At 72.5% G+C, this 57,671-nt stretch carries 43 protein-coding genes and 1 pseudogene (1 of these 44 running past the window's edge); 25 read left to right on the forward strand and 19 right to left on the reverse strand.

Features of this window, described 5'->3' with window-relative positions; translation table 11 throughout:
* The 3 genes from AB0N63_RS27985 to glgB all read left to right on the forward strand — a co-directional run.
* Positions 1-501 (forward strand): alpha-glucosidase C-terminal domain-containing protein (locus AB0N63_RS27985; protein WP_365532926.1); only part of this gene is annotated, 501 nt, incomplete at its 5' end.
* A 278-nt stretch (positions 502-779) separates the two neighbouring features.
* Positions 780-2,225 (forward strand): maltokinase, encoded by a 1,446-nt coding sequence (locus AB0N63_RS27990; protein WP_365533099.1) that lies wholly within the window; start codon positions 780-782, stop codon positions 2,223-2,225.
* Between the two features lie 55 nt (positions 2,226-2,280).
* On the forward strand, positions 2,281-5,547 hold the full coding sequence (glgB, locus tag AB0N63_RS27995; RefSeq protein WP_365532928.1) for a 1,4-alpha-glucan branching enzyme: 3,267 nt from the start codon (positions 2,281-2,283) through the stop codon (positions 5,545-5,547).
* Positions 5,548-5,686: 139 nt separating this feature from the next.
* On the opposite strand, the gene AB0N63_RS28000 is transcribed toward glgB, so the two are convergent.
* From AB0N63_RS28000 to AB0N63_RS28020, 5 genes are all read right to left on the reverse strand, one after another.
* On the reverse strand, positions 5,687-7,960 hold the full coding sequence (locus tag AB0N63_RS28000; protein ID WP_365533101.1) for an ATP-dependent DNA helicase: 2,274 nt from the start codon (positions 7,958-7,960) through the stop codon (positions 5,687-5,689).
* A 137-nt stretch (positions 7,961-8,097) separates the two neighbouring features.
* A complete protein-coding gene (locus AB0N63_RS28005) occupies positions 8,098-8,469 on the reverse strand; it encodes a thioredoxin domain-containing protein (protein ID WP_365532931.1) in 372 nt (123 codons plus the stop codon).
* Positions 8,470-8,474: 5 nt separating this feature from the next.
* Positions 8,475-8,894, reverse strand: a complete 420-nt coding sequence (locus AB0N63_RS28010; RefSeq protein WP_365532933.1) for a MerR family transcriptional regulator — start codon at positions 8,892-8,894, stop codon at positions 8,475-8,477.
* A 123-nt stretch (positions 8,895-9,017) separates the two neighbouring features.
* A complete protein-coding gene (locus AB0N63_RS28015; protein ID WP_365532935.1) occupies positions 9,018-9,782 on the reverse strand; it encodes a DUF2127 domain-containing protein in 765 nt (254 codons plus the stop codon).
* Positions 9,783-9,901: 119 nt separating this feature from the next.
* Complete coding sequence (locus AB0N63_RS28020; RefSeq protein WP_365532938.1) at positions 9,902-11,578, reverse strand: MFS transporter; 1,677 nt, start codon at positions 11,576-11,578, stop codon at positions 9,902-9,904.
* 114 nt (positions 11,579-11,692) lie between these two features.
* Here AB0N63_RS28020 and AB0N63_RS28025 point away from each other — a divergent pair, with 114 nt between their 5' ends.
* The gene (locus tag AB0N63_RS28025) at positions 11,693-12,310 is read left to right on the forward strand and encodes a TetR/AcrR family transcriptional regulator (RefSeq protein WP_365532939.1); all 618 of its coding nucleotides are present in this window, start codon (positions 11,693-11,695) and stop codon (positions 12,308-12,310) included.
* 255 nt (positions 12,311-12,565) lie between these two features.
* Here AB0N63_RS28025 and AB0N63_RS28030 read toward each other — a convergent pair whose 3' ends face one another.
* Positions 12,566-13,999, reverse strand: coding sequence for a cation:dicarboxylase symporter family transporter (locus AB0N63_RS28030; protein WP_365533102.1), 1,434 nt, complete (start codon positions 13,997-13,999; stop codon positions 12,566-12,568).
* Between the two features lie 121 nt (positions 14,000-14,120).
* Here AB0N63_RS28030 and AB0N63_RS28035 point away from each other — a divergent pair, with 121 nt between their 5' ends.
* From AB0N63_RS28035 to AB0N63_RS28045, 3 genes are all read left to right on the forward strand, one after another.
* Positions 14,121-15,857 (forward strand): sensor histidine kinase, encoded by a 1,737-nt coding sequence (locus AB0N63_RS28035; RefSeq protein WP_365532941.1) that lies wholly within the window; start codon positions 14,121-14,123, stop codon positions 15,855-15,857.
* 104 nt (positions 15,858-15,961) lie between these two features.
* Entirely contained in the window at positions 15,962-16,636 is a 675-nt protein-coding gene (locus AB0N63_RS28040) for a response regulator (RefSeq protein ID WP_365533103.1), read from the forward strand.
* A 120-nt stretch (positions 16,637-16,756) separates the two neighbouring features.
* On the forward strand, positions 16,757-17,485 hold the full coding sequence (locus AB0N63_RS28045) for a helix-turn-helix transcriptional regulator (RefSeq protein WP_365532943.1): 729 nt from the start codon (positions 16,757-16,759) through the stop codon (positions 17,483-17,485).
* An 86-nt stretch (positions 17,486-17,571) separates the two neighbouring features.
* Here the strand turns inward: AB0N63_RS28045 and AB0N63_RS28050 are convergent, their stop codons facing one another.
* A complete protein-coding gene (locus AB0N63_RS28050) occupies positions 17,572-18,597 on the reverse strand; it encodes an ATP-dependent 6-phosphofructokinase (RefSeq protein ID WP_365532946.1) in 1,026 nt (341 codons plus the stop codon).
* A gap of 217 nt (positions 18,598-18,814) precedes the next feature.
* Here AB0N63_RS28050 and pta point away from each other — a divergent pair, with 217 nt between their 5' ends.
* The 3 genes from pta to pyk all read left to right on the forward strand — a co-directional run bounded on the left by pta (position 18,815) and on the right by pyk (position 23,726).
* Positions 18,815-20,896, forward strand: a complete 2,082-nt coding sequence (pta, locus tag AB0N63_RS28055) for a phosphate acetyltransferase (protein ID WP_365532948.1) — start codon at positions 18,815-18,817, stop codon at positions 20,894-20,896.
* Positions 20,897-20,922: 26 nt separating this feature from the next.
* Positions 20,923-22,131, forward strand: a complete 1,209-nt coding sequence (locus AB0N63_RS28060) for an acetate kinase (RefSeq protein ID WP_365532950.1) — start codon at positions 20,923-20,925, stop codon at positions 22,129-22,131.
* Positions 22,132-22,295: 164 nt separating this feature from the next.
* Positions 22,296-23,726 (forward strand): pyruvate kinase, encoded by a 1,431-nt coding sequence (gene pyk, locus AB0N63_RS28065; RefSeq protein WP_365532953.1) that lies wholly within the window; start codon positions 22,296-22,298, stop codon positions 23,724-23,726.
* A gap of 142 nt (positions 23,727-23,868) precedes the next feature.
* Here pyk and AB0N63_RS28070 read toward each other — a convergent pair whose 3' ends face one another.
* The 4 genes from AB0N63_RS28070 to AB0N63_RS28085 all read right to left on the reverse strand — a co-directional run bounded on the left by AB0N63_RS28070 (position 23,869) and on the right by AB0N63_RS28085 (position 28,337).
* Positions 23,869-25,335 (reverse strand): hypothetical protein, encoded by a 1,467-nt coding sequence (locus AB0N63_RS28070; protein WP_365532955.1) that lies wholly within the window; start codon positions 25,333-25,335, stop codon positions 23,869-23,871.
* A complete protein-coding gene (locus AB0N63_RS28075) occupies positions 25,325-25,906 on the reverse strand; it encodes a DUF6114 domain-containing protein (RefSeq protein WP_365532958.1) in 582 nt (193 codons plus the stop codon). Before AB0N63_RS28075 ends, AB0N63_RS28070 begins: the two co-directional genes overlap by 11 nt.
* 130 nt (positions 25,907-26,036) lie before the next feature.
* A complete protein-coding gene (locus AB0N63_RS28080) occupies positions 26,037-26,714 on the reverse strand; it encodes a DUF6230 family protein (protein WP_365532961.1) in 678 nt (225 codons plus the stop codon).
* Between the two features lie 651 nt (positions 26,715-27,365).
* The gene (locus tag AB0N63_RS28085; protein WP_365532963.1) at positions 27,366-28,337 is read right to left on the reverse strand and encodes a tetratricopeptide repeat protein; all 972 of its coding nucleotides are present in this window, start codon (positions 28,335-28,337) and stop codon (positions 27,366-27,368) included.
* A 397-nt stretch (positions 28,338-28,734) separates the two neighbouring features.
* Here AB0N63_RS28085 and AB0N63_RS28090 point away from each other — a divergent pair, with 397 nt between their 5' ends.
* Positions 28,735-29,355, forward strand: a complete 621-nt coding sequence (locus AB0N63_RS28090) for a TetR/AcrR family transcriptional regulator C-terminal ligand-binding domain-containing protein (RefSeq protein WP_365532965.1) — start codon at positions 28,735-28,737, stop codon at positions 29,353-29,355.
* A 158-nt stretch (positions 29,356-29,513) separates the two neighbouring features.
* Positions 29,514-30,209, forward strand: a complete 696-nt coding sequence (locus AB0N63_RS28095) for a hypothetical protein (RefSeq protein WP_365532967.1) — start codon at positions 29,514-29,516, stop codon at positions 30,207-30,209.
* Between the two features lie 75 nt (positions 30,210-30,284).
* On the opposite strand, the gene AB0N63_RS28100 is transcribed toward AB0N63_RS28095, so the two are convergent.
* The 6 genes and pseudogenes from AB0N63_RS28100 to AB0N63_RS28125 form a co-directional block, all read right to left on the reverse strand.
* Positions 30,285-30,668, reverse strand: coding sequence for a hypothetical protein (locus AB0N63_RS28100; protein ID WP_365532970.1), 384 nt, complete (start codon positions 30,666-30,668; stop codon positions 30,285-30,287).
* Positions 30,669-30,763: 95 nt separating this feature from the next.
* Complete coding sequence (locus AB0N63_RS28105; protein WP_365532972.1) at positions 30,764-38,089, reverse strand: Tox-REase-5 domain-containing protein; 7,326 nt, start codon at positions 38,087-38,089, stop codon at positions 30,764-30,766.
* A 1,055-nt stretch (positions 38,090-39,144) separates the two neighbouring features.
* Positions 39,145-40,845, reverse strand: coding sequence for a methylmalonyl-CoA mutase family protein (locus AB0N63_RS28110; protein ID WP_365532975.1), 1,701 nt, complete (start codon positions 40,843-40,845; stop codon positions 39,145-39,147).
* Between the two features lie 129 nt (positions 40,846-40,974).
* A complete protein-coding gene (locus tag AB0N63_RS28115) occupies positions 40,975-41,313 on the reverse strand; it encodes a DUF3817 domain-containing protein (protein ID WP_365532977.1) in 339 nt (112 codons plus the stop codon).
* 140 nt (positions 41,314-41,453) lie between these two features.
* Complete coding sequence (locus AB0N63_RS28120) at positions 41,454-41,963, reverse strand: MarR family transcriptional regulator (protein ID WP_365532979.1); 510 nt, start codon at positions 41,961-41,963, stop codon at positions 41,454-41,456.
* Positions 41,964-41,974: 11 nt separating this feature from the next.
* Positions 41,975-42,237: pseudogene (locus AB0N63_RS28125) on the reverse strand (MFS transporter); the annotation flags it as partial.
* 169 nt (positions 42,238-42,406) lie between these two features.
* On the opposite strand from AB0N63_RS28125, the gene AB0N63_RS28130 reads away from it, so the two are divergent.
* The 6 genes from AB0N63_RS28130 (at position 42,407) to AB0N63_RS28155 (ending at position 45,806) form a co-directional block, all read left to right on the forward strand.
* The gene (locus AB0N63_RS28130; RefSeq protein WP_365532982.1) at positions 42,407-42,751 is read left to right on the forward strand and encodes a DUF3817 domain-containing protein; all 345 of its coding nucleotides are present in this window, start codon (positions 42,407-42,409) and stop codon (positions 42,749-42,751) included.
* Positions 42,748-43,041 carry an MTH1187 family thiamine-binding protein gene (locus AB0N63_RS28135; RefSeq protein WP_362192941.1) on the forward strand — a complete coding sequence of 98 codons (294 nt, stop codon included), beginning with the start codon at positions 42,748-42,750 and terminating at the stop codon, positions 43,039-43,041. The genes AB0N63_RS28130 and AB0N63_RS28135 overlap by 4 nt, the downstream gene beginning before the upstream one ends.
* Before the next feature lie 135 nt (positions 43,042-43,176).
* A complete protein-coding gene (locus tag AB0N63_RS28140; protein WP_164390356.1) occupies positions 43,177-43,809 on the forward strand; it encodes an AIM24 family protein in 633 nt (210 codons plus the stop codon).
* A gap of 1 nt (position 43,810) precedes the next feature.
* On the forward strand, positions 43,811-44,461 hold the full coding sequence (locus tag AB0N63_RS28145) for an AIM24 family protein (protein WP_365533105.1): 651 nt from the start codon (positions 43,811-43,813) through the stop codon (positions 44,459-44,461).
* Positions 44,462-44,478: 17 nt separating this feature from the next.
* A complete protein-coding gene (locus AB0N63_RS28150; protein WP_365533108.1) occupies positions 44,479-45,234 on the forward strand; it encodes an AIM24 family protein in 756 nt (251 codons plus the stop codon).
* A gap of 95 nt (positions 45,235-45,329) precedes the next feature.
* Positions 45,330-45,806: a MarR family transcriptional regulator gene (locus AB0N63_RS28155; RefSeq protein ID WP_365532985.1), complete on the forward strand. Its 477-nt coding sequence runs from the start codon at positions 45,330-45,332 to the stop codon at positions 45,804-45,806.
* 68 nt (positions 45,807-45,874) lie between these two features.
* Here the strand turns inward: AB0N63_RS28155 and meaB are convergent, their stop codons facing one another.
* The gene (gene meaB, locus AB0N63_RS28160; protein WP_365532988.1) at positions 45,875-46,831 is read right to left on the reverse strand and encodes a methylmalonyl Co-A mutase-associated GTPase MeaB; all 957 of its coding nucleotides are present in this window, start codon (positions 46,829-46,831) and stop codon (positions 45,875-45,877) included.
* A 120-nt stretch (positions 46,832-46,951) separates the two neighbouring features.
* Complete coding sequence (locus AB0N63_RS28165; RefSeq protein WP_365532990.1) at positions 46,952-48,160, reverse strand: acetyl-CoA C-acetyltransferase; 1,209 nt, start codon at positions 48,158-48,160, stop codon at positions 46,952-46,954.
* Between the two features lie 148 nt (positions 48,161-48,308).
* Between AB0N63_RS28165 and mce the strand changes: the two genes are divergently transcribed.
* The 7 genes from mce to AB0N63_RS28200 all read left to right on the forward strand — a co-directional run.
* Entirely contained in the window at positions 48,309-48,749 is a 441-nt protein-coding gene (mce, locus tag AB0N63_RS28170; RefSeq protein WP_365532993.1) for a methylmalonyl-CoA epimerase, read from the forward strand.
* Between the two features lie 210 nt (positions 48,750-48,959).
* Positions 48,960-52,907: a polarized growth protein Scy gene (scy, locus tag AB0N63_RS28175; RefSeq protein WP_365532996.1), complete on the forward strand. Its 3,948-nt coding sequence runs from the start codon at positions 48,960-48,962 to the stop codon at positions 52,905-52,907.
* Positions 52,908-53,102: 195 nt separating this feature from the next.
* The gene (locus tag AB0N63_RS28180; RefSeq protein WP_365532999.1) at positions 53,103-54,038 is read left to right on the forward strand and encodes a cellulose-binding protein; all 936 of its coding nucleotides are present in this window, start codon (positions 53,103-53,105) and stop codon (positions 54,036-54,038) included.
* 193 nt (positions 54,039-54,231) lie between these two features.
* Complete coding sequence (locus AB0N63_RS28185; protein WP_365533000.1) at positions 54,232-55,260, forward strand: ATP-binding cassette domain-containing protein; 1,029 nt, start codon at positions 54,232-54,234, stop codon at positions 55,258-55,260.
* Between the two features lie 4 nt (positions 55,261-55,264).
* Positions 55,265-56,038, forward strand: coding sequence for an ABC transporter permease (locus tag AB0N63_RS28190; RefSeq protein ID WP_365533002.1), 774 nt, complete (start codon positions 55,265-55,267; stop codon positions 56,036-56,038).
* Positions 56,039-56,274: 236 nt separating this feature from the next.
* Positions 56,275-57,519 carry an ABC transporter ATP-binding protein gene (locus AB0N63_RS28195; protein WP_365533003.1) on the forward strand — a complete coding sequence of 415 codons (1,245 nt, stop codon included), beginning with the start codon at positions 56,275-56,277 and terminating at the stop codon, positions 57,517-57,519.
* On the forward strand, positions 57,516-57,671 hold the 5' portion of the coding sequence (locus AB0N63_RS28200; RefSeq protein WP_365533005.1) for an ABC transporter permease. Its footprint extends 720 nt past the window's final position; the window shows 156 of its 876 coding nt (coding positions 1-156); its start codon is at positions 57,516-57,518; its stop codon lies off the right edge, out of view. The genes AB0N63_RS28195 and AB0N63_RS28200 overlap by 4 nt, the downstream gene beginning before the upstream one ends.

Genomic DNA, 57,671 nt, shown 5'->3' on the forward strand with positions numbered 1-57,671 from the left:
GACAACATCTGGCTCGGCGACCGCGACGCCGTCCGGACCCCCATGCAGTGGACCCCCGACCGCAACGCCGGATTCTCCTCCAGCGACCCCGGCCGGCTCTTCCTGCCCACGATCATGGACCCCGTCTACGGCTACCAGGTCACCAACGTCGAGGCGTCCATGTCGTCGCCCTCCTCGCTGCTGCACTGGACCCGCCGCATGATCGAGATCCGCAAGCAGAACCCCGCCTTCGGACTCGGCTCGTACCGGGAGCTGCCGTCATCCAACCCGGCGGTCATCGCCTTCCTGCGGGAGTACGAGGACGACCTCGTGCTGTGCGTGCACAACTTCTCCCGCTTCGCCCAGCCCACCGAACTGGACCTCAGCGCCTTCCACGGCAGGCACCCGGTGGAGCTGTTCGGCGGGGTGCGCTTCCCGGCCATCGGGGAGCTGCCGTACCTGCTGACCATGGCGGGACACGGCTTCTACTGGTTCCGGCTCCGCAAGGACGCCGCGGTCTAGGCCCGCCGCGACGGCGGGTCCGGGTCCGGTCGTGACGGCGGGTCCGGGTCCGGTCGTGACGGCAGGACCGGGCTCCGTCGTGGCGGCGCGGCGGGCCCGGGTCCTGTCGTCGACGCGGGGCAGGGCGGCCCCTCGCGGCCGGCACGGCGGGCGGTCCCCGGCGTGATCCGGACGGACGGCCCCAGGGCCCCCGGACGGGGCGGTTTCCGCCGCCCCGCCTGTGGGCACGCGTGAGTCACACCCGACCAGCGATTGGACGCGACGCCATGTCGGAAGCGATGTCGCAAGCCGTCACCCGCTCCCCCGCCCCGAGCAGCCCCGGTCTTCTCGCTTCGCTGGACCCGCTGCTGCGGGAGTGGCTGCCCCGGCAGCGCTGGTTCGCGGGCAAGGGGCGGCCCGTCACCGGCTTCTCGCTGGTCGCGGCCACCGAGCTGCTGCCCTCCGACGCCAAGCTGGGCCTGCACCACCTGCTGGTGCGCGCCCACCAGCCGCTCCCGTCCGCGCCGGGCGGCGTACCGCACCCCGGCGACTGCTACCAGCTGCTCATAGGCGTGCGCGAGGCGCTGCCGCCGAGGCTGGCGCCCGCGCTGATCGGCCATGTCCACGAGGGCCCGTTCGCCGGCCGTACGGTGTACGAGGCCCTGTACGACCCCCGGCCCGCCGAGGTGATCCTGGAGGCGCTGCGCACCCGGGCCCGCATCGGCGGGCTGCGCTTCGAGCGGCGCGACGAGATACGTCCGGACCTGGTGCCGCGGATGGCGACCGCCGAGCAGTCCAACTCCTCGGTGATATACGGAGATACGTTTATCCTCAAACTGCTGCGGCGGGTCCTTCCGGGCGTCAACCCGGATCTGGAACTGCCGCTGGCCCTGGCCCGCGAGGGCTGCCCCCGGGTGCCGCCGCCGACCGCCTGGATGACCGCCGAGGTGGCCGACGAGTCCTACGTCCTGGGGGTGCTCCAGCCGTTCGTGCAGGGCGCCACCGACGGCTGGGAGCTGGCGCTGCGCGGGCTGGCGAAGGGCGAGGACTTCAGCGCGGAGGCGCGGGCGCTGGGACGCGCCACCGCCGAGGTGCACACCGCGCTGGCCCGGGCGCTGCCCACGGTCACCCTGGCCCACCTCCAGGTTCAGTCGCTGGTCGACGGCATGACCGAGCGGCTCCAGTCGGCGGCGCAGGCGGTGCCGGCCCTGCGGCCCTATGCGCCGGGTCTCCAGTCCGCCTTCGACGCCCTGGCCGACCTCGCCGCCGAGGGCCACACCTGGACCGCGCAGCGCATCCACGGCGACCTCCACCTCGGGCAGTGCCTGCGCAGCGCCTCCGGCGAGTGGTCGCTGATCGACTTCGAGGGCGAGCCCGCGAAACCGCTGGCCGAGCGGCGGATGGCGCAGCCGGTGGCCCGGGACGTCGCCGGGATGCTGCGCTCCTTCGACTACGCGGCGCACTCGGCCGGCGGGCCGCCCGCACCGGGCTGGGCGGCGGCCTGCCGGGCCGCGTTCTGCACCGGGTACGCCGAGGCGGGCGGGCACGATCCGCGCACCGATCCGGTGCTGCTGCGGGCCTACGAGACGGACAAGGCGATCTATGAGGTCCTCTACGAGGCCCGCAACCGCCCCGACTGGCTGCCGGTGCCGCTGTCCGCCGTCCGGCGGCTGGCCACCGGCACGGAGGCCGCCGCCGAGACCTCGGACCCGGCCGGCTCCGGGGCCGGGACCGACGCCCGGTGACCCACCGCACGACCGCATCCGACCTGTTCTGTCCTGCGCCGAGGAGGCTCCGCCCGTGACTGCCCGTCCCCCGTCCAGCGGTCCGGAACCGAAGCGGGCGGCCGAGGCCGCCGGCGACGACCGGCCGGCACCCCCGAGGAAGACGCCCGCGGGGGCGCCCGCGAAGGCCGCGGCGAAGAAGTCCGCCGCGAAGAAGACGGCGACGAAGGCCGCCGCGAAGACGGCGGTCACCAGGAAGGCGGCGACGAAGGCCGTCACGAAGAAGGCCGCGGCGAAGACGACCGCCTCGGACACGGTGGCCGCCGCGAAGAAGGCGGCCGCGCCCGCGAAGAAGACGGCGGCGCGGAAAGCGCCCGCCGAGCAGGCGGTCGCCGCCAGGAAGACGGCCGAGAAGGCGGTCGCGGCGAAGACCGTCGCCAAGAGGGCGGCGGCGCGGAAGGCGACGCCGGAGACGGCGGCCGCGAAGACCGCCGCCGCGAAGAAGGCGCCCGCGGGGAAGGCGGCCGCTGAGAAGAAGACGGTGGCGGGGACGGCGGTGGCCAAGAAGCCGACGGCCAGGACGGTCGCCGAGAAGGCGGTCGCGGCGAAGGCGGTCACCAGGAAGGCCGCGGCGCAGAAGGCGGTCCCGGACAGCACGGCCGCGAAGAAGACGGCGGCCGGGAGGGCGCCCGCGAAGAGGACTTCCGCGGCCGAGGCGGTGGCGGCACAGGCCGTCCCGGAGACCGCGCCGACCCCGGAGACCGCACCCGCCGCGAAGAAGACCACGGCGAAGAAGACGACCGCGAAGAAGACGACGGCGAAGGCCGCCGCCGTGAAGAAGACCCCCGTGAAGAAGACCGCGGCGAAGAAGGCCCCCGCCCGGACCGCCGCCCCCGTCGGCACCGCCCCGGGTCCGACGCCCCCGGGGGGGGAGGCCCCGCACGTGCGGCCCCTTGCGGAGGCGGCGGCAGCCGTGCAGGCCCCGGACGTCCAGTCCCCTGCGGGCGCGCCGACGACCGTGCAGGCCCCGGAAGTCCAGGCCCCGACCGACCAGGCGGCGACCGGCCAGGCCGGCAGGGCGGCGTCCGGCGGGGCGCCTCCCGCCGGGGTGGGCGCGGTGCCCGCCTCCTTCGTCTCCCCGGAGGTGTCCCTCGCCGTCTCCCCCGCCGTGGACACCTTGGACCGGGAGCGGTTGCTCGCCGGCACCCACCACGATCCGCATTCGGTGCTCGGTGCGCACCCCGTGCCCGGCGGGGTCGCGGTGCGGGCGTTCAGGCCGTACGCGCTCGGGGTCGCCGTGGTCGCCGGGGACCTCCAGGTCGAGCTGCGTCACGACGGCGACGGCTTCTTCTCGGGGCTGCTGCCGGCCGGCGACGTACCGGAGTACCGGCTGGAGGTCGCGTACGCCGGGGCGGTGCAGGTCACCGAGGACGCGTACCGCTTCCTGCCGACGCTCGGCGAGCTGGACCTGTACCTGATCGGCGAGGGCCGGCACGAGCAGCTGTGGCAGGCGCTCGGCGCGCACCCGACGACCCACCAGGGCGTCGAGGGCACCCGGTTCGCCGTGTGGGCGCCGAACGCGCGGGGCGTGCGGGTGGCCGGCACCTTCAACTTCTGGGACGGCACCGCGTTCCCGATGCGCTCGCTGGGCGCGACGGGGGTGTGGGAGCTGTTCGTGCCGGGGATCGGCGAGGGCGAACTGTACAAGTTCGAGATCACCCGCCCGGACGGCTCCAAGACGCTGCGCGCCGACCCGATGGCCCGCCGCACCGAGGTCCCGCCGGCCACGTCGTCGGTCATCACCGCCTCGCACCACGAGTGGCGGGACGAGGAGTGGCTCACGCGCCGCGCCGAACTGCCGGCGCACGAGGCGCCGTTCTCGGTGTACGAGGTCCATCTGCCCTCCTGGCGGCCGGGCCTGACCTACCGCGACCTGGCCACCCAGCTCCCCGCCTACGTCAAGGACCTGGGCTTCACGCACGTCGAGCTGATGCCGGTCGCCGAGCATCCCTTCGGCGGCTCCTGGGGCTACCAGGTCACCGGTTTCTACGCGCCGACCGCCCGGCTGGGCACCCCGGACGACTTCAAGTACCTGGTGGACGCGCTGCACCAGGCCGGCATCGGCGTGATCATGGACTGGGTGCCGGCGCACTTCCCGCGCGACGAGTGGGCGCTGGCGGAGTTCGACGGGCGTCCGCTGTACGAGCACTCGGACCCGTTGCGCGCGGCACACCCGGACTGGGGCACGCTGGAGTTCGACTTCGGCCGCCGCGAGGTGCGCAACTTCCTCGTCGCCAACGCCCTCTACTGGTGCGAGGAGTTCCACATCGACGGGCTGCGGGTGGACGCGGTGGCCTCCATGCTCTACCTCGACTACTCCCGTGAGCCGGGCCAGTGGCGGCCCAACGAGCACGGCGGCCGGGAGAACCTGGACGCGGTGGCGTTCCTCCAGGAGATGAACGCGACCGTGTACCGCAGGGTGCCGGGCGTGGTGACCGTGGCGGAGGAGTCGACGGCCTGGGACGGGGTCACCCGCGCCACCCACCACCGCGGCCCGAGCGGCTTCGGCGGGCTCGGTTTCGGGCTGAAGTGGAACATGGGCTGGATGCACGACTCGCTGGAGTACATGAGCCACGACCCCATCCACCGCAAGTACCACCACGGCGAGATGACGTTCTCCATGGTGTACGCGTACAGCGAGAACTACGTGTTGCCGATCTCGCACGACGAGGTGGTGCACGGCAAGGGCTCGCTGGTGTCGAAGATGCCGGGCGACTGGTGGCAGCAGCGCGCCAACCTGCGTGCCTATCTCGCCTACATGTGGTCCCACCCGGGCAAGCAGCTCCTCTTCATGGGCCAGGAGTTCGCGCAGGGCGCCGAGTGGTCCGAGGAGCGCGGCCCGGACTGGTGGCTGCTGGACCCGGCCTACGGCGCGGCGCCCGACCACCGGGGCGTACTGGACCTGGTCCGCGACCTGAACTCCGTCTACCGCGACACCCCGGCCCTGTGGTCGCGCGATGTGCACCCGGACGGCTTCCAGTGGATCGTCGGCGACGCGGCCGACGACAACGTGTTCGCCTTCCTGCGCTACGACGCCGACGGCTCCCCGCTGCTGGTGGTGTCGCACTTCGCCCCGGTGGTGCGCCCCGGCTACCGCATCGGCGTCCCCGACGACGTGCCCGCCTGGCGGGAGGTCGTGAACACCGACGCGGCCCGCTACGGCGGCAGCGACGTGGTCCGCCCGGACCCCGTCAAGCCGGACCCCCAGCCCTGGCACGGCCGTCCGGCCAGCCTCCACCTGACCCTGCCACCCCTGGCGACGATCTGGCTCCGACCGGCATGACCAGCCCGCCCGGCGAAGGGGTTCCTCCGGTTCCCCGGTCCGGTCCGGGAGCTGAAGTCAGCCCGTCCGGCGCTCGATGACGAGGCGTTCAGGCCGACGGCGGAGGGCCGGGGGCGGCACCCCCGGCCCTCCGCCGCCCCTACGCCGCGAACGCCGAAGCCAGCGCCGGAGGCAGCGCCTCCCCGTGCACCACGCCCAGCCGCTGCGTCGCCCGGGTCAGGGCGACGTACAGGTCGCTCGTGCCGTAGCGGGCGGGCTCGACCACCAGGACGGAGTCGAACTCCAGGCCCTTCGCCTGGCGCGGGTCCAGCAGGACGACCTGCCGGGTCAGGTCGGGCTCCGCGCCGGCCGTCACGCCGTCCAGCCGCGCGGCCAGCCGCCGGTGCAGGTCGCGCGGGGCGATCACCGCGAGCCGGCCCTCCGCCGGGGTGAGTGCGGCGACGGCCTTCTCCACCGCGCCGGGCAGGTCGTCGGTGGCGCGCGCCCAGGGCCGTACGCCCGTGGAGCGCACCGAACTCGGCGGCATGAAGCTCGGGTCCTCCGCACGGACCACGGCCGCGGCGACCTCCATGATCTCGGCCGGAGTGCGGTAGTTGACGCCGAGGCGGGTGTGTTCCCAGCGGTCGCCGACGTAGGGCTCCAGGATGTCCGACCAGGCGCCGACGCCGGCCGCCTCGGCGGTCTGCGCCGGGTCGCCGACCAGCGTCATCGAGCGGGTCGGGCTGCGCCGCATCAGCAGCCGCCACGCCATCGGCGACAGCTCCTGCGCCTCGTCCACGATGATGTGCCCGAACGCCCAGGTGCGGTCGGCCGCCGCGCGCTCGGCGGCGCTGCGGTGGTCGTCCTCCTCCTGCCGCTGCGCGAACCGTTCGGCGTCGATGATGTCGTGCGCCGAGAGGATCTCGGAGTCCTCGTCGTCCTTGTCGTCGAACTCGTAGGTCCGCGAGGCGTAGGACACGTCGAGGACGCCCTGCGCGTAGGCGATCTGCGTCTCCCGCTCGCGTTCGGCGCGGGCGCGGACCACCCGGTCGTCCTCGCCGAGCAGTTCGGCGGCCTCGTCGAGCAGGGGCACGTCGGCGACGGTCCAGGCCCGGGTGACCGGGCGGCGGATCGCGGCGGCGTCCGCGTCGGACACGTACCCCTCGGGCTCGGCGAGGAAGTCGGCGACCAGGCGCTGCGGGGTGACGCGCGGCCACAGCCGGTCGATGGCCGACCACACCTCGGGGTTCTCTGCCAGTTCCTCGCGGATCTGGGTGACGTCGCTCGGGTCGAGGAGGTTGGAGCCGTCGTAGGGGTCGGTGCCGATGCGCTCGGCGACCATGTCGGTGAGCGTGTTGAGGATGTGGCCCTCGAAGTGCTCGCGGGCCGCGTTGTGCGGCAGCTTCGCGGCGCGGGTGCGTTCGCGGGCGACGTTGACCAGGCCGTCGTCCAGCATCAGGACCTCGCGGTCGTGCTCGATGGCGATGACGGGGTCGGGCAGCGCCTGCCGGTCCCGTACGACGGCGGCGAGCACGTCGGCCATGTCGGCGCGGCCCTTGACGGCGGCGGCCTCCGGGGTGTCGGCGGCGGTGGCCTTCACACCGGGGAACAGCTCGCCGACGGTGGCCAGCAGCACGCCGGTCTCGCCGAGGGAGGGCAGTACCTCGCCGATGTAGCCGAGGAAGGCCGGGTTGGGGCCGACGATGAGGACGGCGCGCCGGGCCAGCAGCTCGCGGTGCTCGTAGAGCAGATAGGCGGCGCGGTGCAGGGCGACGGCGGTCTTGCCGGTGCCCGGGCCGCCCTCCACCACCAGCACGCCGCGGTGCGGGGCGCGGATGATGCGGTCCTGGTCGGCCTGGATGGTGCGGACGATGTCGCCCATGCGGCCGGTGCGCGCCGAGTTCAGCGCGGCCAGCAGCACCGCGTCGCCGGTCGGGTCCTCGTGGCCGGTGCGGGTGGCGTCACCGAGGTCGAGGATCTCGTCGTGCAGGGCGGTGACCCGGCGGCCCTCGGAGGAGATGTGCCGACGGCGCCTGAGGCCCATCGGGGTGTGGCCGGTGGCCAAGTAGAAGGGACGGGCGACATCGGCCCGCCAGTCGATCAGCACGGGGGTGCGCTCGGCGTCGTCGGCGCGCAGGCCGATCCGGCCGATGTGGTGGCCGGTGCCGTCGGTCAGGTCGATCCGGCCGAAGCAGAGCGAGCCGTCCACGGCGTTGAGCGCGGCCAGCAGCCCGGACCGCTCGGCGACGAGGATGTCCCGCTCCAGCCGGGCCTGCATGGGCTTGTCACCCTGCGCGAGCGCGTCGGAGACGGAGGACTCGGCATCGCCGCGCAGCGCGTCCACGCGCGCGTACAGACCGTCGACGAATTCCTGTTCCCGTCGCAATTCACCGTCGGTCAATTCGGTGTTTGACAATTCCGCTCCCGCCCGGATATACTGTGCTCACTGAACTTCTCCGCGGCCGTTCAGAAAACGAAGTCGCGAACCACCGAATATACGCAGAGAAATCCCCCGGACGCAATTGTCCGGGGGATTTCCTCGTGTCCGGGGCCCGTACGGCCCCCCGCCGGCTACGACGCGGCGGCCACCGCCCCGTCGAACACCACGCCGGGCAGCGCGTCCGCGACCTCCGCGAGCAGCCGCCGCTTGGGCCGCGCCCCCACCATGGACCGCACCGGCTCGCCGCCGCGGAAGACCATGAACGTGGGCATGGACAGCACCTTGTACGCGTTCGTGGTGTCCGGGTTGTGGTCCACGTTCAGCTGGACCACCTTCAGCCGCTCGCCCTCCTCCGCCGCGAGGGCGCTCAGCACCGGCGCCATCTGCCGGCACGGCGGGCACCAGTCGGCGGTGAACTCCACCAGCACCGGCAGGTCAGCCGCCAGCACCTCCCCCGCGAAGTCCGCGTCGGTCACCTCGGTCACACCCTGAGCCTGGCTCATCGCCGTCACCCTCCCAGTTCGCACACGGGTTCCGGACCCCCCGGAACCAGCGCCTCGGCGCCCAGCTCGTCCCGCGCCCGCTCCGCCCGCGCCAACTGCTCACCGACCTTCGCCCGTACGGCCGCCAGCTCGCCGATGAGCGCGTCCAGCTCGTCCAGCTTGCGCCGGTACACCACGAGCGACGCCGGGCAGGAGTCGCCCTCCGGGTGCCCGGCGCGCAGGCACTCCACGAACGGCCGGGTCTCCTCCAGGTCGAACCCGAAGTCCTGGAGCGTCCTGATCTGCCGCAGCAGCTTCAGGTCGCCCTCGTCGTACGTGCGGTGCCCGTGCTCGTCCCGCCGCGCGGGCAGCAGCCCCCGTGACTCGTAGTACCGCAGCGCCCGGGTCGTCGTCCCGGCCCGCGCGGCCAGCTCGCCGATTCGCATACGGACGACGCTACGGCTTGACGCCGACGTCAAGGCAAGAGGCCGGTCGCGACGGTGCCCCGCGCCCGGCCGGCCGTGACGTCCGGCCGCGCCGCGGGGCACCGCGGCCGTGTCCGCGTCCGTTCAGACCAGGACCCCCGCCGACTCCTCCACCTCCAGCAGGGACGCGCTGCGGCGTTCCGCGTCGAAGGCGCGGCGGCCGCCGCGGAGGCCGAAGAGGCGTTTGGTGACGGCGATGTAGAGGACGGCGAGGATGTTCAGGACCAGCGTGGTGATCTTCAGCGCGCTGATGTGTTCGGTGAGTTCGTAGATCTCCAGCGGCAGGAAGGCGGCGGTGGCGACCACCGTCAGGTACTCCGCCCAGCGCTTGGCGTACCAGAGGCCCACCGCCTCGATGATCTCCACCAGCGCGTAGGCCAGGAGCAGTCCGGCCACCAGCAGCAGGGTGGAGTGCTCGTAGCCGAAGGTCTTCTGGATGGTGCCGACGACCGGCGAGTGGTCGAGGTCGTAGTGGAAGTGCTTGAAGACCGGGCGGAAGACGTCCAGGTACTCCTCGAACAGCCGGCGCACCGCGTCCTGGCTGTTGCTGAACTTCCAGACGGCGACCGCCACCAGCACGATGAACACACCGCGCACCGCCCGCTCGACGGCCAGGAAGCGCAGGACGAACAGGTCCCGCAGCACCTTGCCGCGCGGCACCAGCGGCGCCTCGGCCGCCGGCCCGGAGCCGTGCGGGTCGCCGAGCACGAAGTCACCGCAGCGCAGGCAGCGCCACACCTCGCCGAGCGCGGTGTCGGCGTGCAGCCTGATCCGCAGCCGGGGGTCGTCCGGCGCGTAGGTCACGTGCCCCTTGCGCGCGCACGTGCGCCGGTCCCAGTCGATCGCCATCCCCCGTCGCCTCCATCACTTGCGTCACTTGCTCCGTGTGCGCGCACGGCCGTGCCGCACCCGGTCGGTACGGCACGGCACGGTAGCGCGTCGCGGTGAGAGACGACGGACGGGGAGTTTCAGTTCACCCCGCTGCCCGCCAGTTCCTTCTCCCCCGCCTCGGCCGGCTCGGCTTCGGGGGCCGTGCCGCGCGGCAGGAGCAGGGCCACGGCGAGGGTGCCCACACCGAGGACGACCGCGCCGACCAGGCTGGTGTGGGACACCGCCTCGGCGAAGGCGGAGCCCACGGCGTCCTTCATCTGGTGGGCGCCCTGGGCGAGCTGACCGGCCTGCGCCTTGAGCTGCGCGGCCTGCTGGGGGTCGGACGCGTGGGCGGCCTGCGCCGCGAGCTGCCGCGCCCTGTCGCCGACGCCCTGCGCGACGGCGTACCCGGCGCCGACCGAGTCCTGCGCGGAGGCCAGGGCGCTCGCCGGGAGGCGGCTGCCGGCGGTGGCGTCGGCGAGGTGGTCGGAGTAGGAGGTGGCCAGCAGCGAGCCGAGGATCGCGATGCCGAGGGAGCCGCCCAGCTCCAGTGAGGTGTCGTTGACGGCGCCGCCGACGCCCAGCTCGGACTCCGGGAAGGAGCCCATGATCGCGTCGGTGCAGGGCGACAGGGCGAGGCCGATCGCGAGGCCCAGGATGATCAGCGGGGCCACCAGGTCGCCGTAGGAGGACCCGGCGTCGATCCGGGTGAGCAGGGCGAGCGCGGCGGTGCCGCCCACCATGCCCGCGCTGACCGTCCACTTCATGCCGACGCGCGGGGTGAGGTAGCCGGTCAGCGCGGAGCCGGCGAAGACCGCGCCGGCCAGCGGCAGCATGCGCACACCGGTGGCCAGGGCGTCGTAGCCGAGGACGAACTGGAGGTGCTGGGTGAGGTAGTAGAAGGCGCCGAAGACGGCGAGGAAGAACAGGGCGACGGCGAGGTTGGCGCCGGCGAAGCGGCGGTGGGCGAAGCGGCGTACGTCGAGGATCGGGCGCGGGTGGCGCAGCTCCCACAGGACGAACGCGATCAGGCCGGCGCCCGCGACCACCGCGGCGGCGATCGCCTTGGCGTCCCAGCCGAAGTGCGGGCCCTGGATGATCATGTAGACGAGGGCGCCGGTCCACATCACGGACAGCAGTCCGCCGACGTAGTCGATCCGGTCGTGGTGACCCGCCTTGGACGGCGGGACGAGGACGAACGCGGCGACCAGGGCGACGGCGGCGATCGGCACGTTGATCAGGAACGTGGAGGCCCAGCCGTGGTTCTTGAGCAGTGCGCCGGCGACGACCGGACCGGCCGCGATGGCGAGTCCGGCGGTGGCGGTCCACAGGGTGATCGCCTTGGCGCGTTCGGCGCGCGGGAAGGTCGCGGCGAGCAGGGAGAGTGTGGCCGGCATGATCAGCGCGGCGCCGACGCCCATCACGGCGCGGGCCGCGATGACGGTGGCCGCGCTGTCGGCGAGGTAGCCGAAGACGGCTCCGCCGCCGAACACCAGCAGGCCGAGCACGAGCGCGCCCCGGCGGCTGTACTTGTCGCCGATCGCGCCGAGCAGCAGCATCAGCGCGGCGTAGGGAACGGTGTAGCCGTCGATGACCCACTGCAGGTCGGAGCTGGACAGCCCGAGGTCGCGGGTCATGTCGGGCGCGGCGACGGTGAGGGCGGTGTTGGCCATCACGATGATCAGCAGGCTCAGGCAGAGCACCAGCAGCGCCCACCAGCGCCGGGCGTAGGGGCGGTCCATCCGCTCCACCGGTTCGTTCATGACGAGTCGCATGGCAGGGGTTGCCTTCCTCGGAAGCGCGACGGGATTGCACAGGCATGTGCATTTACACAACCCTGTGCAATGTACGTCGATGCACAGCGCTGTGCAAACCGAGCGGGGTGCAGAATGTCAGCCATGACCACGGGTAACAGCACGCGCGCCGACGCCAACCGGCGCCGCATCCTCGACGTCGCCCTCGCCGAGATGCTGCGCGACCCCGACGCTTCCATGGACCAGATCGCGCGCGCCGCGGGCGTCGTACGGCGCACGGTCTACGGCCACTTCCCGAGCCGCGAGGCGCTGATCAGCACGCTCGTGGACGACGCGGTGCAGGCGCTGGCGGACGCGCACGCGGCGGGGCGCGAGGGCGTGGCCGACCCGGCGGAGGCGGTGGCGCGCTCGGTGCTGGCCATCTGGCCCATCGCCGACCGCTACCGGCTGCTGGTGGCGCTGGCCCAGCGCACGGTCACCATGGAGGGCATCCGCGAGCGGCTGGCCCCGGTCCGCACGGCCTGCGCCGACCTCCTCCAGCGCGGCTTCGACCAGGACGTCTTCAGCTCGCCGCTGCCCGCGCCCGCCCTGGCGCACGTGCACGAGCAGATCCTGTTCGCGCTGATGGAGGCCGTGAACGACGATCTGCTGCCGGCCCACGAGGCCGGCCGTTCGGCCGCCGTGACGGTCCTGGCGGCGGCGGGGGTGCCGGCGGCGCCGGCGGGCGCGCTGGTCGCACGGCTCGCGCACTGACGGCGGAGCGGCCGCCCCCCTGCTCGGGGAGACGGCCGCTCGGGGCGCGGGACAGAGCGGAAAGCCGCTCGGGGCGCGGGAGGAGCCGGACGCCTGTCGCGAGACGCCCGGGGGAAGCCCGGGAGGAGCCGGACGCCTGTCGCGGCCCGGGAATGTACCTGCGGAAAAGCCGGGCGCCCGGCCAGGGTTCAGGCAAGGCCGGGCGTCCGGAGCAGTGGGCCGCCCGCGCGGTGCGGGCGGCCGGGGGAAGGCCCCTCAGGCCTTGGCGAGCTGCTTCTCGTCGTCCTCCCGCGCCTTCGGCGCCTGGGCGGGAGCGTCGTCGGAGTCGTCCAGCAGGGTCCGCTCGTCGAACGGCAGGTCGCCCGCCAGCACCCGCCGTACGCGGTCCTTGTCCACCTCGCCCGTCCAGGTGCCGATCAGCAGCGTGGCCACCGCGTTGCCGGCGAAGTTGGTCAGCGCGCGGGCCTCGCTCATGAAGCGGTCGATGCCGACGATGAGGCCGACGCCGTCGACCAGCGCGGGCTTGTGCGACTGGAGGGCGCCCGCGAGGGTGGCGAGCCCCGCGCCCGTGACGCCCGCCGCGCCCTTGGAGGCGATCATCATGAACAGCAGCAGGGTGATCTGCTGGCCGATGGAGAGCGGCTGGTCCATGGCGTCCGCGATGAACAGCGAGGCCATGGTCAGGTAGATCATCGTGCCGTCGAGGTTGAAGGAGTACCCGGTCGGCACGGTGATGCCGACGACCGGGCGGCTCACGCCCAGGTGCTCCATCTTCGCGATCAGCCGGGGCAGCGCGGACTCGGACGACGAGGTGGACAGGATCAGCAGGAACTCGCGGCCGAGGTACTTCAGCAGCTGGAAGATGTTGACGCCGGCCACCACCCGGGTCAGCGCGCCGAGCACCACGACCACGAACAGCAGACAGGTGGCGTAGAAGCCGAACATGATCGTGGCGAGCGCCTTCAGGGCGTCGATGCCCGTCTCGCCGACCACGGCGGCCATCGCGCCGAACGCGCCGATCGGCGCCGCCCACATGATCATGGCGAGCACGCGGAACACCAGCCGCTGGATGTGCTCGACCCCGCGCAGCACCGGCTCGCCCTTGCGGCCCATGGCCTGGAGCGCGAACCCGACGAGCAACGCGACCAGCAGCGTCTGGAGGACCTCGCCCTCGGTGAACGCCGAGACCAGCGTGGTCGGGATGATCCCGAGCACGAAGTCGACCGGGCCCTCCTTCGCCGCGTCCGCCTGCGCGTGGCCGACGCCCTTGACGGCCTCGGTCAGGTGCATCCCGCTGCCCGGGTGGACGAGGTTGCCGATCACCAGGCCGATGGCCAGCGCCACGAACGACATGGCGATGAAGTAGCCGAGGGCGAGACCGCCCACCTTGCCGACCTTCGCGGCCTTGCGCACCGAACCGACGCCGAGCACGATCGTGCAGAAGATGATGGGGGAGATCATCATCTTGATCAGGTTCACGAAGCCGGTGCCGAGCGGCTTCAGCTCCTTGGCGAAGTCCGGCGAGGCGAACCCGACGACCACGCCGAGCACCACCGCGGCGATCACCGCTATGTAGAGGTAGTGGGTACGGTCCCGCTTGGCTGCGGGGCCCGGTCCCGCTGCGGGTGCGGCAGGTGCCGTATCGGCTGCGCTGGTCACGGCGGCCCTCCTTGACGACGTCGTCGGCATCACCGGCGTGCGGCTCACGTCCGGGGAGATTCGGGGATGCCGCGACTATCTCCCGCGCTGTGAGAGCGGTCACCCTTCCGTTCATTTAGTTCACGCCACGACCGGGAGGCAGACTTGCCGCATGCGTATACCCGCCCTCCCGAGACCGCGCAGCCTGGCGGGCCAGCTCTTCGCGATGCAGGCCGTGCTGCTGGCGCTCGTGGTGGCCGGATACGCACTGTTCACCTACGTCAGCGACCGCGGCCAGGCGGAGGGCGCGGCGTGCCGGCAGGCCACGGCGGTGGCCCGCTCGATCGCCGACTCCCCCTCCGTGCGGGCCGCGATCCGCACCGCCGACCCGACCGCCGACCTCCAGCCGTACGCCCTGAGGGTCCAGCGGGACACCGGGGTCGACTTCGTCACGATCATGACGCCCGAGGGCATCCGCTGGACCCACCCCGACCCGCGGCAGATCGGCCGCCCCTTCCTCGGCACCATCGCGCCCGCCCGGCGCGGCGAGACCTTCACCGAGACCTACACCGGCACCCTCGGCCCGTCCGTCCGCGCGGTCACCCCCGTCCTCGACCGCGGCCGGGTCGTCGGCCTGGTCAGCGCGGGCATCCGGGTGGAGGCGATCAGCGCGCGGATCCAGGAGCAGGTCACGGCGCTGTTCGGGGTCGCGGCCGGCATCCTCGCACTGGGGGCGCTCGCCACGTACGTCATCAACGCGCGGCTGCGCCGGCACACCCACGGGATGAACGCCGAGCAGCTCAGCCGGATGCACGACTACCACGAGGCCGCGCTGCACGCCGTGCGCGAGGGGCTGCTGATGCTGGACGCCGGCTACCGGGTGGCGCTGATCAACGACGGCGGCCGCGAGCTGCTGGGGGTGGGCGGCGCGGCGCAGGTCGTCGGGAGGTCGGTTGCGGACCTGGGGCTGCCCGCCCCGCTGACCGGGGCGCTGCTGTCCTCCGAGCCCCGGCTGGACGAGGTGCACCTGACCGCGTCGCGGGTGCTGGTGGTGAACACCTCCCCGGTCTCCGGCGGGCAGCGCCGGGGCACGGTGGTCACCCTGCGCGATGTGACCGAGCTGCAGTCGCTGATGGGCGAGCTGGACTCCGAGCGGGGGTTCACCCAGGCGCTGCGCTCGCAGGCGCACGAGGCCGCCAACCGGCTGCACACCGTGGTGTCGCTGATCGAGCTGGGGCGCGCCGAGGAGGCCGTCGCCTTCGCTACGGCGGAGCTGGAGCTGGCGCAGGCCCTGACCGACCAGGTGGTCTCGGCGGTGAGCGAACCGGTGCTGGCCGCGCTGCTGCTCGGCAAGACGGCGCAGGCCAACGAGCGGGGCGTGGAGCTGGTGGTGTCCGAGGACAGCGGCCTGGACGACGGTCTCCTGCCGGCCGCACTGCCCGCCCGGGACCTGGTGACGATCCTCGGCAACCTGGTGGACAACGCGGTGGACGCGGCGCAGGGCGGGCCGCGGCCCCGGGTGACGGTGACCGTGGCGGCGTGCGCGCGGGAGGCGGAGCTGGTGCTGCGGGTGGCGGACACCGGGCCCGGCGTCGATCCGGCCCACACGGACCTGGTCTTCCAGCGCGGCTTCTCGACCAAGGCGACCGGATCCGGCGGGCGCGGCCTGGGCCTGGCCCTGGCCCGCCAGGCGGTCCACCGCCACGGCGGCACTCTGTCGGTGACGCCCGCGGAGGACGGCGGCGCGGTGTTCGAGGCCCGCCTGCCCCTGGGGTACGGCCCGGGGCGGGTCTCCTCCCCGGCGGGCTTCCCCCGGCCCGCGCCGCGCCCCGGGGACGGCCCTGGGGTCGCCTCGCACCCCGGCACGGACCCCGCCACCGCGACCACCGGCCCCGGAGGCGACGCATGACGAACGACGGTACGACCGGCAGACCGGCGAAGGCGCCCCACGGGACGGCGGGCGCACCCGGAGCGGCGGGCGGCCCCGGGGGCGCCGGCGCCGCCCCGATCCGGGTGCTCGTCGTCGAGGACGATCCCGTCGCCGCGGACGCGCACGTGATGTACGTGGGCCGGGTGCCCGGATTCGTCGCGGTCGGGAAGGCGCACACGGGTGCGCAGGCCCGGCGGGAGCTGGAGCGCACCCCCGTGGACCTGCTCCTGCTCGACCTGCACCTGCCGGACGTGCACGGTCTTCAGCTGGCGCGCTCCCTGCGGGCCGCCGGCCACCAGGCGGACGTGATAGCGGTGACCTCGGCGCGGGACCTCGCGGTGGTGCGCGAGGGGGTCTCGCTCGGCGTGGTCCAGTACGTGCTGAAGCCGTTCACGTTCGCGACGCTGCGGGACCGTCTGGTGCGCTACGCCGAGTTCCGCGCGGCGGCGGGCGAGGCCAGCGGGCAGGACGAGGTGGACCGGGCGCTCGCGACCCTGCGCGCCCCCGGGCCGGCCGCGCTCCCCAAGGGCCTGAGCGCGCCGACCCTGGAGCGGGTGACGGGCGCGCTGCGGGAGGCAGGGGAGGGGCTGACGGCGGCCGCGCTCGCCGAGGCGGTGGGCATCTCCCGGATCACCGCCCGGCGCTATCTGGAGCACCTGGTGGAGGCGGGCCTGGCCGTCCGCAAGCCGCTGTACGGCCAGGTGGGCCGCCCGGAGCTGGTGTACCGCTGGGTGCGCGGAACCGGCGGCTCCCGCTGATCCCCGCCGGCTCCCCACCTGCCCGTGCCGCGGAACCTACGGAACCGTACTTTCCGACAACGTGTGATCCTGTGGGAACGGACCGTGGTCACCGGGCCGCCGGGCCCCTAGCTTGTGCCCGTGCACCGACCCTCAGCCCCACCGAACCGGCCCGCCACCGGCCCGTCCGACGCGTCCACTCCGCCGTTCAACGCTCCGGCCGCCCGCCGGATCCGCGCCGCCCTCGGCACGGGCGCCGAGCACGTGGCCCACACCCTGCGCGTCTCCTACGGACTGCCGTACGCGACGGCGGATCTCGTCACCGCCTGGGAACGCGGGACCGCCTCCCCGTCCAGCCCCGAACTCACCGCTCTCGCGGCCGCGTTGTGGTGTTCGCCGGGTGAACTGATCGGCCGTCCGCGCACCTTGCGCGAGCACCGCGTGGCGCGGGGTCTGCCGGCCGAGGAGGTGGCACGCGGGGTGGGCCTCGAACTCGCCCGTTACCTGCGGATGGAGGACGGCGACGGCTGGCACGGCACCGAACGGCAGTCCGCCGCGCTCGCCCGGGTGCTCGACCTGGCGCTGCCCGACTTCGTCGCCGTCACCGGCCGGGAGGCGGACCTCGCCGAACTGCTGCGCAGCGCCGTCGGCACCCGCTGGCAGGCGTACGTCCGTCCGGTGGGCAAGCTGGTGCCGCTGGAGCGGCGGCGGCTGGAGCGGGCGCTCCGGCGGCTGCACCAGGACTACCAGGGGCAGGTGGTCGCCTCGCTGAGCTGGGGCGGCAACAGCGCCGCCCGCCAGTCGGGCGACGCCGGGCGCGAGTTCCTGGACCGGATAGTGGAGCACTTCTGGGCCGAGGCGCAGCCGTAGCCGCGAGGGAGCAGCCGTGGCCCCGGAGGCGCGGCCGTGACCGCCGCGCCCTGGCCGGAGCGCGGACTCGTCCCGGAGGCGACCGGCTAGAAGACCGACTCCGCCTCGTCCATCCGGTCCTTCGGGACCCGCTTCAGCTCGGTCACGGCCTCCGCGAGCGGCACCATGACCACGTCGGTGCCGCGCAGGGCGGTCATGTGGCCGAACTCGCCGCGGTGCGCGGCCTCCACCGCGTGCCAGCCGAAGCGGGTGGCGAGGACGCGGTCGTAGGCGGTGGGCACGCCGCCGCGCTGGACGTGGCCGAGGATGACCGGCTTGGCCTCCTTGCCGAGCCGGCTCTCCAGCTCGTACGCCAGCGCCGTGCCGATGCCCTGGAAGCGCTCGTGGCCGAACTTGTCGATCTCGCCCTTGCCGTAGTCCATGCTGCCGTCGACGGGGTGGGCGCCCTCGGCGACGCAGATCACGGCGAACTTCTTGCCGCGGTCGAAGCGCTCCTCGACCATCTTGACCAGGTCGGCGGGGTCGAAGGGGCGCTCGGGCAGGCAGATGCCGTGGGCGCCGGCCGCCATGCCGGACTCCAGGGCGATCCAGCCCGCGTGCCGGCCCATGACTTCGACGACCATCACGCGCTGGTGGGACTCGGCGGTGGTCTTGAGCCGGTCCATGGCCTCGGTGGCCACGCCGACGGCGGTGTCGAAGCCGAAGGTGCGGTCGGTGGAGGAGATGTCGTTGTCGATCGTCTTCGGCACGCCGACCACCGGCAGACCGGCGTCCGAGAGCATGCGGGCGGCGGTCAGCGTGCCCTCGCCGCCGATCGGGATGAGCGCGTCGATGCCGAACCGGTGGATCATGTCGGAGGCGTTCTCGCACGCCTCGCGCAGCCGGTCGCGCTCCAGGCGCGAGGAGCCGAGGATGGTGCCGCCGCGGGCGAGGATGCCGCTGACCGCGTTGAGGTCGAGCGCGCGGTAGCGGCCGTCGAGCAGGCCGGCGTAGCCGTCCTCGAAGCCGATGACCTCGTCGCCGTAGGTGGTGACCGCTCGGTGCACGACCGACCGGATCACCGCGTTCAGTCCCGGACAGTCGCCGCCTGCCGTGAGAACTCCGATACGCATCGCGCTGTGTCTCCTGCTCACTGTTGATACCGGTGATCCTGTCCGATTGTTTCACGTCCCCGGCCCTCCTACGTCTTGACGGGCGCCTTACTTAGCGGCGGGGGTATTGTCAAGAGGGCTCCGCTCGCCCGGCGGGCTTTTTTTGCACGCCGGGCACCTGCCGGAGGCTTCTCGAAGACCCGAGGACCCGAGGAAACCCGAGGAAACGGAGAGCCGCGTGACCCGCAGCGTGTACGTGACCGGCATCGACCGCGGTGACGGCCGCCAGGTCGTGGAGCTGGGAGTCATGGAGCTGCTGACCCGGCAGGTGGACCGGGTGGGCGTCTTCCGCCCGCTGGTCCACGACGGCCCGGACCGCCTCTTCGACCTGCTGCGCGCCCGCTACCGGCTCTCCCAGGACCCGGCGACGGTCTACGGCATGGACTACCAGGAGGCGTCCGCCCTCCAGGCCGAACAGGGCACCGACGAACTGGTGTCCGCCCTGGTCGACCGCTTCCACCTGGTGGCCCGCGACTACGACGTGGTCCTCGTCCTCGGCACCGACTACGCCGACACGCAGCTCCCCGACGAGTTGTCGCTCAACGCCCGTCTCGCCAACGAGTTCGGCGCCTCGGTGCTCCCGGTCGTCGGCGGCCGCAGGCAGAGCGCGGAGTCCGTGCTCGCCGAGACCCGCAACGCCTACCGCGCCTACGACGGCCTCGGCTGCGACGTGCTGGCCATGGTCACCAACCGGGTCGCGCCCGAGGACCGCGACGAGATAGCCGGGCGGCTGGCCGGCCGCCTGCCCGTGCCCTGCTACGTCGTGCCCGACGCCCCCGCCCTGTCCGCGCCGACCGTCGCGCAGATCGCGCAGGCCCTGGACGGCAAGGTGCTGCTCGGCGACGACTCGGGCCTCGCCCGCGACGCGCTCGACTTCGTCTTCGGCGGCGCGATGCTGCCCAACCTCCTCAAGGCGCTCACCCCGGGCTGCCTGGTCGTCACCCCCGGCGACCGCGCCGACCTGGTCGTCGGCTCGCTGGCCGCGCACAGCGCCGGCACCCCGCCGATCGCCGGGGTGCTGCTCACCCTGAACGAGGAGCCCGGCGAGGAGATCCTCACCCTGGCCGCCCGGCTCGCCCCCGGCACCCCGGTCGTCTCGGTCACCGGCAACAGCTTCCCCACCGCCGAACGGCTGTTCGCCCTGGAGGGCAAGCTGAACGCGGCCACCCCGCGCAAGGCGGAGACCGCGCTCGGTCTGTTCGAGCGGTACGTCGACACCGCCGACCTCAACAAGCGCGTCTCCGCGCCGAGCAGCGACCGGGTCACACCGATGATGTTCGAACACAAGCTGCTCGAACAGGCCCGCTCCGCCAAGCGCCGCGTCGTCCTGCCCGAGGGCACCGAGGAGCGCGTGCTGCACGCGGCGGAGGTGCTGCTGCGCCGGGGCGTGTGCGATCTGACGCTGCTCGGTCCGGTGGACACGATCCGCAGGAGGGCCGCCGACCTCGGCATCGACCTCGGCGACTCGCAGCTGATCGACCCGGCCGTCTCCGAGCTGCGCGACTCCTTCGCCGAGCAGTACGCCCGGCTGCGCGCCCACAAGGGCGTCACCACCGAGCTGGCGTACGACGTGGTCTCCGACGTGAACTACTTCGGCACGCTGATGGTCCAGGAGGGCCTGGCCGACGGCATGGTGTCGGGCTCCGTGCACTCCACGGCCGCCACCATCCGCCCGGCCTTCGAGATCATCAAGACCACGCCGGACTCCTCGATCGTCTCGTCGGTGTTCTTCATGTGCCTGGCCGACAAGGTGCTCGTCTACGGCGACTGCGCGGTCAACCCGGACCCGGACGCCGAACAGCTGGCCGACATCGCCGTCCAGTCGGCGGCCACCGCCGCCCAGTTCGGCGTGGAGCCGCGGATCGCGATGCTGTCGTACTCCACCGGCACCTCCGGCACCGGCGCGGACGTGGACAAGGTGCGCGAGGCGACGGAGCTGGTGCGGCTGCGCCGCCCGGACCTGATGATCGAGGGCCCGATCCAGTACGACGCGGCCGTGGAGCCGTCGGTGGCCGCCACCAAGCTGCCCGGCTCGGAGGTCGCCGGCCAGGCCAGCGTGCTGATCTTCCCGGACCTGAACACCGGCAACAACACCTACAAGGCCGTGCAGCGCTCGGCGGGCGCGATCGCGGTCGGCCCGGTCCTGCAGGGTCTGCGCAAGCCGGTCAACGACCTCTCCCGCGGCGCGCTGGTCCAGGACATCGTCAACACCGTCGCCATCACGGCGATCCAGGCCCAGGCCCGGCCGGCCGCCGGCTGAACCCACGGAAGAAGGCTTCGAACACCGTGACCGCGACCCGCGTCCTCGTCCTCAACTCCGGCTCCTCGTCGCTGAAGTACCAGCTGCTCGACATGCGCGACGCGAGCCGGCTCGCCGTCGGCCTGGTCGAGCGGATCGGCGAGCAGACCTCCCGCCTCAGGCACACCCGCGTCACCTCCGGCGACACCCGCGAGCAGAACGGCCCGATCGCCGACCACGACGCCGCCCTCAAGGCCGTCGCCGAGGAACTGGCCAAGGACGGCCTCGGCCTGGACTCACCCGACCTGTCCGCGATCGGCCACCGGGTGGTGCACGGCGGCATGTTCTTCACCGAGCCGACCGTCATCGACGACGGCGTGCTCACCGAGATCGAGCGGCTGGTCCCGGTCGCACCGCTGCACAACCCCGCCAATCTCACCGGCATCCGCACCGCCATGGCCCTGCGCCCCGACCTGCCGCAGGTGGCCGTCTTCGACACCGCCTTCCACACCACGATGCCGGAGCCGGCGGCCCGCTACGCCATCGAGACGAAGATCGCCGACCGCTACCGGGTGCGCCGCTACGGCTTCCACGGCACCTCGCACGCCTACGTCTCGCGCGCCACCGCTCAGCTGCTCGGCAGGGCGCCCGAGGACGTCAACGTGATCGTGCTGCACCTGGGCAACGGGGCCTCCGCCGCGGCGGTGCGCGGCGGCCGGTGCGTGGACACCTCCATGGGGCTCACCCCGCTGGAGGGGCTGGTGATGGGAACGCGTTCCGGCGATGTCGACCCGGCCGTCATCTTCCATTTGCAGCGTGTCGGCGGAATGTCCATGGACGAGATCGACACTCTCCTCAACAAGAGGAGCGGTCTGTTCGGTCTGTGCGGCGACAACGACATGCGGGAGATACGGCGCCGGATGGACGAGGGCGACGAGCAGGCGCGGCTCGCCTTCGAGATCTACATCCACCGCCTGAAGAAGTACATCGGCGCCTATTACGCGGTACTCGGCACGGTGGACGCGGTCGCCTTCACGGCCGGGGTCGGCGAGAACGCGGACTTCGTCCGGGCGGCCGCCGTGGCCGGCCTGGAGGGGCTCGGCCTGGCGGTGGACGGCGCCCGCAACGCCGTACGGGGCGATCAGGCGCGGCTGATCTCGCCCGAGGGCGCGCGGGTGGCGGTGGCCGTGGTGCCGACGGACGAGGAAATGGAGATCGCCAGCCAGACCTACGCACTGGTCGGAAAGGACGAGTGAGGGCGCGCCGGGGAACGCCGGCCGGGAAGCGGTGGAGAAGCGCCGGAGAAAACCGCAGAGTAACTTCCGCGGAATTCCGGTACTCGCCTGAGCGGGAACGCGCCCATTTGTATCTTCCGCCAGACGGAATATTCCGCAGCGAAACAAACCGATAGGATCGCCCCATGCGCCGTTCGAAAATCGTCTGTACTCTCGGCCCCGCGGTCGACTCCCACGAGCAGCTCGTCGCGCTGATCGAGGCCGGCATGAACGTGGCCCGCTTCAACTTCAGCCACGGCACGCACGCCGAGCACCAGGGGCGGTACGACCGCGTCCGGGCCGCCGCCAAGGAGACCGGCCGGGCCATCGCCGTCCTCGCCGACCTGCAGGGCCCGAAGATCCGGCTGGAGACCTTCGCCGAGGGCCCGGTGGAGCTGGAGCGGGGTGACGAGTTCACCATCACCACCGAGGACGTCCCCGGCGACAAGCACATCTGCGGCACGACGTACAAGGGGCTGCCGGGCGACGTCTCGCGCGGCGACCAGATCCTCATCAACGACGGCAACGTCGAGCTGAAGGTCCTGGACGTCGAGGGCGCGCGGGTCCGGACGATCGTCATCGAGGGCGGTGTGGTCTCCGACCACAAGGGCATCAACCTGCCCGGCACCGCGGTGAACGTGCCCGCGCTGTCCGAGAAGGACATCGAGGACCTGCGCTTCGCGCTGCGCATGGGCTGCGACATCGTCGCGCTGTCCTTCGTCCGGGACGCCAAGGACGTCGCCGACGTGCACCGCGTCATGGACGAGGAGGGCCGCCGGGTCCCCGTCATCGCCAAGGTGGAGAAGCCGCAGGCGGTGGAGAACATGCAGGACGTCGTGATGGCGTTCGACGGTGTGATGGTGGCCCGCGGCGACCTCGCGGTCGAGTACCCGCTGGAGCGGGTCCCGATGGTGCAGAAGCGCCTGATCGAGCTGTGCCGGCGCAACGCCAAGCCGGTGATCGTGGCGACCCAGATGATGGAGTCGATGATCACCAACTCCCGGCCGACCCGCGCCGAGGCCTCCGACGTGGCCAACGCGATCCTGGACGGCGCGGACGCGGTGATGCTGTCCGCCGAGTCCAGCGTGGGCGCCTACCCGATCGAGACCGTCAAGACGATGTCGAAGATCGTCACGGCGGCCGAGGAGGAGCTGCTGTCCAAGGGCCTGCAGCCGCTGGTCCCGGGCAAGAAGCCGCGTACGCAGGGCGGTTCGGTGGCCCGTGCCGCCGCCGAGATCGCCGACTTCCTGGGCGGCAAGGGCCTGGTGGCCTTCACCCAGTCCGGCGACACCGCCCGCCGGCTGTCCCGCTACCGCGCGACCCAGCCGATCCTGGCCTTCACCACCGACGAGGCCACCCGCAACCAGCTGGCGCTCAGCTGGGGCGTGGAGCCGCACGTCGTGCCGTTCGTCAACAGCACCGACGAGATGGTCGACCTGGTCGACCAGGAGCTGATCAAGCTCAAGCGGTTCAACGAGGGCGACGTCGTGGTGATCACCGCCGGCTCCCCGCCCGGCGTCCCCGGCACCACCAACATGGTCCGCGTCCTGCACCTGGGCGGCAACGGCCGCGACTGACGGCAGGGCCCGCCGTCGGCCGACGAGCGGGCCCCCGAGGCCCGCGTCCCGCGGACGACGGCCGAGGGCGCCCTCCGCACTGCGCGGAGGGCGCCCTCGGTCTTTCCGCGGCTCCCGGACGGGCTTTCGGACGGCCGGCGGCTCAGACGCCGTCGGTCGTGTACTGGTGCAGTCCGGGCACCTTCAGCGTCCCGCCGAACTGGCCGGCCTGCACCACCTTCACCTTGGTGAAGTAGATCAGCGGGATGTCCAGCGGCGGCGGGCTGTCCGGACTGAACGTGATCGGGATCAGCCCGAGCAGGTTGCCGGAGATGCTCTCGGTGTACATCACCGTGTCACCGTCGGTGATGGTGGACGTGGAGCCCTTGGCCGCCTGCACGTGGTACGTCTTGCCCGACAGCTTGTCCTTCACCGTCTGGTGCAGGTCGCCGATGTCGGTGCCGGCCGAGATGACGTACTTCAGCACCTTCTTGACGGTGCCGTTGGCCGTGCGGACCTCCACGATGCCCTTGTAGTGGGCGCCCTTGAGCGTCAGCGAGCTGGCGTCCAGGTACCAGGGGTCGTCCGGCAGCGGGATCTTGTTGTCGACGCCGCCCTCGGCGTCGGTGGCCGCCGGACAGTCCTTCGGGTCCACCGAAGCGCTCGCGGAGGGGCTGGGGCTCGGCGAGGAGGTGGCCTCCTCAGCCTTCTCCTTCGCGTCCTGGGCCTTCTTCTTCGCGTCCTCGGCCGCCTTGGACGCCGTGTCGGTCACGCCCTCGACGGTGTCCTTCACCGTGCCGGCGGCCTTGTCCGCGGTGTCCTTGACGGTGTCGGCCGCGCTCTTGCCGCCGGAGTCGGCGGAGCCGCCCGTGCCCGAACCGCTCTTTCCCGTGCTCGCCGACGGCGAGGCGGAGGCGGACGGGGTGGGCGACGCGCTCGGTGAAGAGGCGGCGCCCGCACCCGGCCCGCCGCCGGTCAGGACGTTCCCGATGCCGTCGACCGTGTCGCCGATCGCGTCACCGATGGCGCCCAGCAGACCGCCGCTCTTCTCGTCGCTCGCCGACGGGCTCGGCGTGGCGCTCGCCGCGCCGCCCCCGGAGCCGGAGGCCGCCGTGCCGCCCTTGTCGTCGGAACCTGAATCCGACGAAGAGGACGTGCCCGAGGCCGCCTTGTCCGACGACGACGTGCCCGAGGCCGCCTTGTCCTGGCCCGCCGTGCCCTGGTCCGCCTCGTCCGGCGAGGACTCCTGCCCCGAACCGGTGGAGGTGGCCGACGGAGAGGGAGTGCTCTCCTTCGCCGACTCGGACGCGCTCGCGGAGGCGGTCGGCGAGGGCGACTGGGAGGACTTGTCCTTCTCCTCCTTCAGCGCCTCCACACAGGCCTGGTAGTCCTCGGCCTTCATCGTCTCGGTGGACGACGCCGCGACCTTGTTGTTGTCGGCCACGGCCAGCGAGGCCGTGAAGCCCATGCCCACGATGACCGCCGTCGGCATCGCCGCCATGGCCATCGCCTTGCCGGCCGGCATGTGGAACCTGGTGAACAGCGGCTTCTTGGGCGCCGCGTGGCGCGGCCCGGTTCTCGCCCGGGCCTCCTCGGGATCAGCCCCCCGGGTCACCTCGTCAGCCGGCACTGTGCCTCCCGTTCGCCCCGTTGGCAGGGCTCGTTCCTGACAGGTCGTTCGCCCCCAGCGCCTCTACGCTCTGGGAGGTACCGCCCTCGCGCACCGTGTCCGCCGCCGGGTCGCCGACGGTCCCGGGCTCGCCGCCCGCCGCCGGTCCGGCCGTCTCGGGGTCCTGCGGCGCGGGCGGCGCGCCCGGCGCCCACGACACGGCCATCGCCCCGCCGATGAGGGCCAAGAGGAAGCCCAGGAGGAAACCGCCGAAGTTGGACACGGGGATGGACACCAGCGCCAGCAGGATCGACGCGACGCCCGCGAAGACCCGGATGTGCTTCTGGAACCAGAGGCTGATGCCCAGGACGACCAGCAGCACGCCGATGATCAGGGAGCCGGCGCCCGCCGTGGTGGACATGGCGAGCGTCAGGTGGCCGAGCTGCAGATGCGCGTACGGGAAGTACATGATCGGAAAGCCACCGAGCAAGACGAACAGGCCGGCCCAGAACGGCCGGGTGCCCCGCCAGGCGCGGAACTGCAGCCTCCGGCGGGTGAACTGGCCGGGTGCGGCAGGAGTCTCGGCGCTCATGGAAAACAGCTCCCTGGTGCGGCGTTGCTGTGGTTGTGGTGCGGTGGTGATGTGGGGGGTTGCCCGGACGCGGCTCGCAAGGGGCGGGGGCGGGGGCGGCGCAATGCCTCCCCCGCCCGTCACCGGGTGCTCAGTAGCACTCGATGTCCTTGCCGCTGCCCCGCTTGAGCGACATGTGCAGCTTCGGGAGCGTGAAGGTGCCGGCGGTGGTCGCCCACGCCGTCGACTGCACGCCGACCAGCTTGGCGGTGTCGGCCTGCTGGGCGAAGCCGTACGGGTTCGCCAGCTCCTTGCCGCCCTTCATGCCGATGCCCTTGCCACCGACGTCGGGCTTGCCCGTGTCCCCGGCGGCCACACCGATGTCGATGTTGCCGAACTGGGCGTATCCGGTGGTGTTCAGGTCGGAGACGTCCATGTAGAGCTTGCCGGCCGAGACCTGCCCGCTCTCCTGGTCGCTCTTGCCCGCCGTCAGTTTCAGCGTGATCGTGCCGACGAACGGCAGGTTCGGCGTGACGACCGACTGGCACAGGTTCTTGATCGTCGCCTTTTCGAACGACGAGACCGCGACCTCGTGGTGGACCTGCTCACCCGTGAGCGTGTAACCGGAGTCGATCGCCCCGTACTGCGTGAACTTCGTGCCGTTGAGTTCGTCGGCCGTGACCTTGAACTCCTGGCCCGACACGCTGAACGACGCGGCGAGCGCACCCTGTGCGAGGGCGACGCCTATCGCTGCCGTCGCGGCGACGCTGGGCACCATGACCACAGCGAACCGCTTCCATCTGGTCCCGCCACGCACCTGGGACTCCATATTGTTCCTCCTTCTCGGACGTACATCTCCTGGCCTCGGCTCGCCCCGGGTTCGGCGGCTCGGCCGGGCAGGGATGGGAGAAGTGCTACGTCCTCGGGAAGGAGAGCGCCCGCGCTCGGCGGCGCGAACCGCGCCCGAATCACCGGCGATCACCCCCGAGCGACAACCACTGGTCGCGCCTGACACGCATCACGCACAACCTTGCTGGACAGGCTTCACCGAGCGGCGAAGACCCCCCTGCCCAAGGGCCGGCGCCACTGCCGTCGGCCCTGCCCGGTGGGGACCCAGAAGGCCCGTGACCCGGCCGGCTGCCGGGGATACGGGGAATGGACCGAGCGTCGCCGATCGTGGTGCATTCTCGCCGCCCGCACAAGGGGGTTCGTTACTCGCTAGTAACGGCCCGATAACCGGGGTACGACTCACCGGTCCCGGACGGCGACACACGGTTGCAACATAGGCCAGGGCAAAACTATTGATCCCTGGACGAAAGAGGGCAGGAACCTACCCCCGACTTACTCGCAGTAACAGCGGCCGCGTTTGCCAAGTTTTGGCAAAGCGCGGCCGCTGTGACGACGCGGCGGCAGATCTTTCACCCGGACACCACACGCCCCGCCCCGCGGCGGCCGCTCGGCGCGGTGCCCCTGACCGGGGTCAGAACAGGGCTCGGGCCAGTGCCCGGCGTGCCCCCGCCACCCGCGGGTCGTCGGCCCCGACGACCTCGAACAGCTCCAGCAGTCTCAGCCGCGCCGCGTCCCGGTCCTCACCGGCGGTGCGCCGCACGGTGTCGATGAGCCGGCCGAAGGCGTCCTCCACATGACCGCCCACCAGATCCAGGTCGGCGGCGGCGATCTGCGCCGGCACGTCGGCCGGCCGCTCGGCGGCCTCCTGACGGACCTTCTGCGGGTCGAGGCCCTGCACGCGCTGGAGCAACTCGGCCTGCGCCAGACCCAGTTTCGCCTCGGGGTGCGCCGGGTCGTCGGCCAGCACGTTCTTGTACGCCTGGACCGCGCCGGCCATGTCACCGGCGTCCAGCGCCTGCGCCGCCGCGTTCAGCAGGGCGTCGTACGGGCCCTCCTGGGGCTGCGCGGGCGCCTGGCCGCCCGGCTCCGCCTCCGGATCGACGACCAGACCGGTCAGCCCGAACCGCTGCTCGGCGACCTGCACCAGCTGGTCAAGCGTCTGGCGGATCTGCGCCTCGCCCGCCGCGCCCTGGAACAGCGGCAGGGCCTGGCCGGCGACGACCGCGAACACCGCGGGGATCCCCTGGACCCCGAACTGCTGCATCAGCAGCTGGTTGGCGTCGACGTCGATCTTGGCGAGGAGGAAGCGCCCGTTGTACTCGACGGCCAGCCGCTCCAGCACCGGGCTCAGCTGCTTGCAGGGCTGGCACCACTCGGCCCAGAAGTCGATGACGACCGGTACCTCTGCGGAGCGCTGCAGGACATCGCGTTCGAAGCCGGCTTCGTCGACGTCGATGACGAGATCGGCCGGGGAGACGGCGCCGGTTCCGCCCTCCCGCGCCGCTTGGGCGCGCGCCTGCTCCGCCTTCGCCTTGGCCTCCTGGGCCGCCTTCACCGCGGCGAGGTCGACGACTCCGCTCATGGACATGTTCCGTGGCTGCATGCGTCTATCCTCCCCGTTCCACGTGTCGAAGTGAAAACCGCTCGAAAGCCCGACCGTACGGGCGTCCGGTCCCCACCGGACGCCGGATGCGGAACCGGCGTCTCGCTTCTGCTGTTGTCGCCCCCGGGCCCGGCCGGATCGGCGGTGCGGCCCGGCGGTCGCCGCGTGCGGCCTGTGCGGCCGGCGGCGGACCGCGGTGGTACTGCGCCGTAGTGCTGTGCTGCTCCGGTACTGCGGTGCTGTGGCGTGCTGGTCTGCGTGTGGTCGTCGCTCGGCGCGGGGCGATGCCCACGCTTTCGCTACGACCCGTAGCGTAATGGCACCGAGTGCCTCCGCGAAACGGATTCCCGGTGATCTCCCTCACGACCGCACGGAATCCGCCGGTTATGGTCGGGACATGCACAGTCGCACCCCGTCGCCCGCCGCCCGCGCCGGCCGCCCGCGCAGCGCGACCGCGGACGCGGCGATCCTGGCCGCCACCCGGGCGGCCCTGGTGGAACTGGGCTGGTCCAAGCTCACCCTCGGGGACGTGGCCATGCGCGCCGGGGTCGCCAAGACCACGCTGTACCGCCGTTGGGCGGGCAAGAACGAGCTGGTCGTGGACGCGGTGGCCGAGCTGTTCGACGAGCTCCGGGTGCCCGACCGCGGCAGCCTGGCCGCCGACATCGAGGGCGTGGTCCTGCAGTTCGCGGCGATCCTGGCCCGCCCGGAGGCGCGCAGCGGCCTGATGGCGGTCGTCGCCGAGTCGACCCGCGACGACGCGCTGCGGGAGCGCATCCGCGCCTCGATCGTGGAGCGGCAGAAGCGGCTGGTCCTGGAGGGCCGCGCCCGTGCCCAGGCCCGCGGCGAACTCCCCCCGGAGGAGGACCCCGCCGCAGCGGCCCGCACGGTCGACCTGATCTTCGACGTGGTGGCCGGCGCGGTGGTCCACCGCACCCTGGTCAGCGCGCAGCCGGCGGACGAGAAGTGGATCGGGAGCCTGGCTCGGCTCCTGCTCGACGGGCTGGCCCACGTCTGAGCCGCGGTGCACCGGCGCGAAAGAGGCATGCGGACGGAATTCCCGCGCCTCGCAGAACGGCCGCCCGCCGAAGCGATCCCGTAAGATCATTCCGCTCGTGTGAGGCCCGTACCGATACTCAGGGACATCCCGTGATATCTCGAAGAACCATTTCCGCCGTGCTCGCTCTTCCTCTCGTCGCACTGGCGTCCGCCTGCAGTACGGACAAAGACGACGATGCCGCGCGGAAGAGTCCCGCACCCACCGCCTCGCCCACGTCCGACAGCGAGAAGAAAGCCACCGTCGAGGCTGAGCGGATCGGCGCGGTACCCCCGGCGGAACTGCGCCGGGCCGCATTGAACGGCAAGAGCAACGGATTCCAGTGGAAAGAGGTCCCCGAGAGCGAGGTGAAAGCGGGCCTGGGCATGAAGGCGGACCCCGCCGAGTGCCAGCCCTTGGCCAGCCTGGCGGGCGGCACCACCAGCATCGAGCCCGTGAGTCTCGTGCACCGCTCGCTGGAACCGACCGAGGCCAAGAACGCCACCGTGGGCTCCATGTGGCTGGCCTCGCACTCCAAGAAGAACGCCGAGCGGGTGATGAAGGACCTGCACACCGCCCTGAAGAAGTGCCCGAAGGGCTTCAAGACCCTGGGCCTGACCTACCAGTCCGTGAAGCAGCTGGACGAGCCCGACCTGGGGGACGAGGCGGTGGTCTACCGCCTGACGAACGTCGTCGGCAAGCAGTCGATGCCCATGACGTTCACGGTGGTGCGCAAGGGTGGCCTCATCGCCGCCTTCTACGGGGTCAACATGCTGGACGAGAAGAACTCCCGCATCCCGCAGCCGGTCGTCGAGGCCCAGCTCGAGCAGCTCTGAAGGCGGTACGCGGGAACCGCCGGAGGTGCGCACCGCGGTGCGGCCCGGATCGGGGCCGCACCGCGGTGCGGAGCCTCAGTGGTCGCCGATCGCCCGCTCCAGACCCGGCCCCGTCATCTCGATGACCACGGCCGAGTCCCGCAGTCCCTCCGGCAGGTCCGCGCGCCGTTCCTCACCGCTCACCAGGACCCCGTCCGGAAGGAGGACGGCCGCGCCCAGGCGGTTGGCCAGTTCGGCGACGATGTCCAGGAATCCGCCGGGCGGGAAGCGGTCGACGCTGACGCCGTCGGCGCTCACGTTCACCTCCGCCTCGCCGCCGTCGGCTGCCCGGACCAGCAGTTCCCCCGCGTCCCAGTCCCCGTTCACGACGTGCGGCTCCAGCACTTCCCTGGTCGCCGGCCCGTCGAGCGTTTCCGCCTCGCCGTCGGCGAACCGGTGCAGGGAGAGTCCGTATCCCATATGCGCTCTTCCAACTTTCTCGTGCGCCGGACGGGAACGGCGATCGCCTCCGCTCCGGGCGGCGATCACCATTCCCCCTGTCCAGCATTTACCTGTTACGGCGTGTAGACGACGGTAATGCTCGTGATGCCCTCCTTCTTCAGCATTTCCTTGAACAAGGGAACGACGGCGGCCTCGGAACAGTGCCAGACGATCGGGATGCCGTGCCGCTGGAATGCCTTGTCCTGCCGCTTGGCCTCATCGAGTCCAGCCTTCCACCAGGTGTAGAACTTGCCGGTCTTCTTGTCGATGAACCCGAGGTATCCGTTCTTCGCGTCGAGCAGCTTCCCGTCCTTGAAGCCGTCGAACTTCACCCACCCGGACTTCGTGTCCGCGGTGAGCCGGTACACCATTCCCTTGGGTGTGCCGGTGACCCGCATCTGGTAGGCCAGCGCGGCCGCGGACATGTTCTCGTTCTCGGCCTTCCACTCGCCCGGACCGGTGAGGTCGGCCCAGCAGCCGGCCGCGGTCGCCGACACCGACGTCGACGCCATCCTGAGGGAGAGCGCGGCCTTCGGCTTCACGGGGCAGGCCGTGGCGAAGTCCTCGAAGGCGTCGACCGTCTCCTCGAGCTTCGCCAGGGTCGCCGGATCGATCTTGTCCAGGCCCTTCAGCGCGGTGTACGCGTCCCGGACCCCGACCCCCGTCTGCATCGCGGCGTCCAGCGCCCGGATACCCTCGACGATCTTCTCGAAGGCCTTGCCGGGGATGAAGTTGGACGCCGCCCAGGCGCAGCCGCTGAGGCTTCCGTGCCTGCAGTCGATGAAGTCCTGGACGAGGATCTGCTTGCCGATCTCCAGGTAGGTCTTCAGCAGCCCCTTGAGGATGTCCGCCTGGGTGAAGGTCTGGGTGACGTCCTTCTCCAGGCCCTTGAACGGTTGCGAGTACAGGAACAAGGTGTCCGACGCGGGACACCCCGACTCGGTGGCGGGAACGTCCGGGTTCGTGCAGAGGTAGTAGTCGACCGTGACGTCGAGCGTGTACGTGAACGTCACGGTGCAGCTCGTACCGAAGCCCGGTGGGAGTTCACAGGGCTTGTCCTGCTGGACGTCGGTCACCTTCAGGGTGTCCTCGTCCATGACGTAGAACGTGCCGCCCAGCCCGGCGACCGAGCCGTCCATCACCTGCTGATTGGCCGACGCGCGTTCGGTGCGGTCCGCGGCGGAGGCCGCCTCGTCCGCGTACTCCTGCGCGTGCTCGGCGGCCGTCTCGGCGGCCGACGCGTCCTTGTCGGCCCGCACGGCGTCGGAGTGCGCACGCTGCGCTGAGCCGTCCGCCTCCGCCGCTGCGGTCCGGGCGCTCGCCGCGTCCTTCTCCGCCTCGTCGGCGGCCGCGTCCGCGGCGTACGCGGCGGACTGGGCCTCGTTGGCGGCGAAGGTGGAGTAGACCGCGTCCTCGCCCGCTGCCGTCGCGTACTGGTCGGCCGCGGCGTCGGACTTCTTCGCCTGCTCGGCGTACTGGTGTGCCTCGCCGGCGGAGGCGAGCGCGCGCTGAGCAGCCTTCTGGGCCCGTACCGTGTCCGCCGCCGCATCGGCCGCCGCCTGGGTGGCCGCCCGGGCGTCGGCCGCGGCGCCGTCGGCGAGCGCTTGCGCCTTCGTCGCCGCCGCCTCGGCCTCGGCGGCCTTCGCCGCCGCGGCCGACGCCTGCTGCTCGGCGATCGGCTTGGAGATCTGGCCGGTGAGGACCGCGAAGGCGGCGGAGACGTCCGTCTCCTGATAGGGAGTGCCCAGCGCGATGGCCTCGTCGGCCGGCCGGACGACCGCCGTCGCGGCGTCCCGTGCCGCCGCGGCGGCGTTGCCCGCCGCCAGGGCGTGGCCCGCCGTGACGGCCGCCGACTCCGCGGTGGCCGTGGCGGAGGCCCGGGCGGCCCGTGCGCGCGTCTGGGCCTGGGCCGACGCGGCCTCTGCGACGGCGGCCTGCTGCTGCGCCTTCGTCGCGTCCCCGGCGGCGGCCTCCGCCTCGTCGATGGCCTCCGCCGCGGCCGCGTGCGCCGTCTGCGCGGCCGCGAAGGCGACCCACCAGGCGTCCCAAGCGGCCTCGGACGATGCCGTGGCGCGAGCCGCTGCGGACTCGGCGCGGGTGGCGGCGGCCCGGGCGTTGCTCGCCGCCGTGGTCGCCTCGTCCGCGGCGTTGTGGGCCGCGATGGCCGCGGCCTGCGCCGTGTCCGCCGCCGCCCATGCCTCGTCGGCGGCGGCCCGCGCCGCTCCGGCGGCGTCCGTGCCCTCGGCCGCCGCGGCGGCGGCCTCCAGGGCAGCCGCCCGTGCCTCCATGGCCTTCTGCGCCTGCTCGGCGTCGTAGGCCTTGTTGCGGGCGGTGCGGGCATCGGCCTCGGCCCGCTCCGCCGTCTTGCGTTTGTCGGCCGCGGTGTCCGCCGCGGCCGCCGCGGCGCTCTCGGCCGCCGCGGCGTTGCCGCGCTCGGTCTGGGCCCGCTGCTCGGCCTCGTGTGCCTTGGCCCGCTCGCTCTCCGCGACGGCCTTCTGGGCCACCGCTTCCGCCCGGGCCCGTTCGGCATTCGCCCGCTCGGCCTGTGCGGTGGCGGCGGCGGACTTGGCCTCCGCCTCCGCCTGGGCGGCGGTCGCTGCCGCGCTCTTGGCGTTGGCGGCGTGCCGCGCGGCGGACGCGGCCAGCGCGTCGGCCGAATCGGCCGCGACCTTCGCTTGGTGGGCGGCTTCCTCGGCGGCGATGCGCTGGAACTCGGTGTCCAGGGCGTGCGCCTCGGTCTGGGCCAGGGCCAGCAGGGCCTTGGAGTCCTCGACCGTGGCGGTGGCCGCCTCGAGCGTGGTCTCGGTGGCCTTCGCCGCCGCTTGCGCCGCCGCGCTGGAGGCGCGGGCGACCTGCACCGACTGCTGGGCGTACATCAGTCCCCGGCCGCGTGGCACCTCGGCCGCGTCCGCGATCGCCCAGGCGTCCTCCTGGGCGTCCACCGCGCGCTGCGCGGCGGCGGCCGCCGCCGCGGAGTGGGCCTTGGCCGACGCCGTCAGCGCGGAGACCTTGCCCCGGGCCGTGGCGAGGTCCGCCTTGGCCTTGTCGTACAGAGCCTGGCCGGGTTTGAAGATGTCGTCCGGGTTCGCGGCCAGCGTGTCGTGCCAGACGCGCTGCCAGGTCAGGATCTGCTCCGCGCGCCAGGCCTGTCCGATGGCCTCGATCATGTCGTCGGTGGCCGCGCGGGTCTCGGCCGACGCGTCCGCCTCCGCCTGCATGATCACGGCGCGGGGAGCGGCCTGGCCGGCGTACTCCGCCTCCCATTCGGTGTATGCCTGCGCGGTCACCGCGGCCAGCTTGTTGCGCGGGTCCTCGGGCTCCTGGTGGTCGCACGTGGCCCAGGCCTGCTTGAGGTTCTCCACCTCGACGCGGAACTCCGGCGAGCCCTCCGCCGGGGCCTCGGTGAGGAAGCCGCCGTGCCGCAGGTACGACGCGACGTCGCTGGCGGTGGTGCCGCCCGAGTAGTGGGTGTTGCCGACCTCGCCGTCCTTCAGCATCTGGTCGGCGGCCCAGTCGTACCAGGAGTCCTTGCCGCGGTTTTCCTCGGTGATCTGCCGGGCGCGGGCGATGGAGTCGGCGCTGGCGTTGCTGTGTCCGTCCCAGCCCAGGCGGCTGGATATCTGCTCCTGTGTGAACAGCGTGAACTGGAGCACGTCCTGGTCGAACGCCGGCACGTGCCAGTCCATGTCGTCGCTGAAGAACGCCGACTGCGCGTACGGCTTGTTCGCGTCCTCCAGCGCGGTCTCACGGGCCTTCAGCCGGTCCCGGTAGTCGAAGGCGGCCTGCCTGTCACGGCTACGCGCCTGGCCCAGTGGTTCGAGGCCGATCCAGCCGATGTCGCCGACGCTCTCGCGCAGTTCGGCGTCGGTGCCGGACAGCGCCTCGATGGCCTCGGCCTTCATCTCCGGGCCGCCCGCGTGCAGCGCGACGCCGGCGACGCACCGGTCCCTGCGAGGCGTGCTGCGGACCTCGCCGATCAGCGCGGTCAGTTCGTTCAGCTTGCGCAGCGCGTCGTCCGCGTCCGTGAACACCTGCCGGATGCCGGTGCTCACCTGCTCGATCGCCGCGGCGAGCGCCGGAACGCGGCCCACGATCGCGACGGAGGCGGGGAGATCGACCAGTGCCCAGAGGCAGCCGTCCACGTCGGCGGCGGTGAGGCACTTCTTGACGGCGGCCACGCCGAGCTGGTCGAGCAGGATCTGCCCGCCGTTGGCCGCGGTCCACTCGAGGATGTCGACCGAGACGGCGGCGTAGGCCACCCGGTAGTCGTCCACGCAGCTCCGGCCGCACTTGGCCAGCAGGATGCCCTCCTGCTGGTCGGTCAGCTCCGGCCAGGAGGAAGGCCCGCCCGGGATCGGGTAGTTACCCTCCTGGAGCGCCTTCTTGTGCTCCTCCTCGTTGCGTTCCCGCTGCTTCTGCTCGGCCTGTTCGGCAGCCTCCTCGGCCGCCGTGCTGTCGGTCTGTGCGTCGGAGGCGCGGTCCTCGGCCCGCTTGGCATCCTGTTCCGCCTGGCCGGCCTTCTGGTGCGCCTCGGCCGCGTCCTTCTCGGCTCGCCCGGCGCTCTCGCCGGCCTTGAGGGCGTCCCGTTCCGCATCGGTGGCTTCCCGGTCGGCCGCCCCGGCGACGGAGTCGGCGTCATCGGCGGTCTGCTGCGCGCTCAGCGCGTCGTCGCCCGCCTGCCGGGCCTGGTCGGCGGCCGAGTCAGCCGCCTGCTTGGCTCCCTCCCCGGCCTCGGCCGCGGACTGGGCCGCAGTCTGGGCGCGGGTCACCGCCGCGGTGGCCCGGACCGAGTCGGCCGCGGCCTGGGCCGCCGCCTGCGCGGCCAGCTTCTTGTCACCCTCCGCCTGCTCGGCCAGCCGCTCGGCGTCGGCCGCGGCCCGCTGGGCCTCGGCGGCCTTGGCTGCGGCGGCGGCGGCCTGCTGCTCGGCCAGCGTCTTGGCGGACTGGCCGGTCAGCACGGCGAAGGCCGCGGCGCCGTCGGTCTCCTGATATGGCGTCCCGAGCGCGACGGCGTCGGTGGCCGCGGCCACCGCCTTCGCCGCGCTGTCACGGGCGGCCAGCGCGGCCTGGCCCACGGCGTACGCGCGGCCGGCGGTGACGCCGGCGGACTCCACGGCCTTCGCGGCCTCGACCACGGCGGACGCGGCCTCGTCACCGGCTCGCTTGGCCAGCGTGGCGGCGTGGTCGGAGGCGGCCGCAGCGTTCCGGGCCCGGAGTGCCGCGTCCTGCGCCTTGTCCAGCGCCGTGGCCGCCGTGGCTCGCGCGGTGGCGGCCGCGCTCGTCGAGGCCAGGTAGGCGGACCAGGCGGAGCCGGCGTCGGCCTGCGCCCGGGCGGCGGCGCCCTCCGCCTTGGTCGCCGCCGTACGGGCCGACACCGCGGCGGCGGTGGCGGCATCGGCGGCGGAGCGGGCGGTGGCGGCCGCCTCGGCGGCCTTGCCGGAGGCCTGCTGCGCCTGGTCGGCGGCCTGCCGCGTCTCTTGCGCGCTGGCTGTGCCGGCGGCTGCTGCAGCGGCGGCTTCCAGGGCGGCGGCGCGGGCCGCGGCCGCCTGCCGGCCGCGTTCGGCGGCAACCGCCTTCTCGCGAGCCGCCTGGGCTGCCGCGGCCTTCTCGTCGGCCGTCTTCCTCTTCTGCGCGGCGTCGTCCGCGGCCGTGGCTGCGGTTTCCTTCGCCGTGTTCGCGGTGGTCCTCTGGGTCCCGGCGCGCGTCTCGGCCTCGGCCGCTTTGGCGCGCTCGCCTGCGGCCTCGGCGCGTGCCGCGGTGGCGGTGGCGTACTCCATCTCGGCCGCGACCCGCTGGGTCTGCGCGGTGGCGGCCTGCTGCCGGGCCGTCTCCTGCTTCGCCTTCGCCGTCGACTCGGCGGACCGGGCGGCGGCCGCGTCCTTCTGTGCGGCCTGCGCGTTGCTCTCCGCGCTGTCGGCGGCGGCCTTCGCCTGAGCGGCCGCCTCCTGTGCGGCGACCCGGCGGAACTCGGTGTTGAGGGCGTGGGTCTCGGTCTCCGCCCGCGACAGCAGCGTACGGCTGTCGCCGACCGTCGCGTCGGTGGCGTCGCGGGCCGTGGCCGTGGCCTCGGCCGCCGCCTGCGCGGCCGCGGCCGAGGCACGGGTCACCTGGACCGACTGCTGGGCGTACATCAGCGCCCGACCACGCGGCACGTCGGCGGCGTCGGCGATGGCCCACGCCTCCTGCTGCGCGGTCACGGCCCGCTCGGAGGCCTGGGAGGCCTGAGCGGCGTGACTGCCGGCCGACTGCGCCAGCCGGTCCACCTCGGCCCGGGCGGCGGCCAGGTCGGCGTCGGCCTGCTCGTACAGTTCCGGTGCGGGCTTGAACAGGGACTCGGGGTCGTCGGCGAGTTCCTCGGCGACCACCTTGCGCCAGGTGAGGATCTGGTCGGCGCGCCAGGCCTGCTGGATGGCCTGGACCATGTCGTCGGTGGCCGCGCGGGTGTGGGCCGCCGCGTCGGCTTCCGCCTGGATGATCTCGTTGCGCTGGGCGGCCTGGCCGGCGTACTCCTGCTCCCACTCCGCCCGCGCGGTCGCGACCGGGCCGTTGAGGGCTCGGGTGCCGTCCAGCGGGTTCTGCCAACTGCACTCGGACCAGGCCTTCTTCAGGTCCTCGACCATGATCCGGTACGCGGCGCTGCCCTCGGCGGGCGCCTGGGTCGGGAACCCGCCGTACCGCAGGTAGGCGGCGATGTCGGCGGCCGTGGTGCCGCCCGCGTACTCGGTGTCGTAGACGTCGTCGTCCTCGAAGGACCAGGCGGCGACGAAATCGTTTGTGGCGTTCTTGCCCTCGTTCTCCTCGGTGATCTCCCGGGCCCGGGCCACCGCCTCGGGGCCGGCGTTGCTGTGCCCGTCCCAGCCGAGCCTCCAGGCGAGCTTCTCCTGCGTGGACAGGGTGAACTGGAGCACGTCCGCGTCGAACTCCGGGATGTGCCAGTCCATCTCGTCGCTGTAGAACGCGTTGGAGGCGTAGGGCTTGTTGCCCTCTTCCAGGGACGAGTTGCGGGCCGCGAGTTCGTCCCGGTAGTCAAGGGCGGCCTCATGGTCCTCGTCGCTCGCCTGTCCCAGCGGTCCCAGGCCGATCCAGCCGACGTCACCGACGACGGCACGCAACTGGTCGGCGGTGCCGGACAGGCCCTCGACGGCCTTGGCCTTCATCTTGGCGCCGCCCGCGTGCAGCGCCACGCCAGCGAGGCAGCGGTCCTCGCGCACGGTCGCACCCACGGGGTTGCGGAACAGGCTCGGCTGATCCTCCTCCTGCGTGTCGGCGGCGGCGGGAACAACGCTCAGGAGGCTGGTGAGGACGGCCGCTGCGGCGGCGAAGGCCGTCCCGGCCGTTGCCCTCTCCAGGGTTCGTCTTCTTCGGCGCCGGCGTCTGCCGACGTCCGCTGTCCATGACATGTGGTCTGTCCAACTCTTCGGAGGTGACGACAGCGTCCATTCATGGACATGACAGAACTGACGGCGGTCGCCACCGCCCAGGGGGACGGCGCCGCGCCGTCACCCTCATCCCAGGAACGGACGACCGCCCGACTGTGTGGGCCACATGACGCGCCGTCAGGTCGCCATCACAACTGGCGGCGCGTGCGCCCGAACGACGATCTCACGTGCGGGTTCACCATCGGAAGCCCAAATGATCTTCGCGAAGGGAGCAAGATCCATCCAACAGCAGGCAAAATGATCACAGAATTCCCGCAAGAGTTACCCCCTCGAGATCTCACCGGGAGCATCCCGGCCAAGTGACCTCGTCCGCGGGAGACGCGCGTGGGAAGGGGGACCGCGAGGGCGACTTCCGCCCGGCACCGCCGTGGGCGAGCGGCCGCCTGTGGCGAGTCGGCGACGGCGGAGCCCGAGGACGGGCCATGAGCGTCCGCTGCGATCACGGCGGGCCGCGGGCCGCGCCGGGCGCCCGGAGCCGTGCCCCTCCCGGATGCCGGAGGGGCGTTCGCACGGGCTCCGTGACCGGTGACGGACGACGTCACCGCCGGCGAAGGCAGGCGGCGGCGTCCTCGCCGGGGGGCGACTGGCCGACGAGCGGGCAGGGCGGTCGGCTGTGCGGATGCACCGGGGAAACTCTCGCGCAGCGCAGCTCGGCGCGGCACGGTGCAGCGCAGCTCGGCGCGGCACGGCGCGGTGCCACGCGGCTGACGGGCTCGGGCGGGGCCGCCGTCCGGATCAGGCCGGGCCGCCCGGCCGAAGGGTGCGCCGGCGCGACCCGCGGCCTGCCCGCGGAGACCACGGGGCGACCTGGAGGAAACCCTCTGGGGCGCCCCTTAGGAGAGACCGCGCGGGGCATCCGGCGGCAACCCGCAGGGCACCCTGGCGGAAGCCCCGGGAGCGGCCCGGAGGAAACCCGCAGGACCGCGTCCCAGAGGAAGCTCGCGGATGCCCCGCTCGAAGATCTCCGGGGCGACCCCAAGGGAACCGCAGGGTGCCCGGAGGGGGGACGAGACGGCCTAGAACCCGGCGGGCTCCGTGTACACCCCCCACTCCTCCCGCAGCACCCCGCAGATCTCCCCGAGCGTCGCCTCCGCCCGCACGGCCTCCAGCATCGGCTCGATCATGTTCGACCCGTCACGAGCCGCCGCGAGCATCGCGTCCAACGACGCCCGCACCGCCCCCTCGTCGCGCTGCGCCTTCCGCGAGGCGAGCACTCGCACCTGCTCCCGCTCCACCTCGTGACTCACCCGCAGGATCTCCAGATCCCCCGTCACCGACCCGGTGTGCGCGTTGACCCCGACGACCCGCTTGTCGCCCTTCTCCAGCGCCTGCTGGTACCGGAACGCCGACTCCGCGATCTCCCCCGTGAACCACCCGTCCTCGATCCCCCGCAGAATCCCGGACGTGATCGGCCCGACCGGGTGACGCCCGTCCGGGTGAGCCCGCAGCCCGCGTTCCCTTATCTGCTCGAAGATCTTCTCCGCGTCCGCCTCGATCCGGTCGGTCAGCTGCTCGACGTACCAGGAACCGCCCAGCGGATCGGCCACGTTCGCGACCCCGGTCTCCTCCATCAGCACCTGCTGCGTGCGCAGCGCGATCTCCGCGGCCTGCTCGCTGGGGAGCGCGAGGGTCTCGTCGAGGGCGTTGGTGTGCAGCGAGTTGGTGCCGCCGAGCACCGCCGCGAGCGCCTCCACGGCCGTCCGCACGACGTTGTTGTACGGCTGCTGCGCGGTGAGCGAGACTCCGGCGGTCTGCGTGTGGAAACGCAGCCACTGCGCCTTCTCGGACTTCGCGCCGTACACGTCCCGCATCCAGCGGGCCCAGATCCGGCGCGCGGCGCGGAACTTGGCGATCTCCTCGAAGAAGTCGACGTGCGCGTCGAAGAAGAAGGACAGCCCGGGCGCGAAGACGTCCACGTCGAGACCGCGGCTGAGCCCCAGCTCCACGTATCCGAAGCCGTCCGCGAGGGTGTACGCCAGCTCCTGCGCCGCCGTGGCCCCGGCCTCGCGGATGTGGTACCCGGAGACGGACAGCGGCTTGTACGCCGGGATGCGGGCGGCGCAGTGCTCCATCAGGTCGCCGATGAGGCGCAGGTGCGGCTCGGGCTGGAAGAGCCACTCCTTCTGCGCGATGTACTCCTTGAAGATGTCCGTCTGGAGCGTGCCGTTGAGGACGCCGGGGTCCACGCCCTGGCGCTCGGCGGCGACCAGGTACATGCAGAAGACGGGCACGGCGGGACCGCTGATCGTCATCGAGGTGGTGACGTCGCCGAGCGGGATGTCCTTGAACAGGACCTCCATGTCGGCCGCGGAGTCGATGGCGACGCCGCAGTGGCCGACCTCGCCCAGGGAGCGCGGGTCGTCGGAGTCGCGGCCCATCAGCGTCGGCATGTCGAAGGCGACGGAGAGGCCGCCGCCGCCGTTGCCGAGGATCATCTTGTAGCGCTCGTTGGTCTGCTCGGCGTTGCCGAATCCGGCGAACTGCCGGATGGTCCACGTCCGCCCCCGGTAGCCGGTCGGGTACAGGCCGCGCGTGAAGGGGTACTCCCCCGGCCAGCCGATCCGCTCGAAGCCCTCGTAGGCGTCCCCGGGGCGGGGGCCGTAGACGGGATCGACGGGATCGCCGGAGAGAGTCGTGAAGTCTGCGTCGCGCTTGCGCGCGGCGTCGTACCGGGCCTGCCAGCGGCGGCGGCCCTCTTCGATGGCGTCAGCGTCCATACCCTCGAATTTACTAGGACGTCCTAGTAAATGTCGACGGGTGACCGCCGTACGCGTGATGACGTACGGCGGTGAGAGGCGCGGTGACGCATCGCCGGGGCGCTGTCGCGCCGCCGCGGGGCGGTGCCGCTACGCCTCGGCGGCCACCGGCGCGGGGGCCTCGACCTTGGCCTCCAGCTCGCGGCTGATCCTGCGCTCCACGAAGAAGGCCGCGGTGGGGACGGTGCCGGCCAGCAGGACCCACAGCTGCTTGGCGACCGGCCACTTCGCCTTGGAGCCCAGATCGAAGGCGACCACCAGGTAGATCACGTACAGCCAGCCGTGCGCGATGCCGATGACGGTGGTGAACTTCGCGGCCCCGTCGATCTGGAGACCGTACTTGGCGATCACGCCGAGGGTCAGCAGGACCAGCAGCACGCCGGTGACGTAGGCCATGACGCGGTAGCGGGTCAGCACGCTCTTCTTCATGCCGACGAGCGTAACCGCCCGTTCCGGGAGATCTTGCCCCGGGTCGCCCGGGCGCGGCGCTCGCGCCGGGGCGCGAAGCGGACCTCACGCCGGGCGGCGCACTTCGTTCACGTGCGACCCGGGTGTGGTTCGGATGCCGCTCACGACTCGTCGAAGTCGTGTGCCGCCACCCGCAGGGGTCTCAGCATGGCGAAGATCTCCGCGCACTCCTCCGCGTCGTACGCGCCCAGGCCGAAGTCCATCGCCATCAGGTCGCGGGTGGCCGACTCCACGACCTCGCGGCCCTTGTCCGTGATCACGGCGAGCGTGCCGCGGCCGTCGTTCGGGTTGGGGCGCTTGGCCACCAGGCCGGCGGTGACCAGGCGGTCCACGGTGTTCGTCACGGACGTGGGGTGCACCATCAGCCGCTCGCCGATCTTCGACATCGGCAGCTCGCCCGCCTTGGAGAAGGTGAGCAGCACCAGGGCCTCGTAACGGGCGAACGTCAGTCCGTACGGCTTGACCACCGCGTCGACCTCGGCCAGCAGGATCTGGTGGGCGCGCATGATCGAGGTGATCGCCGCCATGGACGGCACGTTTCCCCAACGCTGCTTCCACAGCTCGTCGGCGCGGGCGATGGGATCGAACGGGAGACTGAGGGGCTTCGGCACGGCATCAGACCCTACCCGCCGGTCATATCGCGGTCAGCCCCGTCTCGCCTGTCGGTCCTCGGGGCCGCCACGGCCAGGGCCGCGCGGGACGCCGCCCCCAGGGCGCCCGCCCCCGCACCGTCGCCGTCACACCAACGACCTCCGCCGCCACGCCCGCCAGGGCCGCGCCCACGTCCTGGACCGGGCGCGCCGTGAGCAGCGTCATCGCCCTGCCCGGCAGGTCCTCCGGTGCCGCCGCCACGCACCACTGGTCCAGGCCCGGCGTGTACGCCGCCCGCTGCCGCTGTGCGGCGGGTGCGGGGTGGTGGGGGCCGCCTGGCGCGTGGGGCTGGGGCGGGGTCGACCCCCTCCTGGGGCGGCTTCGCCGGTTTGCCACAATGGACGGACCCTTGTGCCTGCGTTCACAAAGCCGGGCTCCGTGTCTCTCCCACCGAAGGTGACCCGTGGACATCAAGACAGCCTCCGCCCTCCGCCGCCTCCGTCTGGTCTCCGCGCCCGAGGCGGTGAGCTTCATCCTGCTGCTGGTCTGCTCGGTGCTGAAGCGCACCACGGACTTCAACGGCGTGCCCGTGATGGGCTCGATCCACGGCATCCTGTTCGTCCTGTACGTGCTGTTCTGGGCCGACGCCTGGAACCGCACCAAGTGGCCCGTCAAGACCGCCGCCCTCTACTTCGTGCTGTCGGTGCTGCCCACCGGCGGCTTCTTCGCCGAGCGCAAGCTCAAGCGTGAGGCCGAGGACGCGGTGATCGCCTCCCGTGCCCGCCGCGAGGGGGTCGTGAACGCGTGATCGTCGCCTTCTCCGTCACCCCGCTCGGCGTCGGTGAGGACGTCGGCGAGTACGTGGCCGACGCCGTCCGCGTGGTCCGCGAGTCCGGGCTGCCCAACCGTACCGACGCCATGTTCACCTCGATCGAGGGCGAGTGGGACGAGGTCATGGACGTGGTCAAGCGTGCCGTGGCCGCGGTGGAGGCCCGGGCTCCCCGGGTCTCCGTCGTCCTCAAGGCCGACATCCGGCCGGGTGTCACGGACGGTCTCACCAGCAAGGTGGAGACCGTGGAACGGCATCTGGCCGGCTAGCCCGGGCCCCTGGGGGGCCGGACGGGGCTTTCGGAACACGCTCTTCAGTGCCCCTAGGGGACTAGTGGGGGATCTCTCCACCCCGTGGGGCCTGTCCGTTCCACCCGGTTCGCCGCTACCTTCACATCTGTGGCGATGTTCCGACTTCAAGGCAGCAGGGTGCTCGCCGTCGACATGACCGGGGACGCCGTGAAGGCGAAGAACGGCTCGATGGTCGCGTACGACGGGCAGATGGCCTTCAAGAGGCTGACCGGTGGGGGTGACGGGCTGCGCGGGATGGTGACGCGGCGGCTCACCGGTGAGCAGATGACCGTGATGGAGGTGCGGGGGCAGGGGACGTGCTGGTTCGCCGACCGGGCGTCCGAGATCAATCTGGTGGAGCTTCGGGGGGACAAGCTCTTCGTCGAGTCCAGCAACTTGCTCGCGACCGACGGGGGGCTCAGGACCGGGACCTCGTTCACCGGGCTGCGGGGGGCCTCTCAGGGGAACGGGCTGTTCACCACGACCGTGGAGGGGCACGGGCAGGCGGCGATCATGTCGGACGGGCCGGCCGTGGTGCTGCGGGTCAGTCCGCAGTACCCGCTGACCGTCGACCCCGGCGCGTACATCGCGCACCAGGGCAACGTCCGGCAGTCCTTCCAGTCCGGAGTGACCTTCCGCACCTTCCTCGGTGAGGGCGGCGGGGAGGCCTTCCAGATCCGGTTCGAGGGCGACGGGCTCGTGTACGTGCAGCCCAGCGAGCGGAACACGATCGCGGGGGATGTGTGACATGGGCTTCCGGGAGATCAACTCGAAGATGGTCGAGGCGACCGTCGCGCCGGGGCAGCGGCTGTTCAGCCAGCGCGGCGCCATGCTGGCGTACAAGGGCGACGTCTCCTTCACGCCCAGCATCCAGGGCGGTCAGGGCGGCGTGATGTCCATGATCGGGCGGCGGGTCGCGGGCGAGGCGACGCCCCTGATGAGCGTGGAGGGCAGCGGCACCGTGTTCTTCGGGCACGGCGGCCACCACATCCAGGTCATCACCCTCTCGGGCGACACGCTCTATGTGGAGGCGGACCGGCTGCTCGCCTTCGAGGGCACCCTCCAGCAGGGCACGATGTTCATGGGCTCGCAGGGCGGGGTGATGGGCATGGTGCGCGGGCAGGTGACAGGCCAGGGCCTGTTCACCACCACGCTCAAGGGGCACGGCGCGGTCGCCGTGATGGCGCACGGGGGCGTGCTGGAGATCCCGATCAGCCCGCAGCGGCCGGTGCACGTGGACCCGCAGGCCTACGTCGCCCACCACGGGGACGTGCGCAACAAGCTGTCCACCGCCCTCGGGTGGCGGGAGATGGTGGGGCGGGGTTCCGGCGAGGGGTTCCAGCTGGAGCTGAGCGGCACCGGCGTCGTCTATGTCCAGGCCTCGGAGGAGAAGCTGTGAGCGTCGTGCACGACCCGATGACTCTGCCGGCCGACGACAACGTGAACGCCTACACCTTCTGCGTGGAGCTGAAGGGGAGCCAGTGGTTCCTCCAGAAGGGGAAGATGATCGCCTACTACGGGGCGATCGAGTTCAACGGCGTCGGGCACGGCCGGCTGGACCGTCTGGTGCGGACTTCCTTCCATTCGCCTCTGCACGCGAGTGACTGGGTGGTGGCGGAGGGCTCGGGCAAGATGCTCCTCGCCGACCGGGCCTTCGATGTGAACTCCTACGACCTGGACGAAGGCAACCTGACCATTCGCTCGGGCAACTTGCTTGCTTTTCAGCCAAGTCTCGCCCTCAAGCAGTCGATCGTGCCGGGGTTTCTGACCCTGATCGGAACCGGAAAGTTCGTGGCCGCGTCAAACGGTCCGGTGGTGTTCATGGAACCCCCGATCCGGGTGGACCCCCAGGCGCTCGTCGGCTGGGCGGACTGCCCCTCCCCGTGTCATCACTACGATCATGGGTACCTGACCGGGGTGATGGGCGGTCTACGTGCGATGACGGGGCTCGGCGGGGCGTCCGGGGAGGAGCATCAGTTCGAGTTCGTGGGGGCCGGGACGGTGCTGCTCCAGTCGTCCGAGGCGCTCATGCCGGAGCTGGCCGCGGGAGCGGTTCCACAGGAGCCCGGAGTACCCGGTGGCACGGGCGGCTCCGGGGGGCACGGGGCGCACGCCGGCGCACCGCGTCTTCCCGGACAGCTGGGGGACCTCCAGCGTCGCTTCGGGCTGTGAGCGGTAGTCTGCGGAGTGTGACGGCTCGAACGCGTGCGCACCGTCACACCACCCCTCACTCGTTCGCTTTTCAACTTCTTAGGTAGACTTCATACATGGAGACCGAGACGGCCACGCGCTGGCTGACGGATGCGGAGCAGTGCGCCTGGCGCACCCACCTGGAGGTCAACAGGCTGTTGTCCTACCAGCTCGAAAAGGATCTGCAGCCGTTCGGCCTGACTATGAACGACTACGAGATCCTGGTGAATCTGTCCGAGTCCGAGGACGTACGGATGCGGATGAGCGACCTCGCGTCCGCCACCCTCCAGTCCAAGAGCCGCCTCTCGCACCAGATCACCCGCATGGAGAACGCCAACCTGGTGCGCCGTGAGAACTGCGAGTCCGACCGCAGAGGACTGTACGCCGTCCTCACCGAGCACGGCATGGAAACCATGCAGAAGGTCGCACCGCACCACGTGGCGTCCGTGCGCAGGCACTTCATCGACCTGCTGGACCCCGAGGCGCTCGCCGAGCTGGACAAGGCCCTGAAGCCGATCGCCGAGCATCTGCGCGGGCAGCGCGGGCGCCCCTGAGGCGCCCCCACGACGCGGGAGGGGGCGGGGACTCGATGAGTCCCCGCCCCCTCCCGCGTCCTCGTCGCTCAGGACTCCGTGAGGCCCGCGACCAGTTCGTCGGCCGCCCGGTACGGGTCCAGTTCGCCGGCGACGATGCGGTCCGCCAGGGCGCTGAGACGGCGGTCGCCGTGCAGGTCGCCGATGCGTTCGCGCAGGGCCGTGACAGCGATGGTCTCCACCTCGCGGGCCGCGCGGGCGCGCCGCCGCTCGGCGAGCACACCACGCTCCTCCATCCAGGCCCGGTGCTTCTCCAGGGCCTCCACGACCTCGTCGACGCCCTCGGCGCGCGCCGCCACCGTCTTCACGATGGGCGGCCGCCAGTCCCCCGGGCCGCGGGCCTCGCCGAGGCCCAGCATGTGGTTGAGCTCGCGGGCGGTGGCGTCCGCGCCGTCCCGGTCGGCCTTGTTGACGACGTAGACGTCGCCGATCTCCAGGATGCCGGCCTTGGCCGCCTGGATGCCGTCGCCCATCCCGGGGGCCAGCAGGACCACGCTGGTGTCCGCCTGGGAGGCGATCTCCACCTCCGACTGGCCCACGCCCACCGTCTCGACCAGGATCACGTCGCAGCCGGCCGCGTCCAGCACCCGGATCGCCTGCGGGGCGGCCCAGGCCAGGCCGCCGAGGTGGCCGCGCGTGGCCATCGAGCGGATGTAGACGCCCGGGTCGGAGGCGTGGTCCGACATCCGGACCCGGTCGCCGAGCAGCGCGCCGCCGGAGAACGGCGAGGACGGGTCGACGGCGAGGACGCCGACCCGCTTGCCCTGCTTGCGGTACGCCGTCACCAACGCCGAGGTGGACGTCGACTTGCCGACGCCCGGGGAGCCGGTGAGGCCGACGACGTAGGCGTTGCCGGTCAGCGGGGCGAGGGCCGCCATGACCTCCCTCAGCTGCGGGGACGCCCCCTCCACGAGGGAGATCAGCCGGGCCACGGCCCGGGGCCGGCCTTCCCTGGCCTGGGCCACCAGAGAGGAGACGTCCTGCATCACAGCTCCGTTCACATGATCCGCGTGATCTGCGTGGTCCGCCGGCCCGGTCCGCGGGTCGCGGACGCGGACCGGGGCGGTCGAGGGGTGGGTGCGGGGTGGGTCCGCGCCCCGGTGTCCTTAAGCCTTCGGCACGCGGACGATCAGGGCGTCGCCCTGGCCGCCGCCGCCGCACAGCGCCGCCGCGCCCACGCCGCCGCCGCGCCTCTTGAGCTCGAGGGCCAGGTGGAGCACCAGACGGGCGCCGGACATCCCGATCGGGTGACCCAGGGCAATGGCACCACCGTTCACGTTCACCCGTTCCGTGGACACGCCGAGGTCCTTCATTGACTGCACGGCGACGGCGGCGAACGCCTCGTTGATCTCGATCAGGTCGAGGTCCGAGACCTCCAGGCCCTCCTTCTTCAGGGCGTGCAGGATCGCGTTGGAGGGCTGCGACTGGAGGGAGTTGTCGGGTCCGGCCACGTTGCCGTGGGCGCCGATCTCGGCGATCCAGTCCAGGCCCAGCTCCTCGGCCTTGGCCCTGCTCATCACGACCACGGCCGCCGCGCCGTCGGAGATCTGCGAGGCGGAGCCGGCGGTGATCGTGCCGTCCTTGGCGAACGCGGGACGCAGCTTGCCGAGCGACTCGACCGTGGTGTCGCCCCGGATGCCCTCGTCCTTGCTGAACAGCACCGGGTCGCCCTTGCGCTGCGGGATCTCCACCGGGGTGATCTCGGCCTCGAACAGGCCGTTCTTCTGCGCGGCGGCGGCGCGCTGGTGGGACAGGGCGGCGATCTCGTCCTGCTCGGCGCGGCCGATGCCCAGGCGGGTGTTGTGCTTCTCCGTCGACTCGCCCATGGCGACGCCCTCGAAGGAGTCGGTCAGACCGTCGTACGCCATCGCGTCGAGCATCTCGACGGCGCCGTACTTGAAGCCCTCGCGGGACTTGGGCAGCAGGTGGGGGGCGTTGGTCATGGACTCCTGGCCACCGGCGACGACGATGTCGAACTCGCCCGCGCGGATCAGCTGGTCGGCCAGCGCGATGGCGTCGAGGCCCGACAGGCACACCTTGTTGACGGTGAGCGCCGGGACGCTCATCGGGATGCCGGCCTTGACCGCGGCCTGGCGGGCGGGGATCTGGCCCGCGCCGGCCTGGAGCACCTGGCCCATGATCACGTACTGCACCTGGTCGCCGCCGATCCCGGCGCGGTCGAGGGCGGCCTTGATCGCGAAGCCGCCGAGGTCGGCTCCGGAGAAGGACTTCAGCGAGCCGAGCAGCCGGCCCATGGGCGTGCGCGCGCCCGCGACGATCACCGAGCTGGTCGTACCGGGAGTTCCAGAAGACATGAGCTGCGATCCCCTTACCGGCCTGCACAGCCGAGGAGTGAACGAGGGTTTACTTCGAATGTACTGAGCGGTACTTCGCCCGTCATCGGCCTTTCGGTGTGATCGCGCGCACGTTGCGTAACCACCGCCGTGGCGCTGCACTGAAACCATGCTGACGCGAATCGACCACATCGGGATCGCCTGCCACGACCTCGACGCCACCGTCGAGTTCTACCGGGCCACCTACGGTTTCGAGGTGCTCCACACCGAGATCAACGAGGAGCAGGGCGTGCGGGAGGCCATGCTCAAGATCAACGAGACATCCGACGGCGGGGCTTCCTACCTGCAACTGCTGGAGCCCACCCGCGAGGACTCCGCCGTCGGGAAGTGGCTGGCGAAGAACGGGGAGGGCGTCCACCACATCGCCTTCGGCACGGCGGACGTGGACGCGGACGCCGCGGACATCCGCTCGAAGGGCGTACGCGTTCTCTACGACGAGCCGCGCCGCGGCTCCATGGGGTCCCGGATCACCTTCCTGCACCCCAAGGATTGTCACGGTGTCCTGACAGAACTGGTCACTTCAGCGGCTGTTGAGTCGGCCGAGCACTGACCCTCGTACATAAGGGCCGGTAGGGTTGGGGGCGGTCGTACCCGACGCGGGTACGACCGCTTTCCGGGGTCCGCGTTTCGGGGGACGGGCGACGGGGCGGCAGCCCATGCCCCGCCGTCGATCTGACACCATTCCCCGGGGGCCCCGTCCGGCGGATGGACGGAGCTCGTTTGGACAGGCTTGCGACCAGGGGACGGATGGGACCGCGCAGTGCGGGGCTACGAACGCCAGGAGCGAGAGCCGGCGGCTGACGTCGACCACCTCTCTCGGTTCGAGGCCGAGATGGATCGGCTGAAGACCGAGCGGGAGAAGGCGATCCAGCACGCCGAGGACCTCGGCTACCAGGTAGAGGTGCTGCGCGCCAAGCTGCACGAGGCGCGCCGGACCATCATGACCCGGCCCGCCTACGACAGCGCGGACATCGGCTACCAGGCCGAGCAGCTGCTGCGCCAGGCGCAGGTGCAGGCCGAGCAGATCCGCGCGGACGCCGAGCGGGAGCTGAGCCAGGCCCGGGCGCAGACGCAGCGCATCCTCCAGGAGCACGCCGAGCAGGCCGCGCGCCTCCAGGCCGAGCTGCACCAGGAGGCGGTGACCCGCCGCCAGCAGCTCGACCAGGAGCTGGCCGAGCGCCGCCAGACCGTCGAGTCGCACGTCAACGAGAACGTGGCGTGGGCCGAGCAGCTGCGCGCCCGCACCGAGCAGCAGGCCCGCCGGCTCCTCGACGAGTCCCGCGCCGAGGCCGAGCAGGCCATGGCCGCCGCCCGCGCGGAGGCCGAGCGGCTGACCGCCGAGGCCCGCCAGCGGCTCCGGAGCGAGGCCGAGTCGGCCCGCACGGAGGCCGAGCAGATCCTGCGCCGCGCCCGCGCCGACGCGGAGCGGCTGCTGAACGCCGCCTCCACGCAGGCGCAGGAGGCCACCGACCACGCCGAGCAGCTGCGCAGCACTACGGCCAGCGAGTCGGACGCCGCCCGCCGGCAGGCCGCCGAGCTGAGCCGGGCCGCCGAGCAGCGGATGGCCGAGGCCGAGGAGGCGCTGCGCAAGGCGCAGACCGAGTCGGAGAAGCTGGTCGCCGAGGCCAAGGAGGCCGCCACCAAGGCGCTGGCGAGCGCCGAGTCGGCCAACGAGCTGCGCACCCGCACCGCCAAGGAGCAGGTCGCCCGGCTGGTCGAGGAGGCCACCAAGGACGCGGAGAACACCCGCTCCGAGGCCGAACAGCTGGTCGCCGACGCCCGTGCCGAGGCGGAGAAGATCGTCGCGGAGGCCACCGAGAAGGCCCGCAGCGCGACCGCCGAGGAGACCGCCACCCAGCTGTCCAAGGCGGCCAAGACCGCCGAGGACGTGCTGAACAAGGCGGCCGAGGACGCCAAGAAGACCACGAAGGCCGCCGCCGAGGAGGCCGAGCGGATCCGCACCGAGGCCGAGGCCGAGGCGGACCGGCTGCGCGCCGAGGCGCACGACATCGCCGAGCAGCTCAAGGGTGCCGCCAAGGACGACACCAAGGAGTACCGGGCCAAGACGGTCGAGCTCCAGGAGGAGGCGCGCCGGCTGCGCGGCGAGGCCGAGCAGCTGCGCTCCGAGGCGGTCGCCGAGGGCGAGCGGATCCGTGCCGAGGCGCGGCGCGAGGCCGTGGCGCAGATCGAGGAGGCGGCCAAGTCCGCCGAGGAGCTGCTGGCCAAGGCCAAGGCGGACGCCGACGAGCTGCGCAAGACCGCCACGGCGGACAGCGAGAAGGTCCGCACCGAGGCCATCGAGCGGGCCACCGCGCTGCGCCGGCAGGCCGAGGAGACCCTGGAGCGCGCCCGCAAGGAGGCCGAGCGGCACCGCGCCGAGGCCGACGAGCGGGCGGACACGGTCCGGGCGGACGCCGAGCGGGCCGCGCGCGAGCTGCGCGAGGAGACCGAGCGGGCGATCGCGGCCCGCCAGAGCGAGGCCGCCGAGGAGCTGACCCGGCTGCACGCCGAGGCCGAGCAGCGGCTGTCCGCCGCCGAGGAGGCGCTGGCCGACGCCCGCGCGGAGGCCGAGCGGCTGCGCCGGGAGGCGGCCGAGGAGACCGAGCGGCTGCGCACCGAGGCCGCCGAGCGGATCCGTACGCTCCAGCAGCAGGCGGAGACGGAGGCCGAGCGGCTGCGCACCGAGGCCGCCGCGGACGCGTCCGCCTCCCGTGCAGAGGGCGAGGCGCTGGCGGTGCGGCTGCGGTCGGAGGCCGCGGCCGAGGCGGAGCGGCTGAAGACGGAGGCGCAGGAGACCGCCGACCGGGTGCGCGCGGAGGCGCAGGCCGCGGCCGAGCGGCTGGGGGCGGAGGCGTCGGAGACGCTGGCCGCCGCGCAGGAGGAGGCCGCCCGGCGCCGTCGCGAGGCCGAGGAGCTGCTCGGCGCGGCGCGCGGCGAGGCCGACCAGGAGCGCGAGCGGGCCCGCGAGCAGAGCGAGGAGCTGCTGGCCTCGGCGCGCAAGCGCGTGGAGGAGGCGCAGGCCGAGACGGTCCGGCTGGTGGAGGAGGCCGACCGGCGCGCCACCGAGCTGGTGTCGGCGGCCGAGCAGCACGCCGCGCAGGTGCGGGAGTCGGTCGCCGGGCTGCACGAGCAGGCGCAGGAGGAGATCGCCGGGCTGCGGTCGGCCGCCGAGCACGCGGCGGACCGTACGCGGCGGGAGGCCGAGGAGGAGGCGGACCGGGTCCGCTCCGACGCCTACGCGGAGCGGGAGCGGGCCGGCGAGGACGCGGCCCGGCTGCGCAGGGAGGCGCAGGAGGAGACCGAGGCCGCCAAGACGCTCGCCGAGCGCACGGTGTCCGAGGCGATCGCGGAGGCCGACCGGATCCGCACCGATGTCGCCGAGCACGCCCAGCGGGTGCGCACCGAGGCCTCCGACACGATCGCGCAGGCCGACCAGGACGCCACGCGGACGCGGGCCGAGGCCCGCGAGGACGCCAACCGCATCCGTTCGGACGCGGCGGCACAGGCGGACGCGCTGATCTCCGAGGCCCGCTCCGAGGCGGAGCGGCTCCAGACGGAGACGGTCGCGGAGGCGGACCGGCTGCGCACGGAGACGATCACCGAGGCGGACCGGCTGCGCGCCGAGACGGCCGCGGAGGCCGAGCGGGTGCGCACCGAGGCGATCACCGAGGCCGACCGGGTGCGCGCGGAGTCCGTCGCCAGGGCGGAGAAGCTGATCTCGGACGCCACCGGGGACGCGGAGCGGCTGCGGGCGGAGGCGGCCGAGACGGTCGGCGCCGCGCAGAGCCGCGCCGAGCGGATCCGCACCGAGTCCGAGCGGCTGAAGGCCGAGGCGGAGGCGGAGGCCGAGCGGACGCTGACCGCGGCCCGCGAGGAGGCCGAGCGGACCCTGGACGAGGCCCGCAAGGAGGCCAACAAGCGGCGTTCGGAGGCGGCCGAGCAGGTCGACACGCTGATCACCGAGACCACCGCCGAGGCCGACAAGCTGCTGACCGAGGCGCAGGCGAGCGCGGTCAAGACGAAGGCGGACGCGGAGGCCCAGGCCGACACGATGGTGGGCGCCGCCCGCCAGGAGGCCGAGCGGATCCTCACCGAGGCGACCGTGCAGGGCAACACCGCGGTGGAGAAGGCCCGTACGGACGCGGACGAGCTGCTCGTCGGCGCCCGCCGGGACGCCACCCAGATCCGGGAGCGGGCCGAGGAGCTGCGCGAGCGCCTCACCAGCGAGATCGAGGAGCTGCACGAGCGGGCCCGGCGCGAGGCCGCCGAGACGATGAAGTCGGCGGGCGACCGCTGCGACGCGCTGATCAAGGCGGCCGAGGAGCAGCTCGCCAAGGCGCAGGCCAAGGCCAAGGAGATCGTCTCGGACGCCAACTCCGAGGCGGGCAAGGTGCGGATCGCCGCGGTGAAGAAGGCCGAGGGCCTGCTGAAGGAGGCCGAGCAGAAGAAGGCCAAGCTGGTCAAGGAGGCCGAGGAGCTGAAGGCCGAGGCGGTCCACGAGGCGCGGCGCACGGTCGAGGAGGGCAAGCGCGAGCTGGAGGTCCTGGTGCGCCGGCGCGAGGACATCAACGCCGAGATCTCCCGGGTGCAGGACGTGCTGGAGGCCCTGGAGTCCTTCGAGGCGCCCGCGCCGGCCAAGGACGCCGGGGTGCGGGCCGGGGCGACGGTGGGCGCACCCCGGTCGGGTGGCAAATCGTCAGAAGGGTAGCCTGGGGGGTGAATTCGGGGACTTGACGGGGGAGTCTCCAGGGGCTTGGCGAGGAGTGTTGGCAAGCCTCGCGGTGGTCAGCCACTCAAAAGAGGTGTCATTCTCCAGATCAAACACGTATCCGCTCGATGACACACCGCTTCGGCCCCTAGGATTCGACCTATCACCTCACCGGTCTCATTCGACAGGAACCCCATGAGCGACACTTCCCCCTACGGCTTCGAGCTTGTGCGGCGTGGGTACGACCGCGCTCAGGTGGACGAACGTATCTCCAAGCTCGTCTCCGACCGTGACAGTGCTCTCTCCCGTATCACCGCCCTGGAGAAGCGCATCGAGGAGCTGCACCTCGAGACGCAGAACGCCCAGGCGCAGATCAGTGACGCCGAACCGTCGTACGCGGGTCTCGGCGCCCGGGTCGAGAAGATCCTCCGCCTCGCCGAGGAGGAGGCGAAGGATCTGCGTGAGGAGGCCCGGCGCGCGGCCGAACAGCACCGCGAGCTGGCCGAGTCGGCAGCCCAGCAGGTCCGCAACGACGCGGAGTCCTTCGCCGCGGAGCGCAAGGCCAAGGCCGAGGACGAGGGCGTCCGGATCGTCGAGAAGGCCAAGACCGACGCCGCGCAGCTGCGGTCCGAGGCGCAGAAGGACGCGCAGTCCAAGCGGGAGGAGGCGGACGCCCTCTTCGAGGAGACCCGCGCCAAGGCCGCCCAGGCCGCCGCCGACTTCGAGACCAACCTCGCCAAGCGGCGCGAGCAGTCCGAGCGTGACCTGGCGTCGCGTCAGGCCAAGGCGGAGAAGCGGCTGGCGGAGATCGAGCACCGTGCCGAGCAGCTGCGCCTGGAGGCGGAGAAGCTGCGCACGGACGCGGAGCGCCGGGCCCGGCAGACCGTCGAGACCGCGCAGCGCCAGGCCGAGGACATCGTGGCCGACGCCAACGCCAAGGCGGACCGCATCCGTTCGGAATCCGAGCGGGAGCTGGCGGCGCTCACCAACCGCCGCGACTCGATCAACGCGCAGCTGACCAACGTGCGCGAGATGCTGGCGACCCTCACGGGTGCCGCGGTGGCCGCCGCGGGTTCCCCGACCGAGGACGAGCCGGTCTCCCGCGGCGTCCCGGCCCAGCAGACCCGGTAACCGGACCGCACGGGACCGATCTTTGTGAAGCCCTCCGCCCCTTACGGGAGCGGGGGGCTTCGCGGCGTCCTGGGGCCCGGGCCGCGCACCGAGGGCCGGCGCGGCGGGCCCCCTACGGGTCACCTCTCCCCCGCCCCGGCAGGACGGGGCTTCTCCGGTGGCGGGGCGCTTTGTCCCGTTCTAGCGTGGCCGCATGATCGAGATCGTGGGGCTGAGCAAGCGGTACGGGGAGAAGCTGGCGGTCGACGGCCTCACCTTCACCGTGCGGCCGGGGACCGTGACGGGGTTCCTCGGGCCCAACGGGGCCGGGAAGTCCACGACCATGCGCATGATCCTCGGTCTCGACCACCCCACCGGCGGCGACGTGCGCATCGACGGACGGCACTACCACGAGCTGGCGAACCCGCTGACGTACATCGGCGCGCTGCTGGACGCCAAGGCGGTGCACGGCGGCCGCAGCGCCCGCAACCATCTGCTGTGCCTCGCGCAGAGCAACGGCATCCCCGCCCGCCGGGTGGGCGAGGTGCTGGAGACGGTGGGGCTGACGGCGGTCGCGCGGAAGAAGGCGAAGGGGTTCTCGCTGGGCATGAGCCAGCGGCTCGGCATCGCGGGCGCGCTGCTCGGCGATCCGCGCATCCTGATGTTCGACGAGCCGGTCAACGGCCTCGACCCGGAGGGCATCCACTGGATCCGCGGGCTGATGAAATCGCTGGCCGCGCAGGGCCGTACCGTCTTCGTCTCCTCCCATCTGATGAGCGAGATGGCACTGACCGCGGACCATCTCGTCGTCATCGGACAGGGCCGGCTCCTCGCCGACACCACGATGGCCGATTTCATCGAGCGCAACTCCCGCTCCTGCGTCCGCATCCGCACCCCCGACCGCGAACGGCTGCTGGACGCGCTGCACACGGCCGGGATCGCGGTCGTGGAGGCGGGCGAGGGGCTGCTGGAGGTGGACGGCGGCACGCCGGAGCGCATCGGCGAGCTGGCCGCCCGCCACCGGGTGGTGCTGCACGAGCTGAGCGTGCGGCAGTCCTCGCTGGAGGACGCCTTCATGCGCCTGACGGCCCAGTCGGTGGAGTACCACGCGCACACGGAGCCGGCCGGGCAGCCGTGGGGCGCGCACGGGACCACGCGGACGGCGGCCCCCGGGGCAGCGCCCGGGACGCCTCCCGCGGCGACACCGACGACGACCCCCACCACGACGCCGACGGAGGGCTGAGAGCATGGCGGCGACCCAGGTCATCCGATCCGAGTGGACCAAGATCCGGTCAGTGGCGTCCACGGTGTGGACGCTGTCGCTGGCGGTGGTCGTCACGATCGCCCTCGGCATGCTGATCTCGGCCCTGTCGAAGAACGAGTTCGGCACCATGGGCCCGCGCGAGCGGCTCTCCTTCGACCCCACCTTCGTCAGCTTCGCCGGGATGGCGCTCGGCCAGCTGGCGATGATCGTGTTCGGGGTGCTGGTGGTGTCCAACGAGTACAGCACCGGCATGATCCGCACCTCACTGGCGGCGGTCCCGCGGCGCGGCACGTTCCTGGCGAGCAAGGTGGCCGTCGCCACCGCTCTGGCGCTGCTCGTCGGCATGGCGACCGCCTTCGCCGCGTTCTTCCTCGGTCAGACGATGCTCGGACCGCAGCTGCGGACCACGCTCGACGCCCCCGGCGTGCTGCGCGCGGTGGTGGGCGGCGGCCTCTACATGACGCTGATCGCGGTGTTCTCCATGGGCGTCGCCGTGATGCTGCGCTCGCCGATGCTCTCGCTCGGCGTCCTGATGCCGTTCTTCTTCCTGGTCTCCAACATCCTGGCCAACGTCTCGGCCACCCGGAAGATCGGCCAGTACCTGCCCGACCAGGCCGGCAGCCGCATCATGCGGGTCCTGCCCCGGATCGGCGACGACACCCCGTACGGGCCGTGGGGCGGGCTCGGGATCATGGTGCTGTGGGTGCTCGCGGCCCTCGCCGGCGGTTACGCGCTGCTGCGCCGCCGGGACGCCTGAGCCCCGCCGGACGGCCGCCCGAGGCTGCCGGACGGGACGCCGGGGATCCGCCGGACGGCCGCCCGGCGCAGCCGGGCGGGACCGTCGGGGAGCACGCCGGGCGGGTTCCCGGGACCTCGCTCTTTTACTTTCTTTTGGCCGGAACCGTCAGCGCCTGGATATCCTCCTAACCCTTACGGGGGCGTGCGCCCCGCTGTCCCGGACCTGGGACGGGTACCTTCCGATGGGACCGGAGCATGATCGAGGCAGTCGGCCTGACCAAGCGCTACGGCGACAAGACCGCCGTGTACAACCTCTCCTTCCAGGTACGGCCGGGCGCCGTCACCGGATTCCTCGGGCCGAACGGTTCCGGCAAGTCGACCACCATGCGGATGATCCTCGGTCTGGACAACCCGACCGCGGGCACCGTGACCATCGGCGGCTATCCGTACCGCAGGCTGCCGAACGCCCCGCGCCAGGTCGGCGCGCTGCTCGACGCCAAGGCGGTGCACGGCGGCCGGTCCGCCCGCAACCACCTGCTGTCCCTGGCCCAGCTGTCGGGCATCCCGCCCCGCCGGGTGGACGAGGTGCTGGGGGTGGTCGGCCTCCAGGAGGTGGCCAAGCGGCGCTCCAAGGGCTTCTCGCTCGGCATGGGCCAGCGGCTCGGCATCGCGGCGGCGCTGCTCGGCGACCCGCAGGTGCTGCTGTTCGACGAGCCGGTGAACGGTCTCGACCCGGAGGGCATCCTCTGGGTGCGCAATCTGATGAAGGCGCTGGCCGCGGAGGGCCGGACCGTGTTCGTCTCCAGTCATCTGATGAGCGAGATGGCGCTGACCGCGGACCATCTGATCGTCATCGGGCGCGGGCAGCTGCTCGCCGACATGAGCGTGACGGACTTCATCTCCGCCAACTCCGCCGACTTCGCCCGGGTCCGTACGCCCGACACCGAGCCGCAGCAGCGGGAGAAGCTGACCTCGGCGCTGACCGAGGCCGGCGGGCACGTGCTGCCCGAGCCGGACGGCGCACTGCGCGTGACGGGGCTGCCGCTGCCGCGGATCAGCGACCTCGCGCACGAGGCCGACGTACGGCTGTGGGAGCTGTCGCCGCACCAGGCCTCCCTGGAGGAGGCGTACATGCGGATGACGCAGGGCGCGGTCGACTACCGCTCGACCGCCGACCAGAAGGCCGGGTTGATGCAGCCGCTGCCGCCGGGCGCGCAGCCGCCGCCGCAGGTCCCGGGCCAGGGCCAGCCCGGCTGGTACGCCCCGCCGCCGCCCCAGCAGGGCGGGCAGCCGTTCGCGCCGCCGCAGCCGGTTCCGGGCCAGGGCCCCTACGGCGCCGCGCCGCAGCCGCACGGCGCCGCCGGCGCCCCGAACCCGTACGCGCAGGACGCCCCGCCGGGGCCCGCGCAGCCGCCCGCCCCGGCCGCGCCCGCTCCCCCGGCCGCCCCGCCCGCCGCCGCCCCCGCCGTCGACACGACCAAGTCCGAGGACGCCCGATGAGCACGCCGCAGACCCCGCTGCCGCAGGCCGCGCCGCCCGCCTGGAAGGCGGGGGCCGCCCCTTCGCACCCCGGTTACACCTCGCCGATCCCCGTGGTCCGCACGCACCTCGGGCACGCCCTGGCCTCGGAGTGGACGAAGATCCGGTCGGTG

The sequence above is a fragment of the Streptomyces sp. NPDC093260 genome (genome assembly GCF_040683715.1).
Taxonomy (GTDB): domain Bacteria; phylum Actinomycetota; class Actinomycetes; order Streptomycetales; family Streptomycetaceae; genus Streptomyces; species Streptomyces sennicomposti.

Bases quoted from the DNA above. Each gene is read 5' to 3' on its own strand.
- AB0N63_RS27990 (WP_365533099.1), top strand. From the start codon at position 780: ATGTCGCAAGCCGTCACCCGCTCCCCCGCCCCGAGCAGCCCCGGTCTT.
- AB0N63_RS28005 (WP_365532931.1), bottom strand. From the start codon at position 8,469: ATGAGCCAGGCTCAGGGTGTGACCGAGGTGACCGACGCGGACTTCGCG.
- AB0N63_RS28010 (WP_365532933.1), bottom strand. From the start codon at position 8,894: ATGCGAATCGGCGAGCTGGCCGCGCGGGCCGGGACGACGACCCGGGCG.
- AB0N63_RS28015 (WP_365532935.1), bottom strand. From the start codon at position 9,782: ATGGCGATCGACTGGGACCGGCGCACGTGCGCGCGCAAGGGGCACGTG.
- AB0N63_RS28020 (WP_365532938.1), bottom strand. From the start codon at position 11,578: ATGCGACTCGTCATGAACGAACCGGTGGAGCGGATGGACCGCCCCTAC.
- AB0N63_RS28025 (WP_365532939.1), top strand. From the start codon at position 11,693: ATGTCAGCCATGACCACGGGTAACAGCACGCGCGCCGACGCCAACCGG.
- AB0N63_RS28030 (WP_365533102.1), bottom strand. From the start codon at position 13,999: ATGCCGACGACGTCGTCAAGGAGGGCCGCCGTGACCAGCGCAGCCGAT.
- AB0N63_RS28035 (WP_365532941.1), top strand. From the start codon at position 14,121: ATGCGTATACCCGCCCTCCCGAGACCGCGCAGCCTGGCGGGCCAGCTC.
- AB0N63_RS28050 (WP_365532946.1), bottom strand. From the start codon at position 18,597: ATGCGTATCGGAGTTCTCACGGCAGGCGGCGACTGTCCGGGACTGAAC.
- pyk (WP_365532953.1), top strand. From the start codon at position 22,296: ATGCGCCGTTCGAAAATCGTCTGTACTCTCGGCCCCGCGGTCGACTCC.
- AB0N63_RS28075 (WP_365532958.1), bottom strand. From the start codon at position 25,906: ATGAGCGCCGAGACTCCTGCCGCACCCGGCCAGTTCACCCGCCGGAGG.
- AB0N63_RS28080 (WP_365532961.1), bottom strand. From the start codon at position 26,714: ATGGAGTCCCAGGTGCGTGGCGGGACCAGATGGAAGCGGTTCGCTGTG.
- AB0N63_RS28085 (WP_365532963.1), bottom strand. From the start codon at position 28,337: ATGCAGCCACGGAACATGTCCATGAGCGGAGTCGTCGACCTCGCCGCG.
- AB0N63_RS28090 (WP_365532965.1), top strand. From the start codon at position 28,735: ATGCACAGTCGCACCCCGTCGCCCGCCGCCCGCGCCGGCCGCCCGCGC.
- AB0N63_RS28100 (WP_365532970.1), bottom strand. From the start codon at position 30,668: ATGGGATACGGACTCTCCCTGCACCGGTTCGCCGACGGCGAGGCGGAA.
- AB0N63_RS28105 (WP_365532972.1), bottom strand. From the start codon at position 38,089: ATGTCATGGACAGCGGACGTCGGCAGACGCCGGCGCCGAAGAAGACGA.
- AB0N63_RS28110 (WP_365532975.1), bottom strand. From the start codon at position 40,845: ATGGACGCTGACGCCATCGAAGAGGGCCGCCGCCGCTGGCAGGCCCGG.
- AB0N63_RS28115 (WP_365532977.1), bottom strand. From the start codon at position 41,313: ATGAAGAAGAGCGTGCTGACCCGCTACCGCGTCATGGCCTACGTCACC.
- AB0N63_RS28140 (WP_164390356.1), top strand. From the start codon at position 43,177: ATGTTCCGACTTCAAGGCAGCAGGGTGCTCGCCGTCGACATGACCGGG.
- AB0N63_RS28145 (WP_365533105.1), top strand. From the start codon at position 43,811: ATGGGCTTCCGGGAGATCAACTCGAAGATGGTCGAGGCGACCGTCGCG.
- AB0N63_RS28150 (WP_365533108.1), top strand. From the start codon at position 44,479: ATGACTCTGCCGGCCGACGACAACGTGAACGCCTACACCTTCTGCGTG.
- AB0N63_RS28155 (WP_365532985.1), top strand. From the start codon at position 45,330: ATGGAGACCGAGACGGCCACGCGCTGGCTGACGGATGCGGAGCAGTGC.
- meaB (WP_365532988.1), bottom strand. From the start codon at position 46,831: ATGCAGGACGTCTCCTCTCTGGTGGCCCAGGCCAGGGAAGGCCGGCCC.
- AB0N63_RS28165 (WP_365532990.1), bottom strand. From the start codon at position 48,160: ATGTCTTCTGGAACTCCCGGTACGACCAGCTCGGTGATCGTCGCGGGC.
- mce (WP_365532993.1), top strand. From the start codon at position 48,309: ATGCTGACGCGAATCGACCACATCGGGATCGCCTGCCACGACCTCGAC.
- AB0N63_RS28180 (WP_365532999.1), top strand. From the start codon at position 53,103: ATGAGCGACACTTCCCCCTACGGCTTCGAGCTTGTGCGGCGTGGGTAC.
- AB0N63_RS28185 (WP_365533000.1), top strand. From the start codon at position 54,232: ATGATCGAGATCGTGGGGCTGAGCAAGCGGTACGGGGAGAAGCTGGCG.
- AB0N63_RS28190 (WP_365533002.1), top strand. From the start codon at position 55,265: ATGGCGGCGACCCAGGTCATCCGATCCGAGTGGACCAAGATCCGGTCA.
- AB0N63_RS28195 (WP_365533003.1), top strand. From the start codon at position 56,275: ATGATCGAGGCAGTCGGCCTGACCAAGCGCTACGGCGACAAGACCGCC.